Source organism: uncultured Tenacibaculum sp. (assembly GCF_947499065.1).
Classification (GTDB): Bacteria; Bacteroidota; Bacteroidia; order Flavobacteriales; family Flavobacteriaceae; genus Polaribacter.
Map to the genome: position 1 here is coordinate 57672 of NZ_CANMMT010000002.1, position 57671 is coordinate 115342.

General features: G+C 29.8%; 58 protein-coding genes (2 of these 58 cut by a window edge). 26 read left to right on the forward strand and 32 right to left on the reverse strand.

Annotated features, from left to right (window positions below; all coding sequences use genetic code 11):
* The 8 genes from Q0958_RS04395 to Q0958_RS04430 form a co-directional block, all read left to right on the forward strand.
* On the forward strand, positions 1 to 576 hold the 3' portion of the coding sequence (locus tag Q0958_RS04395) for a YihY/virulence factor BrkB family protein (protein ID WP_299120154.1). It extends 354 nt beyond the left edge of the window; only the last 576 of its 930 coding nucleotides appear in the window; its start codon lies off the left edge, out of view; its stop codon occupies positions 574 to 576.
* A gap of 92 nt (positions 577 to 668) precedes the next feature.
* Positions 669 to 2087, forward strand: coding sequence for a histidine--tRNA ligase (hisS, locus tag Q0958_RS04400; protein WP_299120157.1), 1419 nt, complete (start codon positions 669 to 671; stop codon positions 2085 to 2087).
* A gap of 46 nt (positions 2088 to 2133) precedes the next feature.
* A complete protein-coding gene (folE, locus tag Q0958_RS04405) occupies positions 2134 to 2826 on the forward strand; it encodes a GTP cyclohydrolase I FolE (protein ID WP_150899102.1) in 693 nt (230 codons plus the stop codon).
* A gap of 301 nt (positions 2827 to 3127) precedes the next feature.
* Positions 3128 to 5977 carry a TonB-dependent receptor gene (locus tag Q0958_RS04410; protein WP_299120161.1) on the forward strand — a complete coding sequence of 950 codons (2850 nt, stop codon included), beginning with the start codon at positions 3128 to 3130 and terminating at the stop codon, positions 5975 to 5977.
* A 79-nt stretch (positions 5978 to 6056) separates the two neighbouring features.
* The gene (locus Q0958_RS04415) at positions 6057 to 7325 is read left to right on the forward strand and encodes a DUF5690 family protein (RefSeq protein ID WP_299120166.1); all 1269 of its coding nucleotides are present in this window, start codon (positions 6057 to 6059) and stop codon (positions 7323 to 7325) included.
* Entirely contained in the window at positions 7309 to 8475 is a 1167-nt protein-coding gene (locus tag Q0958_RS04420) for a TIGR03364 family FAD-dependent oxidoreductase (RefSeq protein ID WP_299120169.1), read from the forward strand. The genes Q0958_RS04415 and Q0958_RS04420 overlap by 17 nt, the downstream gene beginning before the upstream one ends.
* Positions 8465 to 9142: a phosphonatase-like hydrolase gene (locus Q0958_RS04425; RefSeq protein ID WP_299120172.1), complete on the forward strand. Its 678-nt coding sequence runs from the start codon at positions 8465 to 8467 to the stop codon at positions 9140 to 9142. The genes Q0958_RS04420 and Q0958_RS04425 overlap by 11 nt, the downstream gene beginning before the upstream one ends.
* 151 nt (positions 9143 to 9293) lie before the next feature.
* On the forward strand, positions 9294 to 11111 hold the full coding sequence (locus Q0958_RS04430; RefSeq protein ID WP_299120175.1) for an alkaline phosphatase family protein: 1818 nt from the start codon (positions 9294 to 9296) through the stop codon (positions 11109 to 11111).
* Positions 11112 to 11152: 41 nt separating this feature from the next.
* Here Q0958_RS04430 and Q0958_RS04435 read toward each other — a convergent pair whose 3' ends face one another.
* On the reverse strand, positions 11153 to 11728 hold the full coding sequence (locus Q0958_RS04435) for an XRE family transcriptional regulator (protein WP_299120178.1): 576 nt from the start codon (positions 11726 to 11728) through the stop codon (positions 11153 to 11155).
* A 235-nt stretch (positions 11729 to 11963) separates the two neighbouring features.
* Here Q0958_RS04435 and Q0958_RS04440 point away from each other — a divergent pair, with 235 nt between their 5' ends.
* Both Q0958_RS04440 and Q0958_RS04445 read left to right on the forward strand, forming a co-directional pair.
* Positions 11964 to 12155, forward strand: a complete 192-nt coding sequence (locus Q0958_RS04440) for a cold-shock protein (protein ID WP_150899095.1) — start codon at positions 11964 to 11966, stop codon at positions 12153 to 12155.
* An 87-nt stretch (positions 12156 to 12242) separates the two neighbouring features.
* Positions 12243 to 12443 (forward strand): YwbE family protein, encoded by a 201-nt coding sequence (locus tag Q0958_RS04445; RefSeq protein WP_299120181.1) that lies wholly within the window; start codon positions 12243 to 12245, stop codon positions 12441 to 12443.
* 7 nt (positions 12444 to 12450) lie between these two features.
* Here the strand turns inward: Q0958_RS04445 and Q0958_RS04450 are convergent, their stop codons facing one another.
* From Q0958_RS04450 to mtaB, 5 genes are all read right to left on the reverse strand, one after another.
* Positions 12451 to 12666, reverse strand: coding sequence for a hypothetical protein (locus Q0958_RS04450; protein ID WP_150899093.1), 216 nt, complete (start codon positions 12664 to 12666; stop codon positions 12451 to 12453).
* Positions 12666 to 13568, reverse strand: a complete 903-nt coding sequence (locus Q0958_RS04455) for a lytic transglycosylase domain-containing protein (protein ID WP_299120186.1) — start codon at positions 13566 to 13568, stop codon at positions 12666 to 12668. The genes Q0958_RS04450 and Q0958_RS04455 overlap by 1 nt, the downstream gene beginning before the upstream one ends.
* A gap of 33 nt (positions 13569 to 13601) precedes the next feature.
* Entirely contained in the window at positions 13602 to 14267 is a 666-nt protein-coding gene (locus Q0958_RS04460) for an alpha/beta hydrolase (protein WP_299120189.1), read from the reverse strand.
* A complete protein-coding gene (locus tag Q0958_RS04465; RefSeq protein ID WP_299120192.1) occupies positions 14267 to 15004 on the reverse strand; it encodes a DUF6438 domain-containing protein in 738 nt (245 codons plus the stop codon). The genes Q0958_RS04460 and Q0958_RS04465 overlap by 1 nt, the downstream gene beginning before the upstream one ends.
* A gap of 354 nt (positions 15005 to 15358) precedes the next feature.
* A complete protein-coding gene (gene mtaB / locus Q0958_RS04470; protein ID WP_150899089.1) occupies positions 15359 to 16693 on the reverse strand; it encodes a tRNA (N(6)-L-threonylcarbamoyladenosine(37)-C(2))-methylthiotransferase MtaB in 1335 nt (444 codons plus the stop codon).
* Positions 16694 to 16822: 129 nt separating this feature from the next.
* Between mtaB and Q0958_RS04475 the strand changes: the two genes are divergently transcribed.
* The 4 genes from Q0958_RS04475 to Q0958_RS04490 are packed head-to-tail and all read left to right on the forward strand — an operon-like array spanning position 16823 to position 19751.
* Positions 16823 to 17323, forward strand: coding sequence for a GNAT family N-acetyltransferase (locus tag Q0958_RS04475; RefSeq protein WP_299120199.1), 501 nt, complete (start codon positions 16823 to 16825; stop codon positions 17321 to 17323).
* The gene (locus Q0958_RS04480; RefSeq protein WP_299120202.1) at positions 17320 to 17643 is read left to right on the forward strand and encodes an antibiotic biosynthesis monooxygenase; all 324 of its coding nucleotides are present in this window, start codon (positions 17320 to 17322) and stop codon (positions 17641 to 17643) included. The genes Q0958_RS04475 and Q0958_RS04480 overlap by 4 nt, the downstream gene beginning before the upstream one ends.
* 46 nt (positions 17644 to 17689) lie before the next feature.
* Complete coding sequence (locus tag Q0958_RS04485) at positions 17690 to 18160, forward strand: DUF4442 domain-containing protein (protein ID WP_299120205.1); 471 nt, start codon at positions 17690 to 17692, stop codon at positions 18158 to 18160.
* Entirely contained in the window at positions 18123 to 19751 is a 1629-nt protein-coding gene (locus Q0958_RS04490; protein ID WP_299121744.1) for an ABC transporter substrate-binding protein, read from the forward strand. Before Q0958_RS04485 ends, Q0958_RS04490 begins: the two co-directional genes overlap by 38 nt.
* Positions 19752 to 19753: 2 nt before the next feature.
* Here the strand turns inward: Q0958_RS04490 and Q0958_RS04495 are convergent, their stop codons facing one another.
* From Q0958_RS04495 to Q0958_RS04535, 9 genes are all read right to left on the reverse strand, one after another.
* Entirely contained in the window at positions 19754 to 20722 is a 969-nt protein-coding gene (locus Q0958_RS04495; protein WP_299120209.1) for an MBL fold metallo-hydrolase, read from the reverse strand.
* Positions 20723 to 20741: 19 nt separating this feature from the next.
* On the reverse strand, positions 20742 to 21881 hold the full coding sequence (locus tag Q0958_RS04500; protein WP_299120212.1) for a geranylgeranyl reductase family protein: 1140 nt from the start codon (positions 21879 to 21881) through the stop codon (positions 20742 to 20744).
* Positions 21882 to 21944: 63 nt separating this feature from the next.
* Complete coding sequence (locus Q0958_RS04505; RefSeq protein ID WP_299120214.1) at positions 21945 to 22958, reverse strand: endonuclease/exonuclease/phosphatase family protein; 1014 nt, start codon at positions 22956 to 22958, stop codon at positions 21945 to 21947.
* A complete protein-coding gene (locus Q0958_RS04510) occupies positions 22959 to 23825 on the reverse strand; it encodes a rhomboid family intramembrane serine protease (RefSeq protein WP_299120216.1) in 867 nt (288 codons plus the stop codon).
* Between the two features lie 44 nt (positions 23826 to 23869).
* Complete coding sequence (locus Q0958_RS04515) at positions 23870 to 24595, reverse strand: rhomboid family intramembrane serine protease (RefSeq protein WP_299120218.1); 726 nt, start codon at positions 24593 to 24595, stop codon at positions 23870 to 23872.
* 6 nt (positions 24596 to 24601) lie between these two features.
* Entirely contained in the window at positions 24602 to 26470 is a 1869-nt protein-coding gene (mutL, locus tag Q0958_RS04520; protein WP_299120220.1) for a DNA mismatch repair endonuclease MutL, read from the reverse strand.
* On the reverse strand, positions 26470 to 26754 hold the full coding sequence (locus Q0958_RS04525) for a riboflavin synthase subunit beta (RefSeq protein ID WP_299120222.1): 285 nt from the start codon (positions 26752 to 26754) through the stop codon (positions 26470 to 26472). Before Q0958_RS04525 ends, mutL begins: the two co-directional genes overlap by 1 nt.
* Positions 26755 to 26932: 178 nt before the next feature.
* The gene (ribH, locus tag Q0958_RS04530; RefSeq protein ID WP_299120225.1) at positions 26933 to 27439 is read right to left on the reverse strand and encodes a 6,7-dimethyl-8-ribityllumazine synthase; all 507 of its coding nucleotides are present in this window, start codon (positions 27437 to 27439) and stop codon (positions 26933 to 26935) included.
* Positions 27439 to 28224, reverse strand: a complete 786-nt coding sequence (locus Q0958_RS04535; RefSeq protein ID WP_299120228.1) for a tetratricopeptide repeat protein — start codon at positions 28222 to 28224, stop codon at positions 27439 to 27441. Before Q0958_RS04535 ends, ribH begins: the two co-directional genes overlap by 1 nt.
* 116 nt (positions 28225 to 28340) lie before the next feature.
* Here Q0958_RS04535 and Q0958_RS04540 point away from each other — a divergent pair, with 116 nt between their 5' ends.
* Both Q0958_RS04540 and Q0958_RS04545 read left to right on the forward strand, forming a co-directional pair.
* Positions 28341 to 29420, forward strand: coding sequence for a DNA replication/repair protein RecF (locus Q0958_RS04540; protein WP_235273932.1), 1080 nt, complete (start codon positions 28341 to 28343; stop codon positions 29418 to 29420).
* A gap of 68 nt (positions 29421 to 29488) precedes the next feature.
* Positions 29489 to 29785, forward strand: a complete 297-nt coding sequence (locus Q0958_RS04545; protein ID WP_150899075.1) for a DUF721 domain-containing protein — start codon at positions 29489 to 29491, stop codon at positions 29783 to 29785.
* A 113-nt stretch (positions 29786 to 29898) separates the two neighbouring features.
* Here Q0958_RS04545 and Q0958_RS04550 read toward each other — a convergent pair whose 3' ends face one another.
* Positions 29899 to 30318, reverse strand: coding sequence for a nucleoside-diphosphate kinase (locus Q0958_RS04550; RefSeq protein WP_086030695.1), 420 nt, complete (start codon positions 30316 to 30318; stop codon positions 29899 to 29901).
* A gap of 108 nt (positions 30319 to 30426) precedes the next feature.
* Between Q0958_RS04550 and Q0958_RS04555 the strand changes: the two genes are divergently transcribed.
* The 5 genes from Q0958_RS04555 to Q0958_RS04575 all read left to right on the forward strand — a co-directional run bounded on the left by Q0958_RS04555 (position 30427) and on the right by Q0958_RS04575 (position 34423).
* On the forward strand, positions 30427 to 31455 hold the full coding sequence (locus Q0958_RS04555; protein ID WP_299120246.1) for a bifunctional oligoribonuclease/PAP phosphatase NrnA: 1029 nt from the start codon (positions 30427 to 30429) through the stop codon (positions 31453 to 31455).
* Positions 31445 to 31978, forward strand: coding sequence for a gliding motility-associated peptidyl-prolyl isomerase GldI (gldI, locus tag Q0958_RS04560; RefSeq protein WP_299120249.1), 534 nt, complete (start codon positions 31445 to 31447; stop codon positions 31976 to 31978). Before Q0958_RS04555 ends, gldI begins: the two co-directional genes overlap by 11 nt.
* Positions 31979 to 31981: 3 nt before the next feature.
* A complete protein-coding gene (locus Q0958_RS04565; RefSeq protein ID WP_299120251.1) occupies positions 31982 to 32722 on the forward strand; it encodes an FKBP-type peptidyl-prolyl cis-trans isomerase in 741 nt (246 codons plus the stop codon).
* A gap of 91 nt (positions 32723 to 32813) precedes the next feature.
* Positions 32814 to 33860 (forward strand): peptidylprolyl isomerase, encoded by a 1047-nt coding sequence (locus tag Q0958_RS04570; RefSeq protein WP_299120253.1) that lies wholly within the window; start codon positions 32814 to 32816, stop codon positions 33858 to 33860.
* Between the two features lie 2 nt (positions 33861 to 33862).
* A complete protein-coding gene (locus Q0958_RS04575) occupies positions 33863 to 34423 on the forward strand; it encodes a phosphatase PAP2 family protein (protein WP_299120256.1) in 561 nt (186 codons plus the stop codon).
* On the opposite strand, the gene Q0958_RS04580 is transcribed toward Q0958_RS04575, so the two are convergent.
* From Q0958_RS04580 to Q0958_RS04615, 8 genes are all read right to left on the reverse strand, one after another.
* On the reverse strand, positions 34420 to 36420 hold the full coding sequence (locus Q0958_RS04580) for an LTA synthase family protein (RefSeq protein WP_299120259.1): 2001 nt from the start codon (positions 36418 to 36420) through the stop codon (positions 34420 to 34422). The genes Q0958_RS04575 and Q0958_RS04580 overlap by 4 nt on opposite strands.
* Before the next feature lie 320 nt (positions 36421 to 36740).
* Positions 36741 to 37670, reverse strand: a complete 930-nt coding sequence (locus tag Q0958_RS04585; RefSeq protein ID WP_299120261.1) for an SDR family NAD(P)-dependent oxidoreductase — start codon at positions 37668 to 37670, stop codon at positions 36741 to 36743.
* On the reverse strand, positions 37670 to 38260 hold the full coding sequence (locus tag Q0958_RS04590; protein WP_299120263.1) for an SRPBCC family protein: 591 nt from the start codon (positions 38258 to 38260) through the stop codon (positions 37670 to 37672). The genes Q0958_RS04585 and Q0958_RS04590 overlap by 1 nt, the downstream gene beginning before the upstream one ends.
* Before the next feature lie 11 nt (positions 38261 to 38271).
* Positions 38272 to 38667, reverse strand: coding sequence for a DUF4345 domain-containing protein (locus Q0958_RS04595; RefSeq protein WP_299120266.1), 396 nt, complete (start codon positions 38665 to 38667; stop codon positions 38272 to 38274).
* Between the two features lie 84 nt (positions 38668 to 38751).
* Positions 38752 to 39588, reverse strand: a complete 837-nt coding sequence (locus Q0958_RS04600; protein ID WP_299120268.1) for a helix-turn-helix domain-containing protein — start codon at positions 39586 to 39588, stop codon at positions 38752 to 38754.
* Positions 39589 to 39660: 72 nt separating this feature from the next.
* The gene (locus tag Q0958_RS04605; RefSeq protein ID WP_299120270.1) at positions 39661 to 40215 is read right to left on the reverse strand and encodes a nucleotidyltransferase family protein; all 555 of its coding nucleotides are present in this window, start codon (positions 40213 to 40215) and stop codon (positions 39661 to 39663) included.
* 95 nt (positions 40216 to 40310) lie between these two features.
* Entirely contained in the window at positions 40311 to 42221 is a 1911-nt protein-coding gene (gene htpG / locus Q0958_RS04610; RefSeq protein ID WP_299120272.1) for a molecular chaperone HtpG, read from the reverse strand.
* Positions 42222 to 42361: 140 nt separating this feature from the next.
* Positions 42362 to 43753: a Gfo/Idh/MocA family oxidoreductase gene (locus tag Q0958_RS04615; RefSeq protein ID WP_299120275.1), complete on the reverse strand. Its 1392-nt coding sequence runs from the start codon at positions 43751 to 43753 to the stop codon at positions 42362 to 42364.
* Positions 43754 to 43849: 96 nt separating this feature from the next.
* On the opposite strand from Q0958_RS04615, the gene Q0958_RS04620 reads away from it, so the two are divergent.
* Positions 43850 to 44860, forward strand: coding sequence for a beta-ketoacyl-ACP synthase III (locus Q0958_RS04620; protein ID WP_299120277.1), 1011 nt, complete (start codon positions 43850 to 43852; stop codon positions 44858 to 44860).
* A gap of 60 nt (positions 44861 to 44920) precedes the next feature.
* Here Q0958_RS04620 and Q0958_RS04625 read toward each other — a convergent pair whose 3' ends face one another.
* Together Q0958_RS04625 and Q0958_RS04630 are read right to left on the reverse strand one after the other, a co-directional pair.
* Positions 44921 to 47305 carry an outer membrane beta-barrel family protein gene (locus Q0958_RS04625; protein ID WP_299120280.1) on the reverse strand — a complete coding sequence of 795 codons (2385 nt, stop codon included), beginning with the start codon at positions 47303 to 47305 and terminating at the stop codon, positions 44921 to 44923.
* 93 nt (positions 47306 to 47398) lie between these two features.
* Positions 47399 to 49846, reverse strand: a complete 2448-nt coding sequence (locus tag Q0958_RS04630; RefSeq protein WP_299120283.1) for an outer membrane beta-barrel family protein — start codon at positions 49844 to 49846, stop codon at positions 47399 to 47401.
* 95 nt (positions 49847 to 49941) lie between these two features.
* Between Q0958_RS04630 and Q0958_RS04635 the strand changes: the two genes are divergently transcribed.
* The gene (locus Q0958_RS04635) at positions 49942 to 50304 is read left to right on the forward strand and encodes a CoA-binding protein (protein ID WP_299120285.1); all 363 of its coding nucleotides are present in this window, start codon (positions 49942 to 49944) and stop codon (positions 50302 to 50304) included.
* Here Q0958_RS04635 and Q0958_RS04640 read toward each other — a convergent pair.
* From Q0958_RS04640 to pyrR, 5 genes are read right to left on the reverse strand one after another with little or no spacing between them, the layout of a single operon-like run.
* The gene (locus Q0958_RS04640) at positions 50301 to 51242 is read right to left on the reverse strand and encodes a ribonuclease Z (protein WP_299120287.1); all 942 of its coding nucleotides are present in this window, start codon (positions 51240 to 51242) and stop codon (positions 50301 to 50303) included. The genes Q0958_RS04635 and Q0958_RS04640 overlap by 4 nt on opposite strands.
* The gene (locus Q0958_RS04645) at positions 51243 to 51563 is read right to left on the reverse strand and encodes a T9SS type A sorting domain-containing protein (RefSeq protein WP_150899056.1); all 321 of its coding nucleotides are present in this window, start codon (positions 51561 to 51563) and stop codon (positions 51243 to 51245) included. It lies immediately after the preceding gene.
* 31 nt (positions 51564 to 51594) lie between these two features.
* On the reverse strand, positions 51595 to 51927 hold the full coding sequence (locus tag Q0958_RS04650; protein ID WP_299120291.1) for a hypothetical protein: 333 nt from the start codon (positions 51925 to 51927) through the stop codon (positions 51595 to 51597).
* 2 nt (positions 51928 to 51929) lie between these two features.
* Entirely contained in the window at positions 51930 to 52862 is a 933-nt protein-coding gene (locus Q0958_RS04655; RefSeq protein ID WP_272148804.1) for an aspartate carbamoyltransferase catalytic subunit, read from the reverse strand.
* Positions 52863 to 52886: 24 nt separating this feature from the next.
* Positions 52887 to 53441 (reverse strand): bifunctional pyr operon transcriptional regulator/uracil phosphoribosyltransferase PyrR, encoded by a 555-nt coding sequence (pyrR, locus tag Q0958_RS04660; RefSeq protein ID WP_150899053.1) that lies wholly within the window; start codon positions 53439 to 53441, stop codon positions 52887 to 52889.
* A gap of 147 nt (positions 53442 to 53588) precedes the next feature.
* Here pyrR and Q0958_RS04665 point away from each other — a divergent pair, with 147 nt between their 5' ends.
* Positions 53589 to 55250: a SulP family inorganic anion transporter gene (locus Q0958_RS04665; RefSeq protein WP_299120302.1), complete on the forward strand. Its 1662-nt coding sequence runs from the start codon at positions 53589 to 53591 to the stop codon at positions 55248 to 55250.
* Between the two features lie 36 nt (positions 55251 to 55286).
* Here the strand turns inward: Q0958_RS04665 and Q0958_RS04670 are convergent, their stop codons facing one another.
* Positions 55287 to 56228: a hydrogen peroxide-inducible genes activator gene (locus Q0958_RS04670; protein ID WP_150899051.1), complete on the reverse strand. Its 942-nt coding sequence runs from the start codon at positions 56226 to 56228 to the stop codon at positions 55287 to 55289.
* A gap of 110 nt (positions 56229 to 56338) precedes the next feature.
* Between Q0958_RS04670 and Q0958_RS04675 the strand changes: the two genes are divergently transcribed.
* Together Q0958_RS04675 and Q0958_RS04680 are read left to right on the forward strand one after the other, a co-directional pair.
* On the forward strand, positions 56339 to 56809 hold the full coding sequence (locus Q0958_RS04675; RefSeq protein ID WP_299120304.1) for a Dps family protein: 471 nt from the start codon (positions 56339 to 56341) through the stop codon (positions 56807 to 56809).
* Between the two features lie 131 nt (positions 56810 to 56940).
* Positions 56941 to 57671: the start of a serine hydrolase gene (locus Q0958_RS04680; protein ID WP_299120307.1), read on the forward strand. Its footprint extends 916 nt past the window's final position; only the first 731 of its 1647 coding nucleotides appear in the window; its start codon is at positions 56941 to 56943; its stop codon lies beyond the right edge, outside the window.

A 57671-nucleotide genomic window follows, 5' to 3' on the forward strand; every position in this document is an offset into this window, starting at 1 on the left:
GGGTTATTATCTTTTGGTTTTTTAGCTTCTATTTTTCTAATGACAAATGGTGTAAATGCCATTTTTGGAGGTTTTGAATATTCGTATCATGTTAAAGAAATGAGAAGTGTATTTAGAGCATATTTCATTTCATTAGGAGTTTCATTATTAATGTCACTTTTCTTAATTGTAACTGTAGTCTTAATTATTTTTTATCAACTGGCATTAGCAAGAATAGACCAAGCAGGTTGGTTAAATACAACAGATTTGAACTTATTTTACTGGGGACGTGGGTTACTATTCTTATTAATGATTTTTACCATTGTATCCTTATTATTTAGATTTGGTACCAAACAAGGAAAGGAAGTGAAATTCTTTTCACCAGGAGCAATATTAACTACTATATTATCATTATTCACATTCTACTTATTTGGAATATATGTAGTAAAATTTGCAACATATAACAAATTATATGGATCGATAGGAACATTATTGGTCTTAATGTTGTTTGTTTGGTTAAATGCTATTATACTACTTTTGGGTTTTGAATTGAACGCTTCTATTTATCGATTAAAACGAAGAAATAAAACTTCATAATTATCCTATAAATTCAGATATTTGCGCTTGCAGAAGAACAAGGTAGTTTTTCTGTTAACAAGTAATATCTAAATTTAGAATTCATAATTCATATGAAACCAAGTATACCAAAAGGAACAAGAGATTTTTCATCAAGTGAAGTAGCCAAAAGAAATTATATTTTTAATATAATAAGACATTCGTTTGAAAACTTCGGATTTCAACCAATTGAAACTCCAAGTTTTGAAAAATCATCAACTTTAATGGGAAAATATGGAGAAGAAGGAGATCGATTAATTTTTAAGATTTTAAATTCAGGAAATTTTCTTTTTGAAAAAAATACAATAGAATTACCTGATTCTTATGAAAAGATAAAGCATAATTCTTTAGATGATCTTGAAACTTCTGAAAAAATAGAGTTAAATAAGTTTACTAACAGAATTTCAACAAAAGCACTTCGTTACGATTTAACTGTGCCATTTGCACGTTATGTAGTACAACACCAAAACGATATTACATTTCCGTTTAAACGCTATCAAATACAACCAGTTTGGAGAGCAGATCGTCCACAAAAAGGCCGTTTTAGAGAGTTTTATCAATGTGATGCCGATGTAGTTGGAAGTAAATCGTTAGTACAAGAAGTAGAATTTGTCCAATTATACGATACTGTTTTTAGTAAGTTAGGGTTGTTAGGAACGACTATCAAAATTAATAATAGAAAAATATTATCAGGTATTGCAGAGGTAATTGGAGCATCTGATAAATTAATAGATTTTACAGTAGCTTTAGATAAGTTAGATAAAATAGGAAAAGAAGGAGTTGTTAAAGAAATGCTTGAAAAAGGAATTTCTGAAGCAGCTATTGAAAAAGTAGATCCATTATTTAATTTTTCGGGAACTAATCAAGATAAGTTAGCATCATTAGAAGAGATGTTAAAAGACTCTGAAGAAGGAATTCAAGGAGTAAATGACTTACGTACTGTAGTAAATATGATTGAAGAGTTAGGGTTAACATCAGCTACTTTGGAGTTGGATGTAACACTAGCACGTGGATTGAATTATTATACAGGAGCTATTTATGAAGTAGCAGCACCAAAAGGTGTCAAAATGGGATCTATCGGTGGTGGAGGTCGTTATGACGACTTGACAGGAATTTTTGGACTAAAAGATGTAAGTGGAGTTGGAATTTCTTTTGGGTTAGATCGTATCTACCTGGTTATGGAAGAACTGAATTTATTTGAGGCAGTAGAATTACCTAAGCCAAAAGTATTATTCATAAATTTTGATGAAAGTCAGAGTTTATCTAAGATTAAAGCGATTAAAGAATTAAGAAATAACAACATAAAATCTGAATTATATCCAGATGTAGCTGGAAGTATTAAACAACAAAAGAAACAATGGAAGTATGCTACGAATAGAGAAATTGATTTTGTAGTAACAGATATAGAAAACGGTACACTTGTTGTTAAAAATATGAAGGCAGGAGAACAATTTAATTGTACTGTCAACGAATTGATTAACAAACTACAGTAAATTAACAACATTATATTGTAAATTTGCGCCTTAATAACAGAAAGAAATGTTTGAAGTGAATAACAACAAAATGAATGACGAAAGAATAGATGAGATTGGGGAGAACCACGTAGGTACCTCAGCTCAAACTCCATTAAGAGCAGATGCTTTTGATATTTCGGATAAAGAAAAAATAGAAAAAATACAGGAAAGTGTTAAAGATATTCTAGAAACTTTAGGAATGGATTTAACAGATGATAGTATGCAAGGAACTCCTAAAAGAGTAGCTAAAGCTTTTGTTAATGAATTATTCATGGGATTAAACCCAAAGAACAAACCTGCTGCATCTACTTTTGATAATACCTATAAGTACGGTGAAATGTTAGTAGAAAAAAATATCATTGTATATTCTACTTGTGAGCACCACTTATTACCAATTATAGGAAGAGCACATGTGGCTTATATTTCAAAAGGAAAAGTTATTGGTTTATCTAAAATGAACCGTATTGTTGAGTATTATGCTAAACGTCCACAAGTACAAGAGCGTTTAACAATGCAAGTAGTACAGGCAATGCAAGAAGCTTTAGGAACAGATGATGTTGCTTGTGTTATTGATGCAAAACATTTATGTGTAAATTCTAGAGGAATTAAAGATATAGAAAGTAGTACAGTAACAGCTGAGTTTGGTGGAGCGTTTAAAAACAAAGAAACTAAACGTGAGTTCTTAGACTATATAAAATTAAATACTGACTTCCAATAGTAAAAAAGTCTTTACAAATATTTAAAAAACTCTCAACTTTTAAAGTTGAGAGTTTTTTGTTTTAGTATAGTTTGATAATAGCTTAATATAAAAGGAAAGTAGGCATAATAAAATCCTTTAAACCTCATTTATAAATTAACAGCTATTTACAATAAATTAAAGTTTACTTTCTTCACTTAACAATTCTATTACGCTAAAATAGCTTTCTCTAAAAGTTTTCTTAATATTAAAAAGTTTACAAATAGTAAAATTATATAGTGATTTGTAGTGATTAAATTTAACTATTGTAAAACTAAACGAAATGAATTATTTAAAACTTTTATTAAGTACAATACTTGTTCTTTTTATAAGTACTGCTGTTTTAGCACAAAAATCTACCATTACTGGGGTAGTTAGCGATGGAAGTTATCCACTTCCAGGAGCTAGTGTTGTAGTTGTAGGAACTACAAAAGGGGTAAATACAGATATTGATGGAAACTTTGTCTTGAGTAAAGTCGGTATTGGAGAAATCGAATTAGAAATATCATATATAGGTTTTCAAGCAAAAAAAGTAAAAGTATCCTTAGAGGAAGGAGCTCAAAAAAATATAGGAGTTGTAACATTAATTTCTTCTTCACAAGAATTAGATGAAGTAATTATTAGCGGTGGTACACGAAGAAATAGCGAAGCTAAAGCATTAAGTATTCAAAAGAAATCGATGAGTATTATGAATGTTATTGCAGCTGATGGTATAGGTAAATTACCAGATCGTAATGCTGCAGAAACTGTTCAACGTATTCAAGGATTATCTATAGAAAGAGACCAAGGAGAAGGGCGTTTTGTATCGGTAAGAGGATTGCCACCATTTTGGACATCTACCACTATTAACGGAAATAGAATTCCAACTGCTGAAGAAGAAACTACTTCAAGAGCTACAGCATTCGATTTTTTTCCTTCAGAATTAATATCGTATGTACAAGCTGCAAAAGCATTTACTCCCGATATGGAAGCTGATGGAATTGGAGGAGGAGTAAATTTTATAACGCAAACAGCTCCTACGAAACAAATTTTAAGTATAAACATTGGAGGAGGTTATAACGATAAATCAGGTAAGCCAATTTATAACGCGTCGTTAACTTATGGTAATAAAAGTAAGGATGGAAAGTTTGGTTTTATTATCAATGGATCCTATTGGAATAGAAACTGGGGAACAGATAATTTTGAAGCTCGTAGAAAAGGAGATGAAGGAGTGTTTAGAATGGAGTTAAGAGATTATAATGGTGTAAGAATAACAACAGGTTTAAATGGAGCTATGGAGTATAATTTTACACCAGATTATAAAATGTACTTCAGAGGAGTTTATGGTACGTTATCAGATACAGAAACACATTACAAACACAGAGTTCGTTTTGATAAATTCGATTCAGGTACCAATACAGCTAGAGTAGAATTACAAAATATTTATAACGAACTTATTACAGAAATGTTTGGTGGAGAGCTTGGAGGAAAGCATTCATTAATAAACGGTAAGCTTGATTGGAGTATTGCTTCTTATTCAAATGAATTTAGATATGGAAACATTCCTACAGCAAAAGATAAAAGTTATTATGTAGTTAAGTTTAAACAAGATGGTATTGGTATAAAACCAACATACTTAGATAATAGACCAACAGCCAATGGAGGAGCAGGAGATGATAGAGCATATTGGAAAGCAGATGGAGGTTTGTTAGACTATAATGATACAGACGCCTTATTTGGTTTCTTTAGTGACCCAAATTTTAAAATGGATGCAACACAAATGTCTTTTTCTGATTTAGAGTTATATAAAATTTCAATTAAAGAGCGAGATAATATAGTAGCTGCATTAAATTATGAACATACTATAAACGATAATTTTAAAATTAAAGTAGGAACAAAGTTTAGAGATAAAGATCGTAGAGCAACATTTGAAGATTTGTATTATGGATGGTCAGGAACAGGAGCTACACCAGTTTTATCAGATTATTCACAGTATTTAATGAATCAACCAGGGAAGGGAGATTTCTTAAAAGAAATGGGGTCTAATATTCAATCAACATTTAGTCCAGTACTATCTCAAGCTGGAATGAAAAACTTTTGGATAACAAATCAAGCTAATTTATCAGTTTTACCAGGAGATTCATCAGCCTTACAATTTAATAGCGGTTTAGGTAGAAACTTTAATGTAGATGAAACTCATTTATCATTCTATGGTATGGGAACTTTAAAAGCATCTGAACAATGGACTATTTTAGGAGGTTTAAGAGCTACAAAAACAGAAACAAAAGTAGATGGGTATGTTGTTGAAAACAATGTTTTAACCAAAGCTATGAATACGAAAAGTTATTGGGCAGTATTACCAATGTTACACATTAAATATTCTCCAAAAAAGGATATGAATATTCGTTTTGCAGCTACAAGAAGTTTTTCAAGGCCAAATTTTGGAGACATTTCACCATCTGGAACTTTTATTTCTTTCGATAACGAATTTAAAGGAGGGAATCCAAACTTAAATCCAACATTTTCATGGAATTTCGATTTGTTAGGAGAGTATTATTTTAAAAATGTAGGAGTAATCAATGCAGGTTTTTTCTATAAATCAATAACAGATCCAGTATTTAATGATACTTATCAAGGAACTTATAATGGACAAGCTGGAGTGGAATTTAGTACACCAACAAACGGTGCTGATGCTTGGATTGCTGGTATGGAATTAGGAATAAATAAGCGTTTTGATTTCTTACCAGGTTTCTTAAAATACTTTGGAACACAAGTAAATGTAACATTTATGGATTCCGAAATGACAAAGCCAAGTGGTAGAAAAGTATCTACTCCATACCAAGCAGGAACTTTATTTAATGCTCAATTGTTCTTTGAAAAAGGAGGTTTTAATACAAGGTTAGCATTCAATCATAAAGGAAGCTATGCTATTGGGTTTGGAGAAAGAGACATAGATGATGTATACTATGGAACTTACAATACTTTAGATTTTTCTGCATCGTATCAAATAGGGAAAAATTGGACTATATATACTGATGTAAATAACATTTTAAACAATCCTCTAATTTATCACTATGGGAAAACAGAGGATCGTCCTAAACAAGTAGAATACTATGGTATTAAAGGAAACATTGGTGTGAAGTTTAGTCTATAAGCTATGAGTAAAGATTTGAATTAAATGCAAAAACAAAGCTCTCAAATACTTGAGAGCTTGTTCTGTAAAATAAAAAAATATGCGTTTACGATTTTTATTACAAGCCTCCATAGCCGCATTCGGAACTTATTTCTGTATGTATGCATTTAGGAAACCATTTACGGTAGCAACATTTGCTAACGAATCATTCATAGGAATAGATTTTAAAATATTACTCATAATAGCTCAAGTAATAGGGTATACACTATCTAAGTTTATAGGAATTAGAATAATAGCTGAGATGAAAAGCTCAAAAAGAATGATGTTTTTAATAGGCTTTATTCTTTTTGCTGAATTAGCTCTTTTAGGTTTTGCTACAGTTCCTGCTCCTTATAATATAGTATGTTTATTTTTTAATGGACTTCCTTTAGGAATGATTTGGGGAATAGTATTTTCCTATTTAGAAGGAAGAAAAGCTACAGAGTTATTGGGAGTTATTTTATCATCAAGTTTTATCGTGTCTTCAGGCGCTGTAAAATCGGTAGGTAAAATAGTTTTAGATACATTTCACTTTAATGAATATTGGATGCCTTTTATAACAGGAGGATTTTTTATTATTCCACTAATCTTTTTTGCTTGGTTATTAGAAAGACTACCAGAACCAACAAAAGAAGATAAATTGCTTAGAACAGTAAGAAAACCATTAGATAAAACTGAAAGAAAGAGGTTGTTTAGAAAGTTTGTAATTCCATTAACTCTTATAGTTTTCTTCTTTATGCTATTGACATCTATTAGAGATTTTAGAGACAATTTTGCAAGAGAAATTTGGGATGCATTAGGGTATGAAGACGCATCAATTTATAGTATATCAGAAATACCAATAGCAATAACAGTACTAATAGTTTTAGGTTTTATAGGGAGCATAACTAAAAACTTTAAAGCTTTTATGTATTATCATTATGTATTGATAATTGGCTGTACTTCAATTATCATTTCGACTTTATTATTTCAGCAGTCATTAATTTCTCCCTTAGTATGGATGACGGTTTCAGGATTAGGTTTGTATAGTTGCTATGTACCATTCAATGGAATTTTCTTTGATAGAATGATAGCAACTTTTAAAATTAAAGGAAACGTAGGTTTTTTAATATACATAGCAGATGCATTCGGTTATTTGGGTAGTATACTCATTTTACTATATAAAAACTTTGGAAAAGGCGATATTTCTTGGCTAAGCTTTTTCATAACAGCTTTATACTTTTTAGCATTTATAGGGCTAATAATAACTACTTATTGTTTTCAATTTTTTAGAAGAAAATATAAAAAACCAATACAAATACAAGAATTAATTTATGAACAACAAATATGATTTAATTGTAGTGGGAGGTGGAGTTTTAGGAACTTTCCACGCATATCATGCAGCAAAAAAAGGACTATCGGTAATAATTTTAGAAAAAGATGCAAAACCGAATGGAGCTACAGTACGCAATTTTGGGCAAGTAGTTCCTTCAGGGATGAATCAGAAATGGCAAAACTTTGGAAGAGAAAGTTTAGCTATTTATAAAGAAATTCAAAAAGAATTTGATATTACTATTAGGCAAAATGGAACGGTATATCTAGCATCAAATGAAGAAGAGGTTCAGTTGATAGAAGAACTTCATGAAATTAATAAGCAAAATAATTATACATCTGAACTATTTACAAAACAGCAATGTTTAAATAAGTATGACGGTTTGCGAAGTGATTATTGTAAAGCAGGTTTATTTTTTCCTCAAGAAGTAACGGTAGAGCCAAGAACAATGATTTTACAATTACATTCTTTTTTAAGAGAACAAGGTATTCAAGTTTGTTATAATACCACAGTAATAAATACAGAAGAAATAAATGGAGAAGTACAAGTAACATCTTCAAATGGAGAAGAGTTTAAAGCATTGAAAGTTTTGATATGCAACGGATCAGATTTTAAAACCTTATATCCTTCAATTTATAATGAAAGTGATTTAGTTGTTTCTAAATTACAAATGATGCAAACAAAACCACAAGGTAATTATAGGTTAAATGGATCTATTTTAACAGGTTTAACCATTAGACGTTATGAAGCTTTTGAAGAATGTTCATCATGGAATTTAATCAAATCGAAAGAAAATCCAAATAGTTTTGAAAAGAAATATGGAGTGCACATATTATTTAAGCAAGCTACAGACGGATCTATAATATTAGGTGATTCACATGAATATGCAGATGCAAAGAATATTGACAGTTTAGGTTTCGATTTAAAAGAAGAAATTGACAGTTTTATGTTACAAGAAGCAAAGAAAATTATAGAGCTACCAAACTATGAAATCCAGCATCGTTGGGCAGGATTTTATAGTCAATGTAAAACCAAAGACATTTTTGAACACACTATAGGAGATAATATACATATAGTAACAGGTATAGGAGGGAAAGGAATGACGGGTAGCGCTGGATTTTCAAAAGAAAAAATTAATAAGGTATTTAATTTAGTATATGATAAATAAAGAGATACAAATGGTTGTTTTTGATATGGCAGGAACAACAGTAGATGAACAAAATGTAGTTTATAAAACGTTGCATAAAGCGTTAAATGAACATGGAGTTGATGTAGATTTAGCTACAGTTTTAAAACTAGGAGCTGGTAAGGAAAAGCATCAGGCAATAAAAGATGTATTGAACTATAGTAAACCAAATCAATTAATAGAATCAGAAACCATTTTTGAAGATTTCAAAGTCTTATTAAATAAAGCTTATAAAGATTTAGAAGTAAAACCAATAAAAGGGGTACAAAGAGTTTTATTAAATCTTAGAGAAGAAGGTATAAAAGTAGTTTTAAATACAGGGTATAATAGAGAAGTAGCTACTTTATTATTGGAAAAATTACAATGGGATGAAAAGATACATTACGATGCACTTATAACAGCAAGCGATGTAGTAAAAGGACGTCCTCATCCTGATATGATTTTTAAAGCAATGGAGTTGTTTAATATAACAGATGCTTCTACAGTTTTAAAGGCAGGTGACTCTGCTATAGATATAGCAGAAGGAAAAAATGCAGGCTGTGGAATAACAATAGGTGTATTGTCTGGAGCACAAACTCAAGAACAACTAGAAGAAGAAAAACCAACCTATATTTTAAATTCGTTAACAGCTATTAATGAAGTTTTTTGATAGTTTAAATAATTGTAAAACATTTGTTTATGAAAATTAAAGTTAATGTTAGCTAGATTATTATAAGATTAATATTCATAAAGTAGGGTCTTGAAAGTTTACTAATAGTATATATTTAAATAACAAATTAACTAATAGTAAACTTTTTTTTATGAAAACAAATTATTTTTTAAAGCTTTTGGCTTTAACTTTTACACTAACAATTACAAGTTGTCAGGAAAACGGATTGGAAGAGATAACTTCTAAACAAAAAAAATCAAGTAAAAATGTTGGATCAAAATCATCGCTAAAAAAGAAGGTTTTGGTTGTAGGTTTTGATGGTATCCAGTTTGAGAAAATTTCAGAAACATCAACACCAAATTTAGATAAGCTAAATATTGTGAAAGCTTATGCTGGTGGAATTGATAATACAGCATCAGAGCAAAAAACAAGTAGTGGACCAGGTTGGACTACTATTTTAACAGGAGTTTGGGTAAACAAACATGGTGTAGCTGATAATAGTACATCAAACAAATCTAAAGTAAAGAGTGTTTTTGAGTTAATTAAAAACTCTAAACAAAATTTAAAAACAGCAAGTGTAGTTACTTGGGCTCCAATTCATGACTTTTTTAGAGATAAATTAAATTTTATCGATTATCATTCTAAGAGCGGAGGAGATGAAAACAGTGTAACAGGAGCTATTCATGCAATTAAAAATGAAGAATCAGATTTCGTTTTTGTTCATTTAGATGATGTAGATGGAGTAGGACATTCATTGGGGTTTGGTACTTCATATAACAAAGCAATAACGAAAGCAGATGAGCAATTTGGAAGAATTGTAGCTGAAATTGAAAAAAGAACTGATGAAGATTGGTTAATTATGGTGGTTACCGATCATGGTAGAGGAAGTGGTGGATATAACCATGGAGGACAAACTACTCAAGAGAAAACTATATTTGTGGGAATGAATAAAGTGGGAAATGAAGAGTTTACTTCTTCAGTACCTACAATTCCAAATAAAGACTATCAAGGAATTTATGGTTATGTAGCTCAAACAGCTATAGTACCATCGGTATTAACCCATTTAGGTATTTCAATTCAAAAAGAATGGCAACTAAATAGTACTTCATTAATTGGTAATGTTGGAGTTAGAAAAGTTATGATGCATAACTTAAACACAATTTATTGGAGTTCTAATTCATCAGGTAATGTTGAAATTTATAAGAATAATTCTTTCTTAAGTTCTGTTTCAGCGTCACAAGGTTTGTATTCAGATATTAGTTCTGATGGAAGTGTTAATTATACATTAATGTTAAACGGACAAAGTGGTTCAGTAGCTTTAAATAATTCAAAAATTATAGCGGGGTTAGATTGGAATGATATGATAAATAACAGAGCTTATTTTTTTAGAAGTGATAATAAGTATGTGCGTTACAATAAAACATTGGATAAATCAGATAGTGGATATCCAAAGGAAACAAATAATAGTTCATGGCCAGGACTTGGAGCGTATAAAGAAGCAATTAGCGCAGCTTTTAAATGGCATAATAATAAAGGGTACTTTTTTTTGAATGACGGTAGATATATACGTTACGATATGAATTCAGATTCGGTAGACTCAGGGTATCCAACTACAATTACAAATGGAAATTGGCCAGGTCTAGACTCATATAAAAATAAAATAATAGCAGCACTAAATTGGAATAATAGTAAGGCATACTTCTTTTTAAATGATGGAACCTATATTAGATATAGTATTAGTAATGATGAGGTTGATTCTGGATATCCAAAGCCAATAAATAATAGTACATGGCCAGGATTAGGAGATTATAAGACTAAAATTACTGCAGCTGTAGATTGGAACTCGACATTTTGTTATTTCTTTTTAGATAATAATACGTATATAAAGTATAGCAAAATAACAGATAGTGCAGTTTCAGGATATCCAAAGCCTGTAAATAACAGTACATGGCCAGGGTTAAACAATTAAGAATAAAATTTTAAAATAGGTAGAATTCGAATGAGTTCTGCCTATTTATTTTCAGAATAAAAGTATAAAACCAGCATGGTACAATCTTTATCAGATTTGTTGATAGGTACATGAGGATTTCTTCCATCAAAATATAGAGAGTCTCCTTCGGAAACTAATACTTCTTCATTATTTATTAAATAGGTACATTTACCACTAATAATAAATTTAAATTCCCAAGCATCAGTAACGACCTTTTCTCTTTTAGAATTTGGTTTGATGTTTAAAATAACAGCTTCAAAACCTATAGCAGATAAACTTTTACTAAATAAATGATGATAGGTAAAACCTTCTGCCTCTACTTCTTTTTCAATAAGTTGTTGTTGGTCTTTTGAAATGTGAATGTAGTTGGCAGTTTGAGAATTTTCAATCCCTCTAAAAAAAGTACTAGCATCAATTTTTAAAGCACTAATTAATTCTAACAAAACAGGTAAAGAAGGAATAGTTCTTCCATTTTCTATTCTTGAAATCAAACCATTAGAAACACCTGCGTTTGAAGCTACATCACTAATGGTTAATTTTTGTTCTTTTCTGATGGTTTTGATACGTTTACCAATACCTATTAAAAAATTATTCATAGAGTAATTTTGAAAATTAAATGTAAATAAAAACTACGAATATTTAGAGGACTTATCTTAAAAAGTAAAAATACTGTTTTAAGTAAATGAAACTCAAAATCTTTTCAAGAAAGTTATGTGAATAAAATAATTATAATAAAATCAATAATTTACGCTTTAATAAAAAAAATGGCACTACCTTTGCAGTACAATAAACGTTGTTAGCACTTAAGCAAGCAACACATAATTTTTTATAATGAATAAAGGTACTGTAAAATTTTTCAACGAATCAAAAGGATTTGGATTTATCGTTGAAGAAGGAACAAACAAAGAACATTTTGTACACGTTTCTGGATTAATTGATGAAATCCGTGAAAACGACGAAGTAGAATTCGAGTTACAAGAAGGAAGAAAAGGATTAAACGCTGTTAACGTAAGAGTATTATAATATATAGATTACCAGAGTAAACTTTTTAATGAGAAAAGCCTATCATAGTTGATAGGCTTTCTTATTTTTATATTTTAATTGTATCAAATGAAAGACGGAAGAAATAGAAAAGACATAAAGATTGGGTTAGAAGTTGAGGTTGTTCAAAAAAATCATCAAAGAACTGGAGAGTTAACTGCAGGAATTGTAGGGAAGATATTAACGAAATCGTCAAATCATGCCCATGGAATTAAAGTGCAATTAGAATCAGGAATTGTAGGTAGAGTTAAAAATATAATCGATAATTAAAACTAAACTATTCTTCTTCGTTAATCTGTTTTAATTTTTTTACACCATCAATTAAAAACCATCCGGCAAATAATATTCTAATAAGTACAAAAATATACTTGTTTTCGGTTTTAAAATTTAAAATAACTCGGTAGCTTTCTAAATCTTGAGAAAACCTAGAAAAAGTGTTAACAAGAATAAAAATACCGATAGCTATATATATAATAGGTAATATTTTTTTCATTATTTAATAGGGATTTTAAGAGTGTATTCTTTACGACTTTTATTATTAAGTTTTGTTTCTCTTAACCATGGATTTACCAACTTTAAATCTTTATAAGTCACACCACAAGTCTTAGCAAAACTCGCAATATTTGTTATAGCAGTATCTACTTTAATTTCATAAGTGTCAGGGAAGGTATAAAGGTCTTCTTTGTCAAATACAAAACCATATTTTTTAGGATTCGACATCACTTCTTTTAAAGCTAAAATTCTAAAAACATATCTACCAGTTTCGGTATTTAAAAGTAAGTCGTAATAATCGCTTACTTGTTGTTGCTTCATACGTTGCGATATTCTCCCATTTCCAGCATTGTAAGCTGCTGCTGCAAGTGTCCAAGAACCTAATTTTTTCTTAGCCTTTTTTAAATATTCGGCAGCAACTCTTGTCGATTTTTCTAAGTTATAACGCTCATCAACATTTCTATTAACTTCCAATCCATATTCACGTCCAGTTGCTGGCATAAAATGCCAATATCCAGCAGCTCCTTTAGAAGAAGGAATGTTAATTAAAGCACTTTCTGCAACACATAAATATTTAAAATCGTCAGGTAAACCATATTCTTTAAGCAAGGGTTCTATAATAGGAAAAAACTTGTTAGCTCTTTTTATTAATAATAATCCGTTTGATTGCCAGTAAGTATTAACAAGTAACTCGCGATCCATTCGCTCTTTAATATCAGCTCTTTCTAAGGGAACACGTTCTCCAGCCAATTCCATGTATTTTGGAACTTTAACAGCTCTAATTTCATAGCTTTCCGCTACATTTTTAACTTCTGGTTCATTAGATTGACTAATGATATTCGTAAATAACACTCCTACAAAAACGACTGTAGTGAGTGATAAGAATCGTATTGATTTATTCATCCTCTTTATTTTTTTGTTGAAGTTACTTTGGTATTAAGCATTCAAAAAGCATTCCTTTTCTAATATTTTAGAAATAGTTTTTGCTTTATTCAGAATCATAATATGAGTTCCATTTTCAACCTCAATATAATTTTCTATGTGTTTTACTGGAAATACTTCATCTTTATTTCCATGAATATGAATTACATTTTTTAAAGGCTCTTCTTGTTGCCAATGTAATACATTGTAAATAGCCCATTGTAAATAGTCTTTATCTCTTATTGATAAGTATAACTTATACAATTCAGCTCTTTTCTTTAAATAATCATTAAAGAAATAATGCTCATAGCTTTCAATATTCGCTATAATATTTGAAGGGAAAAGCTTATAAGCCCTTGTTAATTGAGCTATTTTTAAGCGTTTGGGTAGTTCTTTGTTGGTTTTTATGCTAGATATAAGAATAACTTTTTTACAGTTAATGAGCTTACTCATTTCTTGTACCATAACACCTCCAAAAGATACTCCTACTAATATAGGGTTTTTATGTTGAATATTAGCACACATTCTTTGTGCATATTCTTCAATAGTTTCATTTAGCGATTTTGGTAATATCCAACTTAAATAATGAAGCTCAAAATGTTCGTCTGATAAAGAAAGATACTCAAATATTTTAATGTTTGCGGCTAAACCGGGAACAAAATACACATGAGTTTTTGCCATTAGTTAAAGAATTTTTTATCTAGTAAAATACCTTCAATGTATTCGTGTACGTTAATTAATGCATCTGGAATATCATTCCACAAACGAATTTTTATTTGTTTTCCTTTATAGGTAATAAAAGTACTAGGTAAATCGGTAATACGCTCATTGTCGTATACGTCTTTAAAGCTATCAAAATCTCCCTCGTTTAGCATTTTAGTAAGTTTATTAAACTGCTCATTCGAAAGTTTAAATTCATGTTTTCCTTTTTCATTAACATATTGAATACCGTTGTAAGTTACATTACCATTTTTGTCAATAGATAGTTCATAAACAGGGCAATCGCCAAAACAAGGAGTTTTTCTCATAGATAATAATCTATTTTCATACTCTTCTTTAATATTGTTTAGGCTAACTGTTTTATTTTTTTCAACAGACTTGAAAGAACCAGATTCTTCTAAACGTTGTATCCAAAAGTCAACTTTATCTTTAGGAACAGTAATTAAAGCAATTTTTAAATCCTTTTGATCAAAAATTAAATTGTTCCAAGTAAGTCCGCTATTGTTTACCAATGCTTTCGCATCCTTAACTTTTTGAGGGTCTTTTAGAACAAGAATTAACTCATTATTAATAATTTCAGGCTTTTTAACTTCTTCTTTTACAACGTTTTCTTTTTCTTCTACGTTACTTTTGTTATCCTTTTTTGGAGTGTTACAAGCTAATGCAAAAACTAAAAAAGATAATAGCAGGTATCTCATAATTTTATTTAAAATCAATTAATATCATTTATAGCTTAAAATTAAACTATTTTTTATCATTAAAAATAAATAAATCAAACTTTTTATCAATTAGCCATACGGGAAGCCATATGAATAAAAGGATACAGTTTATAAGAGTCATTGGAATAGGAGTTCTACGTCGAATAAATACGTCGCATAAAAAGTCTAAGAAATTAGAGTATGATTCGATACCGAAAAAATGTTTAACACTTTTAGGTTTTATACTTCTAATAATATCAATTCTATTTTTATAGAAAGTAATAATAAAGAAAAGTATTCCTAAGGAAAAAAAGCATTTAAAGAGAAAAGCCCAATTATCTAAACTCATTAAGTTTAATTAAGAACACTGTTTTCTACAAAATCGAAACGGACAATACCATCTTCATCAATTTTTGTTAGAGTAACTGTATGTAAAGTATTCACTAACTCAGGGTTCCAAGGAGTTTTTACTTTTACGTAGTTTTCAGTAAAACCATGGATGTATCCTTCTTTATTTTCGCTCTCAAATAATACCGTTAACGTATTTCCAATTTGAGTTTCATAAAAAGCTCTACGTTTTTTTACAGATAAACCACGTAGCATTTTACTGCGTTTTGCACGAACATTTTTAGGAACAACTCCATCCATTTCAACAGCTTCTGTATTAGGCCTTTCAGAATATGTGAAAACGTGTAAATAAGAAATGTCCATTTCGCTTAAATAGTTGTATGTTTCTAAAAATAATTCATCAGTTTCACCTGGGAAACCAACAATTACATCAACACCAATACAAGCATTTGGCATTACTTCTTTTATTTTTGTAACCCTGTCAGTATATACTTTACGTAAGTACCTACGCTTCATTCTCTTTAACAAAGTATCGCTACCAGATTGTAAAGGAATATGGAAATGAGGAACAAAAGTATCTGAGTTTGCAACAAAATCTATTGTTTCATCTTTTAATAGATTTGGTTCAATAGATGAAATACGTAAACGATGAATTCCTTCAACAGTATCTAAAGCTTTAACTAATTCTAAAAAGGTGTGTTCGTGTCTTTTATTACCAAATTCACCTTTACCATAATCACCAATATTAACACCAGTTAAAACAATTTCTTTAATGCCTTTTTCAGAAATTTCTTTGGCGTTTTTCATTACGTTTTCTAAAGTATCAGAACGAGAAATACCTCTAGCCAAAGGAATAGTACAATAGGTACATTTATAATCGCATCCATCTTGCACTTTTAGGAAAGCACGAGTACGATCGCCAATAGAATAGGCACCAACATAAGAATCAGCTTCTTCAATTTCACAAGAATGAACTTCACCAATATCGTTTTTGGTTAAGTCATTTATATAACTAGTAACATTAAACTTTTCAGTAGCACCTAATACTAAATCAACACCATCAACAGCAGCTAATTCTTCAGGTTTCAATTGTGCATAACATCCAACACCAATAACAAAAGCATTGTCGTTTTTCTTTAAGGCAGATTTTACAATACTTTTAAAACGTTTGTCGGCATTATCGGTTACCGAACAAGTATTAATTACATACACATCTGCTTTTTCTTCAAATTCAACACGTTCAAAACCTTCATTTACAAAGTTTCTAGCAATGGTAGAAGTCTCCGAAAAATTTAATTTACAACCTAAAGTGTAAAAAGCTACTCTTTTATCTGCATTCATTCTTTTCTCAATCCTTAATAAAAAATAAAAACCTTGTATAAGTCTTTAATTTTTTAGAAGTTCGTATAGTTTATGTTACTAAAACTGTATGTGTTCAGTTTTACAATTTGCAAAAATACGATATTATTCATGATTTTTGAAACCGAAAGATTAGTCATTAGAAAATTAGAATTATCTGATTTAGAAGGCTTTTTTAAATTAGAAAGTAATCCGTTAGTATTACAATATGCTACAGGGGAGGTCAAAACGCTTTCTGAATGCGAAATTGAACTTAAAGACTTGATAAAGAAGTATGATGAAGAAGGAAATGATTTTTGGATTTACACTATTGAACGAAGATCAGACAAAGAGTTTATAGGAACAGTTGCATTGGTAAAAGATGAAGAAGGAAATGATGAAATAGGATACCGATTTATACAAGAATATTGGGGGAATGGTTATGCTACAGAGATTTGTGAATCTTTAATTAACTATTGCAAATCAGTAGGAATGAAAAAACTGATAGGTTGTGTGGTAGACGAAAATATTGCTTCAGCTAAAATTTTAAAACGATTTAATTTTAAAGAAGTAGAGAAATTTGTTAGTGATGATATTGGTTTACCTGAAACAAAATATGAATTGATATTATGATAGAAGACTTGTTAACTCCACCTTATTATGCTGTGATTTTTACAACAATTCTAACAAATAATTTAGAAGGTTATAGTGAGATGGCTGAAAGAATGGAGGTTCTTGCAAAACAACAAGAAGGTTATTTAGGAATTGAGTCGGCTAGAGCAGATATAGGTATAACGGTTTCTTATTGGAAAAGCTTGGAAGCTATTACAGCGTGGAAAAACAATATTGAACATACAGAAGCTAGAGAAATAGGAAGAGAAAAATGGTATAAAAAATATCAATTACGAATATGTAAAGTAGAACGAGAATATGGATTTGAAAATAAGGATTAATTAGATGTACGCAGCAATATCAAAAATTTTAAAAAAGTTTTTTAAGATGAGTACCATATTCAAATATGGATTTAATATTTCTCCTATGTATCGTAGGTCAACAGGGAAAGTGTTAAGTGTATCAGATGATTTATTAAGTGTACAAGTAAAAATACCTATAAGTTATAAAAACAGAAATTATGTAGGTTCTATTTTTGGAGGAAGTTTGTTTTCAGCCACAGATCCAGTATTCATGGTACAATTGATTAATATTCTAGAAGATTCGTATGTGGTTTGGGATAAAAAAGCAGAAATAAAATTTAAGCGACCAGCCAAAGAAAATTCGTATGTAGATTTTACTTTTACTGAAGAAGAAATAGCTGAGATAAAAGAAAGAGTAAAAGAAGAAAAAGAAATAGATTTAATAAAAGAAATTAAAATAACTAATAAAGATGCTTCAACGGTTTATGCAGAAGTGTCTAAAACTATATACATTGCCGATAAAGACTATTATAAAAACAAAAGAAAGAAAAAATAACTTTCTTGTTTTAGGATTCTTTTTACTAGCTTTTTACGCTTGTTCAAAAAAAGAAAGTAAGTTTAGCGATCAACAAGTTTTTCGTTATAACGAACATTCCAATATTACATCATTAGATCCAGCTTTTGCAAAAGATCAACGAAATATTTGGGCGGTCAATCAATTGTATAATGGACTGGTTGAATTGGATGATAGTTTACATGTAAAACCAGCAATTGCTAAGAGTTGGACAATTTCTGAAGATGGGAAAAACTACGAGTTCACCTTAAGAGATAATGTATATTTTCATAAGCATCAACTATTTGGTGAGGATTCAACGAGAACAGTAAAAGCAAAAGATTTTGAATATTCATTTAATAGACTATTAGATAAAAATGTAGTTTCTCCAGGAGGTTGGGTATTGCAAAATGTTGATAGTTTTCAAGCAAAAAACGATTCTGTTTTTACCATAAATTTAAAACAACCATTTCCACCATTTTTAGGTCTATTAGCAATGAAATACTGTTCGGTAGTGCCAAAAGAAGCTGTTGAGTATTTTGGAAATAGGTTTAGAGCCAATCCAATAGGAACTGGACCATTTCAATTTAAATTATGGGTGGAAAATACCAAGTTGGTATTACGAAAAAATCCGTTGTATTTTGAAAAAGACACACAAGGAAAGCAATTACCGTATTTAGAAGCTGTAGCTGTTACTTTTTTACCAGATAAGCAGAGTGAATTTTTGCAGTTTATTCAAGGGAATATCGATTTTATGAAGAGTTTAGATGCTTCATATAAAGATGATATTTTAAACACAGATGGAACCTTGAAAGAGAAATATGCCGATAAAATAATCATGCAAACGGGTTCTTACTTAAATACAGAATATTTAGGAATTTATTTAAATGGAGAAAAAAGTTTGCCAACTCAGTCTAAATTAATAAGACAAGCTATTAATTATGGGTTTGATAGAGAAAAAATGATTACCTATTTGAGAAATGGTATAGGAACTCCTGCTACAAGTGGATTTATACCTAAGGGGTTGCCATCGTTTAATAATCAAGAAGGATATTCATACCAACCACAAAAAGCAAAGGAATTGGTAGAAGAGTATAAAGCAATAAGGGGAAATAATAATCCACAAATTACCATAACAACCAATAGTAATTATTTAGATTTATGTGAGTTTATCCAAAGAGAATTGCAAAAAATAGGTTTAGATACCAAGGTTGATGTAATTCCACCTTCAACATTGCGTCAAGGAAAGGCGAGTGGTAAGTTGCCAATTTTTAGAGCAAGTTGGATAGCAGATTATCCAGATGCGGAGAATTATGTTTCGTTGTTTTATAGTAAAAATTTTACTCCAAACGGACCAAATTATACGCATTTTAAAAACGAGAAATTTGATGAGTTGTATGAACAGTCTATTCAAGAGGTAAATATTGATAAACGCTATCAATTATATCAAAAAATGGATAGTATTATTATAAAAGAAGCTCCAATTGTACCTTTATATTATGACGAAGTGATTCGTTTTTCACAGAAAAATGTAAAAGGATTGGGGATTAATCCAATAGATTTATTGAACTTAAAAAAGGTAAGTAAGCAATAGGTTTAAAGTTCAAAAGTATCGTAAATTTCACCAATTTTAAAACCTTTACTTTTTACTAGTTTAGCTTCTTTACTGTTAGGGTTTATGACTGGGTTTGTGTGATTAAAATGAATAAAAATAACCTTGTTTTTTTCAGTTTCATCTAAGTCTTTGAATTTATCAAGACTTTCAATGATAAAAGGGTGAGGAATTTGAGTAATATCTCTGTTGTTAATTTCTTTTCCACTATAAAATGTAGCATCTAAAAAGGCATAATCTACCTTTTTAATTTCCTCAATAATATCTTTTTCCCATTTATTCCACTTATCAATGTCTGGAATAAATAAAGCAGTTTTGTTAGGACCACTTATTTTATAACCAACGGTTTCGGAATATTCATCTCTGTGAGGTACTAAAAAAGGAGTAACTTTTAGTTCTTTAGAAAGATGAATTGTTTTATTGTCTTCCATTCCCTTTAGAAGAATATTTTTTCTAGTAACCAATTGACTCCATGGGCCATTATTGGTAAGGTATTCTTTCATACGAGGCATTGTATATACAGGAATATTATTAGTATTTGCTGCCTCTTTACCAAGAAACATAAGTCCTGCGTAATGACCAATATGAGCATGTGTTAAAAATATAGCATCCACAAATTCTTTTTCTTCTCCTGTTTTATAATAAGAAAGTGTTTTTATCTGTCTACCTATATCTGGAGTGGCTTCAAATAAGTATGTTTTATTACTAACTTTATCTATAAGACCTAATGAGATTACTTGCCTATCATTATCAGGGGTATTAAAAAGGCTTTTGCAACAATTTTTGTTACATCCTATTTGCGGAGATCCAGCATCTTGAATTGTTCCAAGAATAACAATAGAGCTGTTTTTAATATTAGTTTTTTTATTTTTAATATTTACTCTAGTAGATGCATTGTCTTTTTGTGCACATGAAATTAAAATAAGTAAAAATAATAGGCGGTAAATTTTCATTGTAGAAGTATTAAAGATTTTAAAAAACTAAACTTTTAATTTTCTTTTTAATACTTGCTTTTACATCTTTAGGATAGCTTCTATCTCCATGAAAAACATCAGCCATAGCTTCACTAAAATATTGTCCGTATTTAGATAATAATAAGTTTCGAATTGTTTTTTGCTCATAAAACCATTTAGCAAGCCATAAACCAGTTTTAATTTCTGGTAATAATGTATTCTCTAATTTCTCTTCATATAGCTTACCAGCTAATTCAAAATTTTTATTACTTTCACTAATGGCCTCCGCAGCTAACTTACCACTGTATATAGCATTTGAAATACCTTCGGCAGTAATTGGATCAGCAAAACCAGCAGCATCACCTATTAAGAATACATTGTTTTTTACAAAACCATCGGTACGAGGAGCTACAGGTATTTGAAAACCATGCTGAGATTCACTAACGATGTTATTAATTCCTAAAGTTTGTAAATATTCTTTGTAAAACTTTTTTAAATTAATTTTAGTTCTTCTAGCAGAAGCTACACCTAAGGATAAATGATTCTTCTTTGGAAAACTCCAAGCATATCCAAAGGGAATGGCATCAATATCAAAACGAACTTCTTTCGATAAACGTTCAAAATCTTCTTCCGAAACTTCTACTTCATATTCTAAAGCAGGAATTAATTTACGTGTATCTTCTTTCCATCCGGCTAACTTAGCTGTTGGGCTTAAAGCACCATCGGCTGCAATTACAAAATTTGCTGTTAAATTTCCTTGAGAAGTCTCAAGAGTAATCACATTGTTATCAAAAGACAAGCCTTTTAATTTGTGATTTTCTAATAAAGTAGCACCAAATTCTTTTGCTTTTTTAGTAATTAAATTATCAAAAGAATCGCGCATTATCATTGAAATAGTTGGCTTTTCTCTATGAGTTTTAAAATGAAGTTTTTTTCCTAAATAAACATCAACTGTATGAAACTCTTTTTCTACTACTTCAGTAATGTCAAAAGGTAAATCTTTTCTACCTCTATATACAAAACCACCTCCACAAGTTTTATAGCGAGGTAAAGTCTCTTTTTCAATAATAACTGTTGAAATGCCTTGTTTGGCTAAATGAAATGCTGTTGAAGCTCCAGACGGACCGCTACCAATTACTGCAACATCGTAATGATTCATAGAATTTATATTTGTTTATGGTATTGGTAAAAATACAGTTTTTATTAAACAAAACAATATAAATTACCAGTGCAAACGCGTCATAATAGGGTAGTGGTCAGATAGTTTTATATCGCTATAAGTTTTATATTGATTTATAGTTGCCGCTTTATCTGTAAAAATAAAATCGATACGCATAGGGTATATGTATCGAAAAGATTTTCCGAGACCAATTCCAGAAGCGATAAAAGCATCTTTTTTGTTTTTTGAGAGTTTATTGTAAACCCAGGAATAAGCAGTATTATTAAAGTCACCACAAACAATTTTTTTCCCTTTCCAAGAATATTCGTGTTGTAAAATAAGCTCTGTTTGATCTACTTGTTTTTCAAAACCATTGGCTAAACGCTTAAATAAACGCTCTGAGTTTTTCTCGCCAAAATTTTCTTTTTTAGGGTTTATTTTTAGCGATTCTAAGTGTACATTATAAATACGTATGGTGTCTTTTTTCTTAACTACATCAATAAAAATAGTATTATTGGCACTATTTTTAAAGTTTAAAGAACCAGAGTTTACAATAGGGTATTTAGAATAAATAGCTAACCCAAACTGATTCGTTCTAGATTTTGTTTTAATGTATTTATATGGAAGTTTAATATCTAGTAATTCAGATTGATAAAACTCCTGCATTGCTATTACATCAGGGCTCTCATTATTTATAAATTCGTAAATCTGTTGTTCGGTAGTAATATCATCCTCGTGTTTGTAATGATTAAACAGACGTACATTGTAACTCATTACTTTTAAATCATTATTTAAGATGATTTCTTTATTAGAAAACTTAATTAATGGAGGAGAGGCAAACCATCCTATTAGCAGTATTAATAAGGATAATAAAGCATTTTTATGAAGTTTAAGAAGCCAGTATACAAAAAAGAAAAGATTTAGTATAACTAATAAAGGAACAAATAAACTAAACACTGCAACAGCAGGGATAGCTTTAGGCGATATAAAAGGAAGAGCATACGAGAATAACAAAACAGCCGCTAATACTGAATTGATAAAAAATAAGAGCTTATTTAAAATAGAATATTTCTTCATTTATTTCTTTCCTTGTTTAAATAAAAATTCTTTTTCTTCTTTTGTTAACGTATCATAACCAGATTTACTTATTTTATCAAGGATAGTATCTATCTCACGTTGATTATTTGTTTTGTTGCTTGAAAATCTAGAAGTAGAAGTTTTCTTGCCAGATTTATAAACTGTTTTTAAAGGTCTCTCTTTCTTCTTGAAAATGCTTCTAAAAGATTTAAAAATATCTAACTCTTTATTACTAGCGCTACTTACATATAAAAAACCAAAAATAGCACCACCAATATGGGCTAAGTGGCCACCAGCATTTCCTGCAGGAATCTGAATAATATCAATGGCAACCCAAATAAAAGCTAATATCCATAGTTTGACAAAACCAATTAAAGGGAACTTTATTTCATAATTAGGCATGTATGTTGCAATTCCTATAAAAATAGCAGAAATACCTGCTGAAGCACCTAATAATACACTATTGTTTGCTACACTTTGAAGTCCAGGAAAAAAATTGTAACTACTAATGAAAACAATACCTCCGAAAACTGTACCTAAAAAGTAAAAATTAAGTAATTGTTTAGAAGTGAAATATTGTTTGAATAAGTTTCCTATAAAAAATAAGGCTATTAAGTTTAAAAGAATATGAAGAAATCTTGTATGTAAAAAACCATAAGTAACAATAGTCCAAGGTTTTGATAAAAACTCATCAAAATTTGCAGGTAAAGCAAACCATTCTATAAAGAAATTACTATTAGACTTAAATAAAAAACCAAAGGTATTACTTATAAAAACTAGTAAAAATACAGCTAGATTTACATAAATAAGTTGTTCAACTATACCAGCATTTTTAAATCGATATTTTAGGTTGTCTAATATGTTCATTGCTTATATACTCTTTTTCTTAATTGAAATTCAATATACTAAATTTAACGAATTTTAAATTGATTTTTTTTCCAATACCAAGCAATTAAAAAACCAATGATAGCACCTCCTACATGCGCAAAATGAGCAACATTTCCTATAGAGTATTTTGTAACTCCAAAGAATAAATCACCTAAAATCATTACTGGAATAAAGTACTTAGCAGCTATAGGAATAGGTAAAAATATAAGTGCTAATTTAGCATTAGGAAAAGCTAAGCCAAAAGCAACTAAAACACCGTAAACAGCTCCAGAAGCACCAACAGCAGGTGTATGGTATAGACTATAAAACTCACTCATAGTTTTATTAGAAAGTGTTATTAAAGTGTCGTTATATCTACCATCTGCTAAAATGCTTTGTATTTCAGAAGGAGAAATACCCATAGAAATCAATTGTTCATATATTCCATTAAATTGATAATAGTTAGCTATGGTATATATAATTCCTGCTCCGATACCAGCAGAGAAATAGAAAAATAAAAACTTATTTCTACCCCACATTTGTTCTAAAGGAGTACCAAAAGCCCATAAACCATACATGTTAAATAATAAATGCATTGGACTACCATGCATAAACATATGAGTTACGTATTGCCAAATACCAAAATGCTCATTTTTAGGATAATGTAGTGCAAGTATGTTTGTTAAATCTAGGTTTAACAATTGTGGAGCAAAATACATAATCACGTTTATGATTATTAAATGTTTTATTGCTTCTGTTAATCTTCCCATAGTTTATTATTTATTAAAAATGGTGTCAATTTCGTTTAAAGTCAATGTCTTAAATGTAGGCTTACCTAAAGGAGAGGTATTAGGTTCTTTACATGAAAACAAATCGTTTACTAAATTTTCTTGTTCTTTAACTGATAAAATGGTTCCTGTTTTAATAGCCAATGATTTTGCAAAAGATTTAGCCATAACGTCAAAATGACTAAAACTAGTATCTGGAACTTCTAATTTTATATCATCCAATAATTGTTCTAAAATTAAGGTAATCTGACTTTCTGTTATAGAAGTTGGTATTCCCGCAATAACTACGCTATCTTTTGTAAATTCATCAAACATAAAACCAGCACTTTCTAAATCTGATTTTATAGACTGTAGCATTTCAATATCCGATGTAGAAAAAGAAATACTTACAGGGAATAATAATTGCTGACTACTTGCTTCTTTTACCGTAATGTTTTCTAAGAACTCTTCATATAAAACACGTTGGTGTGCTAAAGATTGATTGATTAAAACTACTCCCGATTTAATAGAACTCAACAAATATTTTCTTTGAATTTGAAAAGTTTTTCCAGTTTCAGTTTCTTGTTGTGTTTCAAAAAGTTGTTCTTGACTTGCAGAAGTTATTGGTGTTGTATCTGTATATAAAGCTTCCCAGCTACCAGTGTCTTTTTTGAAGTTAGATTGATAACTCATAGAACCACTTCCATTAGAAGAGTTGCTAGAAACACTTGGAGTAGGAGTAGATTGATAACTTGTTTCTGTTTTAAACGGATTAAAAGTTGGGTCTACTGTAATTGGTGGTATAGATGCAGGAGAAGTACTTTTTTTACTATAATCATATGGAGTGTCTAAAGTAGCATCTCTGTCAAAATCCAATACAGGGCTCACATTATATTGTCCTAAACTATGTTTAACTGTAGCTCGTAAAATTGCATATAAAGCTTTTTCGTTGTCAAACTTAATTTCTGTTTTTGTTGGATGAATATTAATATCAATACTGTTAGAAGGTACTTCTAAATATAAGAAATATGAAGGATGTGATCCGTGTTCTAGTAAACCTTCAAAAGCGTTTACTACAGCGTGATTTAAATAAGAACTTTTAATAAAACGATTGTTTACAAAAAAGAATTGTTCACCTCTTTTTTTCTTTGCAAATTCAGGTTTAGCAACAAAACCTCTAATGGTAATAATGTCAGTTTGCTCAGAAATAGGAACTAACTTTTCATTCATTTTATTTCCAAAAATAGCTACAATTCTCTTACGTAAGTTGCTCTTTTTTAAATGATATATTTCATTGTTGTTATGATGCAATAAAAATGAAATATCAGGATGTGCTAAGGCTACCCTTTGAAATTCATCAACGATATGACGAGTTTCAATAGCATCAGATTTTAAAAAGTTTCTACGTGCTGGAATATTGTAAAATAAATTTTTAACAGCTAAACTCGTTCCTTTTGAAGTAGAAACAGCATCTTGAGAAGTTATTTTACTTCCCTCAATTTTTATTTGTGTTCCTAATTCTTCATCTTCTTGTTTGGTTTTTAACTCTACATGAGCAATGGCAGCAATAGAAGCTAATGCCTCACCACGAAACCCTTTTGTATTTAAATTAAATAAATCTTGTGCATCTTTAATTTTAGAAGTAGCATGACGTTCAAAGCTTAAACGAGCATCAGTAGCGCTCATACCTTTTCCATTGTCAATAACTTGAATTAAAGTTTTTCCAGCATCTTTTAATAATAATTTAATAGAAGTTGCACCAGCATCGATAGAGTTTTCTATCAATTCTTTTACTACAGAAGCTGGGCGTTGTACTACTTCACCTGCAGCAATTTGATTTGCAACATGATCGGGAAGTAATTGAATAATATCTGACATTAGTTGTTTTTTGATAAAAAGATTGAAAGATCAAAATCGATGATAAATAAAAATATCAATACTAAAATAATGATAATGATTACTATTGTTTTGTTAAAACCTCCATATTCAGAGCTCTTAAATTCTTCTAAAGCCTGATTGAATTTCTTTTTTAAGCCTTTTTTCTTACCAACGGTAGAGCGAAATTCATCAAATTTATGTTTTACTTCATATGGATTTCCATCGCCTTTATAATAGCGAGGCTTGTATTCGAATTTTTTATTTTCTTTTTTAATAAATCCCATAAATAATGCTTCTTTAGAATATCTAGTGTAGCAAAAACCACACCAAATTAAGACGAAAATCAAAGTTACTGAATTAAAGAGAGGTGGTCAAAATTTATAGATAAATTAAAGTTAAAAAGAGCCAATACTTTTACTGTATTGGCTCTTTTTTGTATTGTAAGTTTTAAAAGAAAGTGTTTTAAAAACCTAAAGTATTTTGTTTTCTATCTAAGTTTTTAATAGCTGCCATTTTAACAGCTGCTACAGCACATTCAATACCTTTGTTTCCTAGTTTTCCTCCAGAACGGTCTATAGATTGTTGCTTAGTATTGTCTGTTAAAACACAGAAAATTACAGGAACATCATATTTAATGTTTAAATCTACAATTCCTTGCGTAACACCATCACAAACAAAATCGAAATGTTTAGTTTCTCCTTGAATCACATTTCCAATAGCAATAATAGCATCGACTTTTTGAGTTTCAATCATTTTTTTACATCCGTAAACTAATTCGAAACTACCTGGTACATCCCAAGAAACAATATTTTCTTTGTCAGCTCCACAGTCTATTAAAGTTTCTATTGCACCTTTGTGCATGTTTCCTGTTATTTCAGGATTCCATTCTGAAACAACAATCCCAAATCGAAAAGATTTCGCATTTGGGATTGAAGCTTTATCGTAATAAGATAAATTTGTTGTTGCCATTATTGAGCGTATTTTGCGCTATTAATATATTTTTCAATATCTCTACCTTGGTCAGAGTTAGCGTATTTTTCTTTAATGGTTGTATATAATTTTTCAGCTTTACTATACTCTTTTAATTCCATTGCAATTTGTGCTGCTTTAAATAAGAATAAAGGAGATGTAAATTGGTTGTCTTTTTTATTAGCTGCTTTTTCGTAGTATTCTAAAGCATCTTTAGGTTGGTTAATATCTGCAAAAGCATCACCAATAGCTCCTAAAGCAGTTGGTCCTAATAATTCGTCATCAGAACTAAAGTCACTTAAATACTCAATTGCTTTATCATATTTCTTCATTTTTAAATAAGAAATACCTGCATAGTAATTTGCTAAGTTTCCAGCTTTAGTACCGCTATACATAGAAGCAATATCAGTAAATCCGTATTTACCATCAACTCCTCCAACTAAAGATAAGTTGTATAAAGAATCAGCTTTAATACCAGCTGAAGTGCTTGCTTTTTCAAATAAAGCTCTTGGATAAGCTAAGTTATTAGAAGCATCTCTTTCAGTAGGTTCAGCTATAAATTTATTATAACCTAAATAAATTAAGATTAAAGCTGCAACAGTTACCAATCCGTAAAATAATGGTTTGCTATTTTTTTCAATCCATTGTTCTGATTTGTTCGCAGTTTCGTCTAAAGTGTTAAATACTTCTGCTGTAGTACTTTGCGATTCATCAAAATTTTCTTCTACTTCTTGTACAACCTTTTCTTTCTTAGGTTTATAACCTCTTTTCTTGTATGTAGCCATAATTGCTTAAAAATTAGTGGCGACAAAAATAGTTTTTTTAATTGAATTTTAAAAGCCGATTTTTCGTAAAATTTTCAATAATTTGCGCTTTCTTTTCCGATAATAACAATCATTACATGTATTTGCAAAAAATATCTTTAGTAAATTTTAAGAATATTGAAACTCAAACTTTTGATTTTCAAAAGAAAATAAATTGTTTTGTAGGTAATAATGGTATTGGAAAAACCAATGTTTTAGATGCAATTTACTATCTCTCATTTGCAAAAAGCTACTTCAATTCTATCGCTGGCCAGAATATTAGACATGGTCAAGACTTTTTTATGATTGAAGGAGATTATATGCTGAATGATAGAAATGAAAAAATTATTTGCTCTTTAAAAAGAGGGCAAAAAAAAGTATTAAAACGTAACGGAAAAGCATACGATAAGTTTTCTGAACATATTGGTCAATTACCTTTGGTTATTATTTCTCCGGCTGATAGAGATTTAATTGTTGAAGGTAGTGATACACGTAGAAAATTTATAGATGGGGTAATTTCTCAGCAAGACAAAAAATATTTACAAACTTTAATTTCGTATAACAAAACTATAAGTCAGCGAAATGCTTTACTAAAGTATTTTGCAGCAAATAGAACTTTCGATGCTTTAAATTTAAAGGTATATGATGAGCAATTAGTTGAGTATGGTAGCGTTATATATTCTAAGAGAAAAGCTTTTTTAGAAGAATTTGTTCCTATTTTTAATGAAAAACATAAAGTTATTTCTGGAGCTAAAGAAGAAGTGAATTTACGTTACAAAAGCCAGTTGCATGATGTAAGTTTGTCTGATTTGCTTGTTCAGAGTTTAGAGAAAGATAGAATGTTACAGTATACTTCAACGGGAATTCATAAAGACGATTTAAATTTTGAGATAGGAGATCATCCAATTAAAAAATTTGGTTCTCAAGGACAGCAGAAATCATATTTAATAGCGTTAAAATTAGCACAATTTGAATTTATCAAAAAGCAGTCTAATGTTACACCAATTTTATTATTAGATGATATTTTCGATAAGTTAGATGAAAATAGGGTAGCGCATATTGTAGGATTGGTAAATAATGATGAATTTGGACAAATATTTATTACCGATACGCATTTTGAACGTACAGAAAATGTAATTAAACAAAGTAATCAAGAATATCAGATTTTTAAATTATAATAAGAAAGTTAAGCAAATAACTTTTATATTAATATTTAATCTAAAATACAAAATAACAGAAGGGTAAAATGACAAAGAGAGAGAGCGATAGCTTTTCAATAAAAGATTTATTAGGTACTTACATTAAAGATAGCAAGTTGAACAAAGGATTTCAAAAAATTCATATTGAAGAAGCTTGGGAAAAATTAATGGGAGCTGGTGTTGCTTCTTATACAACTGAAGTTAAATTGCAAAATGGAACCTTGGTTGTTTGTTTATCATCTTCTGTATTGCGAGAAGAGTTAAGTTACGGAAAGGAGAAAATTGTACGTATGATTAATGAAGAAATGGGAGAAGACTTAGTAAAGAAATTAATGTTGGTTTAATAAGAAAGTAGCTTTTTATTTTCGATAATGTAGATATTATAACTAAAGTATTATAAATAAAAAACTCGTTACAGTTACGTAACGAGTTTTTTAATATATCTAAAAGAAGTTTCTTAGAACATTTCTCTACCAGAAAAATGGAAAGCACCTTCTATAGCTGCATTTTCATCAGAATCAGAACCGTGTACTGCATTCTCTCCAATAGAAGTAGCAAACATTTTACGGATAGTTCCTTCAGCTGCTTCAGCAGGGTTAGTAGCTCCAATTAAAGTTCTGAAGTCTTCAACTGCGTTATCTTTTTCTAAGATAGCAGAAATGATTGGACCACGAGTCATGAACTCAACTAATTCACCAAAGAATGGACGCTCGCTGTGAATAGCATAAAAAGTTTCAGCATCACGCTTAGTCATTTGAGTTTTCTTCATTGCTACGATTCTAAAACCTGCAGCGTTAATTTTTTCTAAAATTGCACCAGTATGTCCGTTTTCAACAGCATCTGGTTTAATCATTGTAAAAGTTCTATTTGTTGCCATTATTATAAGTTTCTATAAATAAAGTAAATAAAATTTGTAAGTGCGAGCTTCGCACAAATCGCCGCGAAATTACATAAATTTTTTAATTTAATTGTATCTTCGCCACTTATGATTTTAAAACACTTTAAAGAACTACAGGAATTTTTATCAGAACCTAAAAATATTGTAATTATAGGTCACAGAAATCCAGATGGAGATGCCGTTGGATCTACTTTAGGATTGAAACATTATTTTGATAAAAAAGGACATACCACTCAAGTATTAATGCCAAATGAGTATCCAGATTTTTTACACTGGATTCCTGGTTCGGAAACAGTAAAACGTTTTGATCGTCAAAATACTCAAAGTGTAAAAGCTCTAGGGAAATCTGAAATCATATTTTTATTAGATTTTAATGCATTGCATAGAGTGGGTGATGATATGAAGAATACTTTAGAGAAGTATGAAAATAATTTTGCATTAATAGATCATCATCAACAACCAGATGATTTTGAATATATGTATTCAGACACAACAATGTCTTCAACTTGTCAAATGGTCTACAATTTTATTGAGATGATGGGAGATGTTGATATGATTGATAAGAATATTGCAACTTGTTTGTATACTGGAATAATGACAGATACTGGTTCTTTCAGATTTAGATCGACTACTAGCACTACACATCGTATTATTGCCGATTTGATTGATAAAGGAGCAGAAAACGATAAAATTCATAGTAATGTTCATGATGCAAATTCTTACAATAGGTTATTATTGTTAGGTCAGGCATTGAGCAATATGAAAGTATTACCAGAATACAAAACAGCTTATATAACTTTATCAGAAGAAGAAAAAAAGCGTTTTAGTTATGAAAAAGGTGATACAGAAGGAGTTGTAAATTATGCTTTATCTTTGAAGGGAATTGTGTTTGCAGCAATTTTTATTGAAGATAAAGAACAAGGAATAATTAAAATGTCACTTCGAAGCAAAGGTAAATTCTCTGTAAATCAATTTGCTAGAAATTACTTTAATGGAGGAGGACATGATAATGCAGCAGGAGGTAAAAGTTTAGAATCTATGGAAAGTACTATTTCTAAGTTTACAGCGTTGTTACCTAAATATAAAAATGAATTAGAGATGTCTTATGAAATTTAAAGCTATTTTTTTTCTTTTAGTAATTGTAGTTATGGTTTCTTGTAAACAAACAGAAGCAAGAAGACCAAAAAAACAAAGGACAGAAAATTTTTATAAAGAAGTTCTAGAAAAGAATAAAAAGTTAAATGCTTTAGAAAAAAAATATCTAGAAAACTGGATTTCAAAAGATACTATTACAAAATATGAAACCTCACCTTTAGGTTTTTGGTATACTTATAAGAATAAAGATTCAGTTAATTCTGTTACACCAGTTTTAGAAGATTTAGTTCTTATATCCTATGATGTTACCGATTTAAACGGTAATACGATATATGAAAAGCAAGAAAAAAGTTATAAAGTAGATAAAGAAGATTTTATTCCAGCATTACAAGAAGGAATAAAGTTGATGAAGAAAGGAGAAACTATTACATTTGTGATTCCATCTTATAGTGCTTTTGGAGTTACAGGTGATGGAAATAAGATTGCGGTGAATCAGCCAATCATAAGCACAGTAACGTTAATCGAAATAAAATCAAATAAATAAAAAATGAAATTAACCAAAATTTTAGCAGCTACAGTTATAGGTTTATCAATTGTATCTTGTAATAATACTAATAATAGTAACGGTCAATTTAAGTCAAGTACTTCATTAGATTCAGAATTAGATTCAGTAAGTTATGCTATAGGGTTAGATATGGCTAACAAAATTAAATCTAATATTAAAGAGATTAATCAAGATTTATTTATGCAAGGGTATAAAAATGGTATGGATTCTACTAACTTGTTATTAGAAACCAAAGACATTAATCTTGTTTTAAGAACATTTTTTCAGAAAAAACAATTAGAAAAAATGAAAAAACAGCAAGAAGAACAGGCTAAGAAAGCTGAAAAAGAGTTTGGTGAGTACAAAAAAGAAGGAGAAAAATTCATTGCTGAAAATAAAACAAAAGAAGGTGTAAAAACTACTGAAAGTGGTTTACAATATATTGTTTTAAAAGAAGGGAAAGGAGAGGCACCAAAAGCAACTTCACGAGTAAAGGTACATTACCATGGTACTTTAGCAGATGGAACTGTATTTGATAGTTCTGTAGATAGAGGTCAGCCAAGTGAATTTGGAGTTGGTCAAGTTATAAAAGGTTGGACTGAAGGTTTACAATTAATGAAACCAGGAGCTAAGTATAAATTCTTTATTCCTCAAGAATTAGCTTATGGAGCACAACAAAGAGGTGCTAAAATTAAGCCTTTTTCTCCATTAGTTTTTGAAGTAGAATTACTTGAAGTTAAGTAATCATAAAAATATAAATAAATGAAAATCAATTAGGTTAGTATTTAATGCTAACCTAATTGATTGTTTATAAGAGAAACTTAAAATATAATAAATGAAGTTATTTAAAATTTTAATAGGAGCTGCTTTGTTATTTTCAGCTTGTAAATCAGTTAAATATCCCGATTTAGAAAACGGACTTTACGCAGATATTCAAACCAACCGTGGTGATATTTTAATAAAACTACATGACAAGGAGGTTCCTATGACTGTTGCAAACTTTGTCTCGTTGGCCGAAGGAAGTAATCCTAAAATGACAGATTCTTTAAAAGGAAAACCATATTACGATGGAACAAGATTTCATAGAGTAATTAAAGATTTTATGATTCAAGGAGGTGATATTACAGGAACTGGATCGGGTAATGCTGGATATAAGTTTGAAGATGAATTCCCTTTAGATGAAGAAGCTAAACTAATATATAAACACGACGGCCCTGGGGTATTGTCTATGGCTAATTCTGGACCAGCATCTAATTCAAGTCAGTTTTTTATTACACATAAAGAAACACCTTGGTTAAATGGAAAGCATACGGTGTTTGGTATTGTTAAAATAGGTCAAAACATCGTAGATACGATTAAACAAGATGATTATATTAATAAAGTAGAAATCATTAGAGTAGGGAAAGAAGCAAAGAAATTTGATGCTCCTGTTGTTTTCGAAAGAGAAATAGCAAATATTAATCTTAGAAAGGAAGAAAGAAAAAAGGCTTTAGAAGAAAAGAAAAGAAAATTTTTAGAAGAAAAGGGATTTTTTAAATCGAAAACAACCGATTCAGGACTAAAGGTTTTAGAATTACAAAAAGGTAATGGAAAGAAGGTTAATCCAGCAATACCAACAACAGTACATTATACATTGTATTTACAGAATGGAAAAAAAATAGATTCTAGTTTAGATAAAGGAACTCCATTTACTTTTACGATTGATGATCCAAACTTACCATTAATTGCAGGATGGAAAGAAGGAGTAAAAGGAATGAAAGAAGGAGATAAGAAAAGGCTCTTTATACCATATTATCTAGGTTATGGAGAGAGAAGTTTAGGACCAATTCCTTCAAAGTCTGATTTAATTTTTGAAATAGAAGTATTAAAAGTAGGTAAATAGTTTTGTTAGATAGTATTATTCAAAAAGATAAAGAGCTTTTAATTTTTTTAAATAGCTTAGGAAGTGAACAATGGGATGGATTTTGGTTGTTTATAACTAATCAATTCTCATGGATTCCTTTGTTTATTCTTATACTTGTTTTAGTGTTTAAATATTTGGGAGTAAAGAAAGGGTTATTTACCGTTGTTTTTATAGCGCTATTGGTTACTTTTTCTGATCAATTTACTAATTTAATTAGAGGTGTTTTTGAAAGGTTAAGACCTAATAACGATCCTGAGATTAAAGATGTATTGAGAACGTTAATAAGCCCTCAGAGTTATAGTTTTACTTCTGGTCATGCTACAACATCGACTGTAGTTACTGTTTTTATTATTATGTTGTTAAAGGAATATACAGGTTACATTAAGTATTTGGTTCTTTTTCCTTTAATTTTTGCTTATAGTAGGCTATACTTAGGAGTACATTTTCCAACAGATATACTATGTGGATTTATAAATGGTACAATAATAGGTTTCTTATCATACCATTTATATCAATATTTAAATAGAAAAATATTTAATTAATCTTTTTTGTTATTGTAGTACAAGTACTTTGTACTATGGTAAACCGCATTTGTTAAACTATCCATTTTTTGATATAAATTTGGATAGTTTTTTTTGATATCTACTTTAGTATTACTCTTATCATTCATATTGTATAAATGATTGTAATCGCTCAAAACAGCTTTAGAATACAGGAGAGAGTCTTTTAGAACAGTTACAGCTGGCTCTCCTTTAATTTTTTGATATAAAAAGGCAAAATTAGCATTGCTATTTTTATTTAAAGCATCACTACCTAGTGTATAGTTCGTATAATCAATATTAGCTAAACCAGCAGCAGTAGGTAATAGGTCTATTAAATTAGTGTATTTCTTAATTGTAGTAGGTTTAATATATTTTGGCGCATGTATAAAAAATGGCACATTATGTAAGTTTAATTGATAGTCGTATAAATCTTTAAATTCATTAACATAACTCATAGAAGTATTGTGATCACCAAAAAACATAAAAATAGTATTGTCATAATATCCAGATTCTTTAGCACGTTTTAAAAATCTATCTACATTAAAGTCTAAATAGCGTAATGCGTTTAGACGTTTAATACCATCAAAACCAGCTTTTTTAAGTAAAGAAGGAGTTATTTCATTTTCTTTTAAAGGTTTGTAGCTTTCTTGTTTATCTGGAACTGTAAAAGGCATATGGTTTGTAGCTGTCTGTATATAAGCTATAAATGGCTTATTTTCTTGATGTAACTCTCTAAGTTCAATATCTGATTCTTTAAAAAGTTCATAATCATCAATTCCCCAAACATCAGCTCTTTTTTCTGTTCTAAAACTACCTTCTTCAAAAATTTTTAAACCGTTTATATTTGATTGGAAAACTCCTCTAATGTTTGCCCAGTTAGCACTCCCACCTAAGAAATATAGTTTTTCGTAGCCTTTAAATTGATCAAAAATGATTCGCTGATTAATAATTCTTGGATTTCTTGAAGCTGTTCTAATTCCATCTATGTCAGGTAAACCAGTAATACTAGCAAATACACTCGCAGCTGTTCCAGATTTATGAACATAAAAGTTAGAAAAACTAACACTTTTGTTTATTAAACTATCTATTTTAGGAGTTGTATTTATTGGGTTTCCATAATAGCTCATTGGAACAACTCCTAGAGATTCTAACATAACAATTACTACATTAGGTTTACCTATAATTGTATCTTTTTTAGAGTTTACTCTTTTAAAAGACAATTCTTTTTTAGGTAAGTTTAATTCTTTAGCGATTGATGGATAGTACTTTTTTGCTTTTTCAATATCAAATCCTTCATTTCTAAACTTAAAGCTATCAAAAAAATATAAAACTGGATTTAACGAAAATTGGTTTACAGCGGTATTTTTTGAAAAGAAAGCTTGACTCCAACGTAGTGGGTAATGCGTAAAACTATTATAAATTCCAAAGGCAAATAATAATAAAGGGACAATAATAAAAAAAGCTTTTTTCTTTTTAGAACTAACCTCATTGTTAGTTTTAAATGTATTGTATATCCATTTAGAGAATTTGTAAAGTATGTAGGTAAGTATAATAAAAGCAAATAATCCTTTAAATACAGGATAGCTCTCAAAAAGAACTTGTGTAGATATTTTTAAATTACTTAAAAATCGTAATGAAGCAGCATCTAAACGAATGTTTAAATAATCGTAATAACCAAAATCAAATAAGTGAAATAAAGTGATAATTAAGTAGGTCGCTACTATATAAATTGTGCTAAAAACTTTGTAAAATCGATGTTTGAAAAAACGATAATTTACAATGAAAAGTAAGATTGCTAAAGGTAGAAAACTGATTGAAGCTAATTTAATATCAAATCGTAACCCTAATGAAAATGCTTTATATATTTCTGAAGAATCAGCTTTACTTAAATCTGTAAAAAAATAAAAAAAGATTACTCTGAAAGCAAAGATGTATAAAAGTAAAAAAAAAGTATTTGTGAAAAGGAACTTAATGTAATTCGGAATTCTTTTTAGCATTCTTATATTAATTTATAAATGACAAAGATATTTAATTTTAAAAGCACTTATCATAGTTATTTTATAATAAATACTTTATGGTCAAAAAAAAAGAACTCTTAAAATCAGAATTCTTTTTGCTTTAATAACAGGTCCCAAAAATCCTATTATTAATTTTTACTCTATTATATAAATACTTAACAAATGTATTGTAGATATATTGTTCTTAGCGTTAAAGAAAGTATAAAGTTTTTGGCGATTGTTCAGTTGTCTATAACAAAGAAAAGATAACTCTTTTGTGAGCTATCTTTTTGAATTGATAAGAGATAAATATTAGTTATTTAATTGACAAAGCTATGAATTGCTTTATAGGCATTGTTTTGATAGGTTATGTTTGTTAAATCTGGGAAAATGTCACTTTGATCTACTACCGAACCAGTAAGAACATTTTCTTTGCTTGCATAAAAAACACCATTTTTTAAATTTTCATTATTGATACCGTCAACAAATCGTTTAGCACCTTTTTCTAAACTATGAGATAAGCCTAGTAGTGGCATAAAAATAGGCATCCCAACATACTTAAATAAAATACGTTTAACAAAAGGAAGATCGTTCATTCCATCAGTTCCTCTAGTACCTCCTGGACTCATGCTAATAAATTTAATTTCTGGGTATTTCCTTGCCATTGCCGACATCCACAAAGTCCCTCCATACTTTATCACTCCATATACTTGCATAGGGTCAAAGTTGTTTCCAAAGTAAGAACCGTCAAAAACTTTAATAAATTCATCTATAGATGAAGTTGTTAAGTTAGGGCGCTTCATTCCAGTTTGTTTAATACCTCTTGCTGCTTCCGAGCTAGCATATAAGGCAACATTGTTTAGTTTGTTTTCTTTTAGTAATTCATCTAATAAAACAACATGTCCTAAAAGATTACTAGCAGTAATAGTAGTAACTCCTTCTTTGGTAAGTTTTTCTGGAGTTTTTCCTCCAATACCACCAGCATTCATAATTAGTGCATCTATAGGTTCGTTTAATTGAGAAACGGCCTTTTTAACTGAATCTGGGCTTGATACATCCATTATTAAAATTTCAAAAATGAATCTTCCTGTTACTTTTTCTAAAGATATTTTTGCAGCTTCTGCTTTTGCTTTGTTTCTACAAGCTAAGTATATTTTTTCTGTATCTTTTATTAGTGCTAGTTGTCTTGCTGTATCTTTACCAATACCAGTATTGGCACCAGTAATCATTATAATTTTATTTGTTTTCATTATTCGGTATATTTTTTCTTAATTCTTTTAAAGTTTTCTTTGTTTACATTCTCGCCAGTAAGAACATGATGTTCTACAGCTAATAAATAATCTGCGATATCTCGTTTAAATTTTCCTTTAGCAAACCATCCTAGAAAAGCGGGTTTGGTTCTTATAACCATCGTCATTTTTAATATAGATGAGCTGTCTGTAACAGGTGTTACTTTGTAAATTCCGTAGCTATATTCGTTGTTTAAAGGAATTCCTCCTGTTTGTGATATTAGTACTTTGAAAGTGTAATTTTTAGCGTCAAAACTTATTTGTTTTTCTTCTAAGAATTTTGTCCCAGCTTCATTAAAATTACATCTTCTCGAAGCATTTTCTCCACCAGTAATATGACCTTGGTTATAGTTAGAGCTTACTATTTTGGGGTGAGAGTTGGCTATAGCTCCAAAGTCTTCTCCCACAACTTTCCATACTCTTTCTGCTGAGGCATTTATGTTTCTTTCTACAGAAAAAGAGATCGTTTTTTTGTCAGTTTTTTGAGCAAATACACTTTGACCAGTTATCATTACTAGTACTAGTGATAATGTTTTAAATATTGTTTTCATAAGGTTAATGTTTAATATTTTTCTCTATAAATGTTGAAAAGAATTAGACCAATAATTCCCAAAACGAATTCTAAACCAGTGGCTTTAACTAATCCATCAACAGGGAAACCATCTATAAGAATACTAATAGCTCTTCCAATTCCAAGAGAAAGAAATAATGTAAATGATATAAGGGTAGAGGTGAAGGTTAATTTTCTAATAAATACACCTAGAATAGTTATTAAGGCAACTGCAAGAATTAATGCACTGGATGCTCTAACGTCATTTATTATACTTGTACTTTGAGAGATATCTATCCCTGCACTTGCTTTCATAGCCACAGGAGCAAAAAGAGTAGCTCCTCCTATAAAAGTTAATAATAATCCAGAGATGATTAAAAATAGTTTTAATACTTTCGAATTTTCCATGATATTGTTCTTTTTGTTGTTTAGAACAAAGGTCATGTAAAGGGAGAGTTTTGTTATCTCGTTTTAGTTCAAAGACATCTCATTTTAGTCCAATCGATATTCTGAGGGAGATTTACCATAAATATTGGTAAAATTTCTATTAAAAGTAGCTAAAGAATCGAAGCCAACATCATAAGCAATATCTGAAATACGGTCATTTTTTGCTTTTAATAAAGTAGCTGCTTTTTCAATTTTCTTCTTAGCTATATATTTTTTAGGGCTATCATTAAATACCGCTTTAAACTTTCTTTTAAAAGAAGAGGTACTTAAATGACAAAGTGCAGCTAATTCATCTAAGGATAGATTAGCATACAAATTATGATGTATAGTAGATTTAAAACTTACTTCATTAGGTTTGAATAAAGCTGCTAAAAAATCTAAATGAGAAGGGGCTTCTTGAGATTTAGATATCAATAAAATAAATTCTTTAAGCTTAGTTTTTATAATACTTTCATCAGCCAATTCAGGATTATCTAATAAAATATTAATACTCTCTTTGTAGTTTTCTAGTAAACGATCTACTTGAATTTGTTTTACGTTAAAATCAACAGTATAATTCGAGTTTGAGATGTCGAATTCAAAAAGGTCTTTGACAAGAGATGGGTAAAGGAAAATACCGATAGACTCAATACCTTCATCACAATTATGAGGTTCTTTACTTGGTTCAAAGAAATAATTTAAGCATTTAGCCAACATTGAAGTTTTTTTATTCAATGTTAAATAATCTTCAGAAGACCTTACATTAACTTCCCCTTTGTTTACAAACATAAAACAAGCTTCATCTTCCATATATTCTTTTAAAGTTCTATTAAAAGAGGGCATGGATAGTTTTATAAATACAACTCTGTCTTTGTAAGTAATAATCTGTTCTTTAAATTCCATTTATAGTAGGAGGATAGTTAATTTTCTTTAAAAGAATTTGCTCAATGCTAAATTAATAAATAGAAAATAAAATTAGCTTTTGTGTATAAAATTAATGGATAGTTTTGGCCATTGCTTACTCCATTCTTTTTTTTGAATCCTATCATTATAAATCATAAGATTAAATTTTGGAGTTGGAGTAACTATAAGGCTAAAAACATCTTCTAAGCCATGAGGTGCTATGTATTCAATTTTGTTTTTTTGAGTTATCCTTATAGCTATTGAAGTAGCAGTTTCTGGCCAAAATGAAATAGCTTCTTCACAATTCGTATATGAAGTGTGATTATTTCTAATATGCATTCTTGACTGATTTTTTACAGACCAGTTTAATTCGGGGTCTATCATTTTTAATTGATTTTCAATTAATAAATCACACTCTTTAGAAGAATTGATTTTATCAAAATGTATAACATCAATATCGTTCAATTTTGTTCGTTGATAACCGTGTTTTTTATCCCAAATTTTATTTCTGACAAATCCAGCACCAATCCAACAGTCGTTTAATTTTAAGTCTCTAACAGTTTTTAAAATAGAAATCATCCATGCATCATTTTCTATAATTTGAATTAACTCGTTTTCTAATTCCATTTTAAATATTTGTAGAGGTTGATAAAAAAAGCCTCTTTTGATATGAAACAAAAGAGGCTTTAAATTTATAATTTTAACCTAAAAAGGTATTTATATTATTTAATTAACTCGTAGCTGCGTTTAATAAAGTTTGTTAATTCTTCACCGTGTAACAAGTTTTGAGATAATTTAGCTAAATCAAATGCTTGAGTAGTTAGACGCTTTTGGTCTTCTTCGCTAGCGTTTAAGATATCAGAAATTAATGGGTGATTTGTGTTTACAATTAAATTGTACATTTCTGGTAAATTACCCATTCCCATCATTCCTCCACCTCCAGAAGCTTGCATCTCTTTCATACGACGCATAAATTCTGGTACTGTAATTAAGAATGGAGAACTAGAAGAATCCATTGATTCTAACTGAACTGTATAACTTGAATTGTTTACAGCTCCTTCGATAACTGGCTTTAATTTCTCTTTTTCTTCATCAGAAAGTTTAGAAATAACTGTGTCATCTTTTTTGATTAAGTTATCAATGTGATCAGCATCTACACGAGTAAATTGAACTTTTGTATCACCAGAAGTTTCTAATTTTTGCATTAAATGCGATACGATAGGAGAATCTAATAATAAAACTTCATATCCTTTTGCTTTTGCATCTTGAATATAAGAGTGCTGAGCATCTTTATTAGCTGCATATAAAATTACATGGTTTCCATCTTTATCAGTTTGAGCATCTTTTGTTTTTTCGATTAACTCATCAAAAGTGAAAAATGTATCATCTACAGTTGGGTATAAGGCGAACTTTTTAGCTTTATCGAAGAATTTCTCTTCAGATAACATTCCGTATTCGATAATCACTTTAATGTCGTTCCATTTTTTCTCAAAATCCTCACGGTCTTTTTTGAATAATGAACTTAATTTATCAGCCACCTTTTTAGTAATGTAACCAGAGATTTTCTTAACAGCTCCATCAGCTTGTAAATAAGAACGAGATACGTTTAATGGAATGTCTGGAGAATCGATAACTCCTTTTAACATTTGTAAGAAATCTGGTACAATTCCTTCTACGTTATCTGTTACAAAAACTTGGTTTTGATATAATTGAATTTTATCCTTTTGCATATCTAAGTTTTGAGATAACTTAGGGAAGAATAAAATTCCAGTTAAATTAAATGGATAATCTACGTTTAAGTGAATGTGGAATAAAGACTCCTCGAATTGCATTGGATACAATTCTCTGTAGAAATTAGTATAATCTTCAGCTTCTAAATCAGCAGGCTTTTTAGTCCAAGCTGGATTTGTATTGTTGATAATGTTATCAACTTCAATTTGTTTATGTGGCTCAGTAGTTTCTTTACCTTCCGCATCAGTTGTAGTTTGAGGCGTAAAATCTGGATCGTTAACTTTCTTTGTTCCAAATTTAATTGGCACTTGGTTAAAACGGTTGTACTTGTTTAATAAACCTGAGATTTTACTTTCTTCTAGAAATTCAGTAGAATCGTCAGCAATGTGTAAGATAATTTCTGTACCTCTATCTGCTTTGTTGTGCTCAACTAAAGTAAACTCAGGAGAACCATCACAAGTCCAGTGAGCAGCTGGTTCATCTTTAAAAGATTTTGTAATTAATTCAACTTTATCAGCTACCATAAAAGCTGAGTAAAAACCTAAACCAAAGTGACCAATTACACCAGTTTCGTTTTTATCGTCTTTATATTTATCTAAGAACTCTTCAGCTCCTGAAAATGCAATTTGATTAATATATTTTTCAACCTCATCAGCTGTCATACCTAAACCTTGATCTTTAATAGTTAAAGTTTTGGCATCTTTATCAATACTGATTTCAATTTTAGCATTACCTAATTCAGTCTTAGCCTCACCAATTGAAATAAGGTGTTTTAACTTTGTTGTTGCGTCAGTTCCGTTAGAAATTAACTCACGTAAGAAGATTTCGTGATCAGAATACAAGAATTTTTTAATCAGTGGAAATATATTTTCTACCGATACATTAATGTTTCCTTTGCTCATAATTATATATTTTGTTTGATATTATTTTCTGATAATTGATTAGTCAAAAAAAATACCAAAACTGTTCTTGTGACAAGATGACATAAAAAACGCCAACTTAAAATGTTGGCGTTTTTTAAATTTATATAATTTCTAGTTTTTTAAATGTTTCGTAACATTTCAGTTGTGTTTTTATTTTTCCATGTTCCACCTGTAAAATCTGGTACTTTAACAGATGAGCTATTTTGTGCGACAGATAATTCAGATAGGGGAGTTATAGAACTCCATAAAACACTATCATATACGTTGATGTCTAAAGGTAATCCTTTGTTTAAACATTTAATTAGGCGATAAATCATTACAAAATCCATTCCTCCATGTCCTACAGAGTTATCAGAAATTTGAGTTTTTAGTTTATCCCATAAAGGATGATTGTATTTTTCTCGATACTCATTGTATTTCTCTTTATCAAGCCATTTATGTCCCCACCATGCCAATTCATCTTCATTAATATAAAGTTTAGAAGGATAGCCTTCGTGTACAGCTTTTGTTCCTACAACTGTATTTAGTCTGTCATAAGGTCTACCAGAATGTACATCAAACTGTAGCATGATACTTTTACCTAACTTGGTTTTTATCATGGTAGTATTCATATCTCCACACTTAACGTTTGAAAATTTATTGATTCCAGCACGTTTTGCAGCATCGCTTAAACTTTTTTCTCGAGAACTCATAGATACTACATGATCATAAGTATCTCCGCGCCCAATATCCATATATTGACTTATAGGGCCTAAACCATGAGTGGTATAAAAATTACCATCTTTATTTAAATGATGTTTAATTCTCCATTGATTCTCATAATATTTTTCATCGAGTAGGTGTTTACGTAAATCATGTATATAAGCTCCTTCAGCATGTGTTAAATCGCCAAAAACTCCTTGATTAATCATATTTAAAACCCAAAGTTCTTCTCCATTAAAACAGCAGTTTTCCATCATCATACAATGTTTCTGGGTACGTTCTGTGGTTTCAATTATTTTCCAACAATCTTCAAGAGTATAAGCTATAGGAACTTCACAAGCAACATGTTTGCCTTTTTCCATTCCATAAATAGCCATAGGAGTATGTAATTCCCACGGAGTAGCAATGATTAATAAATCAATATCATCTCTGTCTACTAATTTTTTCCACTCATTAGGATTTCCATAATAAGCTTGTGCAGTTTTACTATGTGTTTTTTGTAAATGTTCGTTTAGTTTATCGGTTTTTTCTTTTCGTAAGTCTGAAACAGCTACAATTTCTGCATCATTATTTTTTATCAACCAATCAAACATTTGTATTAAAACCTGCCCTCGATTTCCGCAGCCTATAATTCCAACTTTAACCTTATCTATTTTGGGAGCTGTTAAGCCAAAAGCTGTTCCTTTTGCTTTTGAATTGGATAATGAGATTGTTTTTTCTTCAATTTCGTTTTTACAAGAAATAGCTGATGATAGGCCTAAAAATACAGCAGCTTTGGTTGAAAGGGACAAAAAGTCTTTTCTATTCACAATGAGTTGATTAGTGTTAGTTGTAAAAATATCAATAAATTGCTACTTTTACAAGCTGTAAATTTGCTAACAATTTAAAAAATCAACATAAAAATTATGTATAGTTCAAAAATAACGGGGTTAGGGTATTATGTTCCAGAGAATGTAGTTACTAATGAAGATTTAAAACAATGGATGGATACTAGTGACGAGTGGATTCAGGAAAGAACTGGTATTAAAGAACGTCGTTGGATTGACCCAAAAACATCTGATGATTCTACTTCTGTTATGGGAGCTAAGGCTGCTAAGATTGCCATAGAAAGAGCTGGATTGACAAAAGATGATATCGACTTTATCATTTTTGCTACTTTAAGTCCTGAATTATATTTTCCAGGAGGTGGAGTACAAATACAAGACTTACTTGATATGCCTACAATTGGAGCATTAGATGTACGTAATCAATGTTCTGGTTTTATATACTCTTTATCTGTTGCAGATCAGTTTATTAAAACTGGTATGTATAAAAATATATTAGTTATTGGTTCTGAAAACCATTCTGGTGGTTTAGAGCGTTCTACACGTGGTAGAGGAGTAACGGTGATTTTTGGTGATGGAGCTGGAGCTGCTGTTCTTTCTCGTAGTGAAGAAGAAGGAAAAGGAATTTTATCTTCTCATTTACATTCTGAAGGAAAGCATGCGAAAGAATTGGTGTTAGAAGGACCTTCTACTGGACGTTGGGTACCAGAAATTTTAGAGAAAAATGATCCAGATGATGTTTCTTATTATCCATATATGAATGGTCAGTTTGTATTTAAGCATGCTGTAGTTCGTTTTTCTGAAGCAATTGTTGAAGGTTTACAAGCAAATGGATTGCAAAAAGAAGACATTGATATGTTAATTCCTCACCAAGCTAATTTACGTATAGCGCAGTTTATTCAAAAGAAGTTCCAGCTTTCTGATGATAAGGTGTATAATAATATCATGAAATATGGTAACACTACAGCTGCTTCTGTTATTATTGCTTTAACTGAAGCTTGGGAAAAAGGTAAAATAAAAGATAATGATTTAGTAGTATTAGCTGCCTTTGGTAGTGGATTTACTTGGGGATCTGTTGTGATTCGTTGGTAGTTAGCTAATTAAATTTAAAAATAAAAAAACCGAAGTTTCAAACTTCGGTTTTTTGTTTTGTTAAAACATACCTCCTTGAGATTCGTTATCATCTCTATATTTTCTACCTTTTCTTTTGTTTTTACTACTTCCAAAGTTGTATGAAAAGCCTAGATATATTGAATCGTATTCTAAAATATATTTTCCTTTTTGATTGAATGGATTATTAGTAGTGTAATCAAAATTAACGTTATTGAAAATATCTGTACCTCTAAGACTAATTTTTCCTTTTCCATCAAATACTTTTAATCGAGCACCAATATTTATCATTGTATATGGTTGAACAGTATATTGAATATTTTCACTTTTACCTCTATAAATTGTAGAAAACTGAAAACTTAGTTTTTTAGAAGCTTTAAAAGAGTTGCTAATTCTAGCTTTTGTTATTGTATTTTTGATTGTTTCAAATTGATTATTTAATATACCTTGAGAATCTTGAATATAGGTTTCAAAAGAAGGTCTTAAAGTCCACCATTTTATAGGTTTGAAACTACCTGAAAGTTCTACTCCATAGCTGTCAGCAAAATCATAATTGGTAAAAGAAGAAATTGATTTGTCAGGATTTAGAGCATCTCTTTCAAGAATTCTTCCAATTTTATCATTTGTTCTTCTATAGAAAGAACCCAAAGAAATATATCCTTTGGTAATTGTTTTAGTATAGTTTAATTCTATGGAATTAGTAAATTGAGGAGTTAGATTTCTATTTCCCCTAGCAATAGTTAAAGGAGAAGCCCATTCTTGAATAGGAGTTACTTGATATGCCGAAGGGCGATCAACTCTTCTGCTATAGGCTAGCTGTATATTATCTTTTTCGCTAAGAGAATAGTTTATCGAAGCTGAAGGATAAATATTGAAGAGATTATCTTTTAAATTCGTATTTCCTTGGTTAGTATTGAAAAATGAAGCGTCTAAATTAAATTGCTCAACTCTAATACCGATTTGAAATGTAATTTTTTCATATTCTTTATTAAAATTGAAGTACCCAGAATAAATTGAACGATCATAATCTAAAGAGGTGTTTCCAATAGGTTGTAATATAGGAGTACTAGTTGTTTGTACTTCTTGATCGGTTATTATTTTGTTATAAAAATTTTGCTTTCTATATTCCAAACCAAATTCGATTTTACCAGATTCAATAGGCATAGTATAATCGATGTTGAACAACCAAAGTTTTCTAGTATCTACTATATCGTTGGTGTAATTGTTTTCTTTAGAACTACTGTCAATCGATTCGGAATTGATTGAGTTTTCTGGGTTGTTTGTACTAGAATAATTAAACTCTAATTCTAAATTTTGCCCTTTTTTATCAAAATTATATACGTAATCAATATTATATGTTTCGTCTTTTTGTTTGTATTTTGAAAAACGTTGATTGTTAAATTGTATATTAGAATTTTGAGTTACGAGTGTATTTGTAGCTAAACTGTTATTATCAAAATTTTGGTCAGTGTAAAGAGATAGTATGCTTTTGGAGTTTAAATTTATATCTACACCAAATTTAAAAAAATGACTGCTAGAGTTGTTTAAAAAGTCAATACCTTGTAACAAATCTTTATCTGTTCTTTGTAGGTTGTTGAATGTTTCATAATCTCCCCAACTAGCACTATAATTTGTGTAAAAATTAGTTATACCTGTTTTATAATTTGTAGTTAAAGCAATATCTGTTCTTGTATTTTTACTATGTGTAAGACCTGAAGAAATATTCCCATTAAAGCCAATTTTAGTATTCTTTTTAAGAATTATATTAATAATACCACTCATTCCTTCAGGATTGTATTTAGAAGAGGGATTGGTTATTATTTCAATGCTTTTTACTGAACTGGAAGGAAGTTGTTTTAAAAGTTGTTCGGTATTAATGTTTGAAGGTTTTCCGTTTATTAAAACACTAACATTTTCATTACCTCTAAGACTCACTGTACCAGAAAGATGATCTATGTCAACAGAAGGGATATTCTCTAACATTTCCAAAGAGCTAGCTCCTGTAGCTATTAGGTCGTTATTTACATTGATTATTTTTCTATCGATTTTTTGGACTACTGTAGAAGATTCTGCTTGTATTTCAACTTCATTTAGTTGGTTGTTGTTTTCTTGTAAATATATAGCACCTATATTGTATTTTATATCCTTCTCGGTTAAATCAATACTTTTAACTAAGGTTTTGTATCCTATAAACTGAAAACTTAAAAATAGTTTGGTTTTTGGAAGTTTAGATAAAGTAAAATATCCTTTATCATTAGTTATGGAACCTGTAATTATAGTACCATTTTCAGATTTACAAGTGATAGTTGCATAAGGTATACTAACCTTGTTTTTGGAATTTATAACTTTACCAGTAATTTCTTGTTTTTGCGCATAATTACTAATTGCTATGACAGCAAAAAGTATCGTTAATAACAATTTTTTCATATTCGGGGAACTAATTTTATTAGAAAGCTAAATATATAAAAAAACCAAGGTAATATAATATTACCTTGGTTTTTTTATACAGTAGTTAGTTGCTTAGAAGAAACCTCCGCCTCCTTGCTTTTCATTACTGTCTCTTCTTCTGCGTTGTTTTGCTTTATTTTTTCCACCTCCAAATCGGTAGTTGAAACCTAAGAAAGTAGTTCTACTTTCCCATTTAAAACGTCCGTTTTGTGTAAATGGATTGTCTGAGTTGAATTGAAATCTCATAGTATTGAAGATATCATTTACTCTAAAGCTAATATTTCCTTTTCCTTTAAATACACTATAATTAGCTCCTATGTTAACCATTTTCATTGGGTCAACATTCCATTGAATATCTTTAACTCTACCTCTATACATTGCAAATAACTGTAATCTAAGTTTTTTACTAACAGTAAAGCTGTTGCTAATACGAGCATTGAATACTTCATTTTTAACTTCTATTCTATTAGCAGTTGGATTCGTTAAATTAGTTGTCCCAAATTGCTTTTGAGAGTAGAAATCCATACTTGCATTGGCACGCCACCATTTTGCAATTCTATAGTTTGCAGAAAGCTCTAATCCGTATGCATCTGTATCATCAAAGTTTCTAAAAGTTAATAACTGAGCTTTTGGGTTTACATTATCAGCATCTAGAGTTGTAACTCTATTAATAACATCAGTAATGTTTCTATAGAAACTACCTAAAGTAATTGACCCTCCTTTAACTTTTCTTGTATAGTTAAACTCTACAGAGTTTGTAAACTGAGGTACTAACGTTGGTTCTCCTTTAGATGTAATAAGTGGTGTACTCCATTCTCTGATAGGATTCACTTGTTGAATACTTGGTCTATCAACACGCTTACTATAACTTAATTGGAATTGATTTTTCTCAGTTGGATTAAATGTAAAGAAGGCAGATGGATATACAGTGAATATTTCATCTGTAACTTTTTTAGTTGTAGGAACACCATTTTCTAATCCATTAAAATCTCCTTTAATATTGTACTGTTCTAATCTAGCTCCTAATTGCATAGTTACTTTTCCAAACTTATGACTATAATTAACGTAACCAGAATAGATATCTCTATCATATGTGAACGATGAGTTTCCTAAGTCAACAAAACTAATGGGTGTAGTACTTGTATCAGCACGTTGTTGATCGGTTAAATTTACATTATCTGTTGAATTGAATCTATATTCTAAACCTAACTCTAATTTACCCTTTTTAGAAACAGGGTTGGTATAGTCAAGATTAATTAAAGTATTCTTTCGATTATTATTGATATCATTAAAGTAATTTAATGTACGATCAGTAGGGGCTAATAGATCTATATTTTTTAATAATTGAGGAGACTTATTAATTGAATATGTTGCTTCAAACTCAATGTTGTGCCCTTCTTTTTCGAAGTCTCTTTTAAAGTTTACATTATAAGTTTGATTATGGCTATCAGATACTTGTGTGTTTGGGGCGTTGTTAGTTAATGTATTGGCGTTGTTAAAAATTAAAGAACGCCCAGAAGCATTACTATCAAACCAGTTCTGAGTAGTGTAAAAAGAAAGAGTATTCTTTTCATTTAAATATACATCAGCACCAAATTTTAATAAATGAGATTCATTATCATTTACAAAAATGAAGTCTTGAAGATTTGTTTCGTTTCTAACAAACCCAAAATTATATCTCTCTCCAGTTCTAAATCCGTAGTTACCGAAGAAATTAACCTTTCCTGTTTTATAGTTCATGTTAGTACCAACATTATAACGAACATAATGCCCAGCTTCAAGTCCAGTATTAACAGAACCATTGAATCCCATGTTTGCATTTTTGTTTAATACGATATTAATAATACCACTCATTCCCTCTGGGTTGTATTTTGCTGAAGGGTTGGTAATCAATTCAACACTTTTTATCGATGTAGAAGGTATTTGCTTTAATAATTGAGCTGCAGGAATATTTGTTGGTCTTCCATCTACTAATACACGTACGTTTTCGTTACCACGTAAGCTAATGTTACCACTTTGACTATCTACACTTACAGATTGTACATTGTTTAATAATTCTGAAGCAGTAGCTCCTGCAGAAGTTAAATCTTTTCCTACATTAATTACTTTCCTATCTACTTTTTGAGTAACAGATGATGTTTCAGCTCTAACCTCAACTTCATCTAAAGTGGTAGAATCTTCTGTTAAAGGAATAGTTCCTAAGTTAATTTTTCTTCTTTTATTGTTTATAAGAATTGGTTTGCTAACAGTTTTGTATCCAATAAATTGAACTTCTACAATATTTTTACCTTCTGGAATGTTTTTTATTGAAAAAGTACCATTATCATTAGTAATTCCTCCTGTTAAAATTTTGTTGGCAGTATCTTTGATTATTATATTTACGTAAGGAAGTGGTTCTTTTGTTGTTTGGTCAACGACTTTACCAGAAACGGAACCTGGTTTTGGTAATTTACTTTTGGGCATTTGTGCAAATAAATTAACACTAAATACTGTTAAAAGTATAAGTAATATGTTTCTCATTTTGTTTGTTTTTGAATTGTTTAGATGCCTAATAGACTATTTGTCGATTACTTTTGTTACTTCCTTTAACAGAGTTTAACTTATTATTAACAACTATGGATAAAACAACTTTAATTATTGGAGCATCATTAAATCCTAACAAGTATTCTAATATTGCACTTAAAAGATTAGATGATAAAGAAATAAAAATACATGCCATTGGGGCTAGAGAAGGAAGAGTAAATGATGTCAATATTACAACAGAGAAAACATCACTTGATAATATTGATACCGTTACAATGTATTTGAATCCTAAAAGACAGGAAGAATATTACGATTATGTGTTAGGGTTAAATCCTAGAAGGGTAATATTCAACCCAGGTACAGAGAATTTTGAATTTTCAAAAATATTAAAAGAGAAAGGAATTAAATCAGAAATAGCATGTACATTGGTTTTGTTATCAACCAATCAATATTAATTTAAAACTTCTATTGGAAATGAGTTGGTAGAGTATAGTTTACCAGCTTCAGCTAATTCTACATTTTCAAAAATAGTCTGTGCTTCTGCTTTAAAGTCTTTTAGGTTTGAGTACCTACTAGAATAGTGTCCAATAATTAGTTTTCCTGCATTTGCTTGATTTGCAATGCTAGCAGCTTGTTCGGCAGTTGAGTGTTTGGTTTTATCACACAAATCTTCTCTATCTTTTAAAAAGGTAGCTTCATGGTATAGTAAATCTACATCTTTAATAATAGGTACTATATCTGGTTTGTAGGAAGTGTCACTACAAAAAGCATAACTTTTTGGTTTTGGAGGATCTATTGTCAATTCAAAATTAGGAATTATTTCTCCTGTAGATAAAACAAAATCTTTACCAGCTTTTATGTTGTGAAAATCGCAGGTTTCTATTTCATCATATTGTTGAATATTCTCAATATGTAATTTTCTAGGTTTAGGCTTTTCTTTAAATAAAAAGCCATTAGTGTATACTCTATGATCTAAAGGAATAGTATGTACACTTATTTTATCATCTTCAAAGATTAATTCACTTTCGTTTGAATCTAATTCATGAAAAACAATGTTGTATTTAGTCCAAGATTTCGAAATTTTTAATTGAAGAACAGTAATTTCCTTAATTCCTTTAGGACCATAAATATGTAAGTCTTTTTCTCTATTAAGTATTCCAAATGTAGAAATTAAACCAATTAATCCAAAAAAGTGATCTCCATGCAAATGAGAGATAAATATATGGTTGATTTTAGAAAAACCAACTTTATACTTTCTCATTTGTCTTTGAGTACCTTCTCCACAATCGATTAAAAAATGACGGTTATTTATTTCTAAGTACTGAGATGTAGGGTGTGCATTAACTCTTGGGGTAGCAGAGTGGCATCCTAAAATAGTTAAATGCAAACTCATTTATTTTATAACAAAACGTTTTGAAATAATATTCTTATTGCTTTGTATAGCATATATATACATACCTGACTTTAAATCATTGCGATAAAAAGGGTAAGAGTTACGTCCTTTAGAAATATTTAATTCTTTTCTATATACAGTTTTACCTAATACGTTTCTAACGGTGAAAATAACGGTCTGGTCACTTTTAGCATTAAATGAAATAGTGGTATTATTGGTAAAAGGGTTAGGAGAAGCAACTAACTTGTCTACTTGTTTCTCTTGAGAGAAACTAGATAAGGTTACTAAGAATAAAAATAATAAAAGTATTTTTTTTACCATACGTTATTCGATTTTAAGGGATTAATATAGGTTAAAAACCTAAATCACGCTGAATATTTTCCATTTCAATAATATCTTCTGCCTCAACTAATGTAGGGGCTATGTTTAACGATTCAGGAAATTCATCAATATTCACATCTTTTAATACAATTACAAAAGATGTGCCATTTGTTTGATGCACTTGAGCGTATTTCAAAAATAATAAAATATTTTCTTTGGAAACGTTATTTTTTTCTGAAATTTTTACAATAAGGTGTTTTTCCTTAAAGTTAAAGTGCTCTTTTTCAAAATTTAATAAGAAATCATCGAAAGAAGTATCATCAAAATGAACTAACGCATATTCTTTTTTATCTTCAATTTTCATTATTATCTTTTTATTTGTTGTGCTAACAAATATATAACAGCCATACGAGTAGCAACCCCATTTTCTACCTGATTTAAAATAATAGATTGGTCACTATCGGCAACATCACTTGTTAATTCAACCCCTCTATTTATAGGTCCTGGGTGCATTATAACAATTTTCTTACCAAGGTTGTCTAGTATTTGTTTATTAATACCAAATAACTGTGTGTATTCTCTAGTAGAAGGGAAATATTTAATATCCATTCGTTCGTGTTGTACACGTAGTACATTGGCAACATCACACCATTCTAAAGCTTTTTTCAAGTTTGTTTCAACCTCAACACCTAAACTAGTAATATATCTAGGTATTAATGTTGTTGGACCACAAACTTTTACTTTAGCTCCTTGCAATTGTAAAGCAAAAATATTTGACAAAGCTACACGAGAATGTAAAACATCACCAACAATAACAATTTTCTTACCTTTTAGGTTACTGTTTAAAGCTTCACGCATAGAAAAACTATCTAATAAAGCTTGTGTTGGGTGTTCATGTGTACCATCACCAGCATTAATAATTTTTGCATCTACATGTTTTGATAAGAAAATACCAGCACCTACATTGGCATGACGCATAACAACAATATCAACTTTCATTGAAAGGATATTGTTAACGGTATCAATTAAGGTTTCTCCTTTTTTTACAGAAGACTGCCCAGCAGAAAAATTAATAACATCTGCCGATAAACGTTTTTCAGCTAATTCAAATGATAATTTAGTACGAGTACTATTTTCAAAAAATAAGTTAGCAATGGTAATATCTCGTAAAGAAGGAACTTTCTTTATAGGGCGGTTAATAACTTCTTTAAAATGAGAAGCAGTTTCAAAAATAAGCTCTAAATCGGTTTTGTTAAGGTATTTTATACCTAGTAAATGTTCAACGCTTAACTGCTTCATTTTAGTTTGTTTTTATAATCATAACTAATCAAGCTTTGATGGCTTGGGTTCAAGGTAAATAGTATCTTCTTTATGAGTTTCTTCCCAGTTAACAACAACTTTTTCTTCATTTATAGCGTCAACTTGTCTTCCTCTATAATTAGGTTGAATAGGGAGGTGACGGCTAAAACGGCGATCAATTAACACTAGTAACTCAATGTTTTCAGGTCTTCCGTATGACTGAATTGCTGTTAAAGCACTTCGTACACTTCTACCTGAATATAAAACATCGTCAATAATAACAACTTTTTTGCCTTCAATTAAAAAGTCAATTTGAGTTGCTGTAGCTTCTAAAGGTTCATCTCTTCTACGAAAATCGTCTCGATAAAAAGTAATGTCTAATAAACCTAATTGAAGATTTTGTATTCCATAATCATCTGTTAACAATTTAGCTAATCGTTTTGCTAAAAAAGTTCCTCTAGGTTGAAGTCCTATTAGCACGGTATTAGAGAAGTCGTTATGGTTTTCGATTAACTGACAAGCTAATCGATGCAGAATGATTTGAATTTCTTTTGATGTAAGTAGTGTTTTTCTGCTCATTTGTTGCTATCAAATTGGTTTGATAGTTCAACGTTCAAAAATAAAGCAAAAAAAAACGTCCACAAAATTAAAGTTAATGAAACATAAAACTATATGAATAAAATTATCTTTACATTTGCCAACTTTTAGAATATACCTGTTGATATTATGATGAAATACATTAAAAATAAGAAGATTAACATTAAAGATGACACTTTAGCGGGGATTACGGTTTCGTTAGCTATGATACCTGAAGTAGTAGCTTTTGCCTTTGTTGCTCAAATAGATCCTTTAGTAGCACTTTCAGGAGCGTTTATTATTGGTTTAATTACTGCAATTTTTGGAGGTAGACCTGGATTAATATCAGGAGCAGCTGGAGCAGTGGCAGTTATTTTTGTGCATATGATTGCTGAAGGGCACAAAAAAGGGATGCTTTTTGATACTCCGATAGATAATATGGGGTATTACTATTTATTAGGAGCTGTTATTTTAATGGGACTAATACAAGTTGGAGCAGGAGTTTTAAAATTAGGACGCTTTGTACGTTTAATACCACATTCAGTAATGATGGGGTTTGTAAACGGTTTAGCTATTGTGATTTTTATTGCTCAGGTAAAAATGTTTTCTCATAAAGAACTAAATATTTCACCAGAAGGAGTAAAGGAATATAAAAACATATTTATGCAAGGTACAGAGTTATTTACCATGATTGGATTGGTATTATTAACAATGGCAATTATTTGGGGACTTCCAAAAATTACAAAGAAAGTGCCTGCGGCTTTAACTGCAATTATTATAACTACTGCAATTGTTGTTATTTCTGGAATGGATGTAAGTACAGTTGGTTCTTACATTAGAGAAGGTGGAGGAGACGGATTATCTGGAAAATTTCCTACACCAAATTTAGAACTATGGCAAAACTTACCATTTAATTTAGATACTTTATTATTTATTCTTCCATATGCTTTTTTAGCAGCATCAGTAGGTTTAATCGAGTCATTAATGACAATGAATTTAGTTGATGAGTTAACAGATTCTAGAGGAAACGGAAATAAAGAATGTGTTGCCCAAGGAGCTGGAAATATTGTAAGTGGATTGTTTGGTGGAACAGGTGGTTGTGGTATGATTGGACAAACAGTAATTAATATCAATGCTGGTGGTAGAGGAAGATTATCTGGAGTGATGATGGCATTAACTTTACTTACATTTATTTTATTTGCTGATAAGTATATAGAACAAGTACCTATTGCTGCTTTAGTAGGAGTAATGTTTATGATGGTAATTGAAACATTTGCATGGTCTAGTTTTAGAATTATGAATAAGATTCCAAAATCGGATGCTTTTGTTTTAATAATTGTATCTGCGGTTACTGTAATTTTCGATTTAGCTATCGCTGTATTTGTTGGAGTAATTGTTAGTGCATTAGTATTCTCATGGGAAAATGCAAAGAAAATTAGAGCAAGAAAACGTATGAAAGATGATGGTACTAAAGTTTATGAAATTTGGGGACCTTTATTTTTTGGTAGTATTACAGCTTTCAATGAAAAGTTTGATATAAAAAATGATCCAGATAGAGTTGAGATTGACTTTGTTGAATCTAGAGTTTCTGATCATTCTGCTATTGAAGCTATTTTCGCCTTAGTTGAAAAATATCAAGCAGCAGGAAAGAAAGTTGTTTTAAAACACTTAAGTGAAGACTGTAAAGTATTATTATACAAAGCAAGTCCAATTTTCTCAGATGTGATAGAGGAAGCTATTGATGATCCTCGTTATCATTTGGCGGCAAATCCTGAAGATTTTCCAAAACCATTATCAGAGTATAAATTTTAAATAAAAAATCCCGCTACATGCGGGATTTTTTATTTATTATCCTTTATTTAAAGGACTAATTATTTCTACATCGCTAAAAGCTATAGCGCCTCTTACAACGCTATCAATGGTACTTTTTAAAGCTTCTATTAACTGCATTTTTAATTGAGATTTATGATAAATTAAACTAACCTCTCTAGCTGGAGGTGGAGTTTCAAATTCTCTAAGGTGTTCTTTGTCTTTTTCGTTTAAATCCAAAGTATTTAAATAAGGTAATAAAGTCATACCTAATCCATCTTTAGATAATTTAATTAAAGTATCAAAGCTTCCGCTTTCTAGTTGGAAATGATTTTTAGAATTTCTTTTGTCAGTTCTACATAGATTTATAACACTGTCTTTAAAGCAATGTCCGTCTTCTAATAATAAGATATCATCAACCTCTAAGTCGTTAACTTCAATTTTCTTTTTTTCAAATAAACGATGTTCGTGTGGTATTAAACCTACAAAAGGTTCGTAATATAAAACACGTTCTTTAATAGCTTCGTTTTCTAATGGAGTTGCAGCTAAAGCAGCATCAATATGACCATCCATTAACTTTCTAACAATTTCCTCGGTAGTTAATTCTTCTATGATTAATTGAACTTTAGGATAGTTTCTACTAAATGTTTTTAAAAACATAGGTAACAGAGTAGGCATTATAGTAGGAATTATTCCAAGTTTGAATTCTCCTCCAACATAACCTTTTTGTTGGTGTACAATGTCTAGAATACGATTACTTTCATCGACAATAACTTTTGCTTGTTCTACTATTTTTTTACCAACTTCAGTTAACTCGATAGGTTTTTTAGAACGGTTAAATATTTTAGCATCTAATTCTTCTTCCAATTTTTGTATTTGCATACTTAATGTTGGTTGAGTAACGAAACAATGCTCGGCAGCAATTGTAAAGTTTTTATACTCAGCAACAGATAAGGTATATTTTAGTTGTGTTATAGTCATGTATAAAAATTTTCGATAAAGATATTAAAACTATCAATAGAATTTATAGTTTTTTAAATAAAAGTTGGCCTAATTTTGACATAGAAAAATTAGAAAAACAAAGATAAAAAATGAATACAACAGTTATAGGTTTAGATAAAAATAAAACAGAGGAATTAGTTAAAGAATTAAATAGTTTGTTAGCAAACTTTCAGGTGTATTATCAAAATGTAAGGGGTTTACACTGGAATATTAAAGGAAAAAACTTTTTTGAATTACATGTAAAGTTTGAAGAGTTTTATACAGATGCTCAAGAGAAAGTAGATTTAATAGCTGAAAGAATATTAACATTACAAGGAACACCTTTACATACTTTTAGTGATTATACAGAATTGTCAAAAGTAAAAGTTGGTAAGAATATATCTAACGATGTAGAAGCGGTTACTTTAGTGGTAGATTCATTATCGGAATTATTAAAAATAGAAAGAACTATATTAGAATTATCTGATGAAGCTGATGATGAAGGAACAAATTCTATGATGAGTGATTTTATATCAGAGCAAGAAAAAACTTTATGGATGATGAATGCTTGGTTAGGATAAAACAAGAAAAACGTAACAAAAACAAACAACAAGAAAAGCAACATATTTATGTTGCTTTTTTCTTTTTAAGAAAGAAATGTAACTTTCTTTTTTAGATATCGTCTAATCTTTATAAATCAAATAACAAAACTATGAGAAACATAATTAAACACGGAATTATAGCTCTTTGCTTTATGCTTACAAGCATAATAACAGCTCAAAACTTAGAGCAAAAAATAGATGATATTTTAAAGAAAGAGTTTAAAAGCAACGAAACAGGAGTTACAGCTCTTGTAGCCAAAGATGGTAAGGTTATTTATAGAAAAGCATTTGGAAAAGCTAATTTAGAATTAGATGTAGATATGATTCCAGAAAATGTTTTTGAAATTGGATCTATAACTAAACAATTTACTTCGGTTGCTATTTTAATGTTATTAGAAGAAGGTAAGCTTAGCTTAGAAGACGATATAACTAAATTTATTCCAGATTACCCAACTCATGGGAAAAAGATAACAATTCATCATTTATTAACGCATACTTCAGGTATTAAGAGTTATACTTCAATGAAAGAATTTGGAAAAGTAGCTACACTTCATAAAACACCTCTAGAATTTATAGATTTCTTCAAAAATGAACCAATGAATTTTGAACCAGGAGAAAAATATAAGTACAATAACTCAGGTTACTTTCTTTTAGGATATATTATAGAAAAAGCTAGTGGAATGACTTATCAGAAGTTCATAAAAGAAAGAATTTTTGATAAGCTGGATATGAATTCATCATATTATGGAAGTCAAACAGAGTTGATTAAAAATAGAGCGTATGGGTATAATCGAAGAGGTGATGTGTTTTCTAATGCACAATATATAAGCTTAACTTTACC

Excerpts from the sequence above, each read along its gene's own strand:
- hisS (WP_299120157.1), top strand. The coding sequence starts at position 669 with ATGAAACCAAGTATACCAAAAGGAACAAGAGATTTTTCATCAAGTGAA.
- folE (WP_150899102.1), top strand. The coding sequence starts at position 2,134 with ATGTTTGAAGTGAATAACAACAAAATGAATGACGAAAGAATAGATGAG.
- Q0958_RS04410 (WP_299120161.1), top strand. The coding sequence starts at position 3,128 with ATGAATTATTTAAAACTTTTATTAAGTACAATACTTGTTCTTTTTATA.
- Q0958_RS04415 (WP_299120166.1), top strand. The coding sequence starts at position 6,057 with ATGCGTTTACGATTTTTATTACAAGCCTCCATAGCCGCATTCGGAACT.
- Q0958_RS04420 (WP_299120169.1), top strand. The coding sequence starts at position 7,309 with ATGAACAACAAATATGATTTAATTGTAGTGGGAGGTGGAGTTTTAGGA.
- Q0958_RS04425 (WP_299120172.1), top strand. The coding sequence starts at position 8,465 with ATGATAAATAAAGAGATACAAATGGTTGTTTTTGATATGGCAGGAACA.
- Q0958_RS04430 (WP_299120175.1), top strand. The coding sequence starts at position 9,294 with ATGAAAACAAATTATTTTTTAAAGCTTTTGGCTTTAACTTTTACACTA.
- Q0958_RS04435 (WP_299120178.1), bottom strand. The coding sequence starts at position 11,728 with ATGAATAATTTTTTAATAGGTATTGGTAAACGTATCAAAACCATCAGA.
- Q0958_RS04440 (WP_150899095.1), top strand. The coding sequence starts at position 11,964 with ATGAATAAAGGTACTGTAAAATTTTTCAACGAATCAAAAGGATTTGGA.
- Q0958_RS04445 (WP_299120181.1), top strand. The coding sequence starts at position 12,243 with ATGAAAGACGGAAGAAATAGAAAAGACATAAAGATTGGGTTAGAAGTT.
- Q0958_RS04450 (WP_150899093.1), bottom strand. The coding sequence starts at position 12,666 with ATGAAAAAAATATTACCTATTATATATATAGCTATCGGTATTTTTATT.
- Q0958_RS04455 (WP_299120186.1), bottom strand. The coding sequence starts at position 13,568 with ATGAATAAATCAATACGATTCTTATCACTCACTACAGTCGTTTTTGTA.
- Q0958_RS04460 (WP_299120189.1), bottom strand. The coding sequence starts at position 14,267 with ATGGCAAAAACTCATGTGTATTTTGTTCCCGGTTTAGCCGCAAACATT.
- Q0958_RS04465 (WP_299120192.1), bottom strand. The coding sequence starts at position 15,004 with ATGAGATACCTGCTATTATCTTTTTTAGTTTTTGCATTAGCTTGTAAC.
- mtaB (WP_150899089.1), bottom strand. The coding sequence starts at position 16,693 with ATGAATGCAGATAAAAGAGTAGCTTTTTACACTTTAGGTTGTAAATTA.
- Q0958_RS04475 (WP_299120199.1), top strand. The coding sequence starts at position 16,823 with ATGATTTTTGAAACCGAAAGATTAGTCATTAGAAAATTAGAATTATCT.
- Q0958_RS04480 (WP_299120202.1), top strand. The coding sequence starts at position 17,320 with ATGATAGAAGACTTGTTAACTCCACCTTATTATGCTGTGATTTTTACA.
- Q0958_RS04485 (WP_299120205.1), top strand. The coding sequence starts at position 17,690 with ATGAGTACCATATTCAAATATGGATTTAATATTTCTCCTATGTATCGT.
- Q0958_RS04495 (WP_299120209.1), bottom strand. The coding sequence starts at position 20,722 with ATGAAAATTTACCGCCTATTATTTTTACTTATTTTAATTTCATGTGCA.
- Q0958_RS04500 (WP_299120212.1), bottom strand. The coding sequence starts at position 21,881 with ATGAATCATTACGATGTTGCAGTAATTGGTAGCGGTCCGTCTGGAGCT.
- Q0958_RS04505 (WP_299120214.1), bottom strand. The coding sequence starts at position 22,958 with ATGAAGAAATATTCTATTTTAAATAAGCTCTTATTTTTTATCAATTCA.
- Q0958_RS04510 (WP_299120216.1), bottom strand. The coding sequence starts at position 23,825 with ATGAACATATTAGACAACCTAAAATATCGATTTAAAAATGCTGGTATA.
- Q0958_RS04515 (WP_299120218.1), bottom strand. The coding sequence starts at position 24,595 with ATGGGAAGATTAACAGAAGCAATAAAACATTTAATAATCATAAACGTG.
- mutL (WP_299120220.1), bottom strand. The coding sequence starts at position 26,470 with ATGTCAGATATTATTCAATTACTTCCCGATCATGTTGCAAATCAAATT.
- Q0958_RS04525 (WP_299120222.1), bottom strand. The coding sequence starts at position 26,754 with ATGGGATTTATTAAAAAAGAAAATAAAAAATTCGAATACAAGCCTCGC.
- ribH (WP_299120225.1), bottom strand. The coding sequence starts at position 27,439 with ATGGCAACAACAAATTTATCTTATTACGATAAAGCTTCAATCCCAAAT.
- Q0958_RS04535 (WP_299120228.1), bottom strand. The coding sequence starts at position 28,224 with ATGGCTACATACAAGAAAAGAGGTTATAAACCTAAGAAAGAAAAGGTT.
- Q0958_RS04540 (WP_235273932.1), top strand. The coding sequence starts at position 28,341 with ATGTATTTGCAAAAAATATCTTTAGTAAATTTTAAGAATATTGAAACT.
- Q0958_RS04545 (WP_150899075.1), top strand. The coding sequence starts at position 29,489 with ATGACAAAGAGAGAGAGCGATAGCTTTTCAATAAAAGATTTATTAGGT.
- Q0958_RS04550 (WP_086030695.1), bottom strand. The coding sequence starts at position 30,318 with ATGGCAACAAATAGAACTTTTACAATGATTAAACCAGATGCTGTTGAA.
- Q0958_RS04555 (WP_299120246.1), top strand. The coding sequence starts at position 30,427 with ATGATTTTAAAACACTTTAAAGAACTACAGGAATTTTTATCAGAACCT.
- gldI (WP_299120249.1), top strand. The coding sequence starts at position 31,445 with ATGAAATTTAAAGCTATTTTTTTTCTTTTAGTAATTGTAGTTATGGTT.
- Q0958_RS04565 (WP_299120251.1), top strand. The coding sequence starts at position 31,982 with ATGAAATTAACCAAAATTTTAGCAGCTACAGTTATAGGTTTATCAATT.
- Q0958_RS04570 (WP_299120253.1), top strand. The coding sequence starts at position 32,814 with ATGAAGTTATTTAAAATTTTAATAGGAGCTGCTTTGTTATTTTCAGCT.
- Q0958_RS04580 (WP_299120259.1), bottom strand. The coding sequence starts at position 36,420 with ATGCTAAAAAGAATTCCGAATTACATTAAGTTCCTTTTCACAAATACT.
- Q0958_RS04585 (WP_299120261.1), bottom strand. The coding sequence starts at position 37,670 with ATGAAAACAAATAAAATTATAATGATTACTGGTGCCAATACTGGTATT.
- Q0958_RS04590 (WP_299120263.1), bottom strand. The coding sequence starts at position 38,260 with ATGAAAACAATATTTAAAACATTATCACTAGTACTAGTAATGATAACT.
- Q0958_RS04595 (WP_299120266.1), bottom strand. The coding sequence starts at position 38,667 with ATGGAAAATTCGAAAGTATTAAAACTATTTTTAATCATCTCTGGATTA.
- Q0958_RS04600 (WP_299120268.1), bottom strand. The coding sequence starts at position 39,588 with ATGGAATTTAAAGAACAGATTATTACTTACAAAGACAGAGTTGTATTT.
- Q0958_RS04605 (WP_299120270.1), bottom strand. The coding sequence starts at position 40,215 with ATGGAATTAGAAAACGAGTTAATTCAAATTATAGAAAATGATGCATGG.
- htpG (WP_299120272.1), bottom strand. The coding sequence starts at position 42,221 with ATGAGCAAAGGAAACATTAATGTATCGGTAGAAAATATATTTCCACTG.
- Q0958_RS04620 (WP_299120277.1), top strand. The coding sequence starts at position 43,850 with ATGTATAGTTCAAAAATAACGGGGTTAGGGTATTATGTTCCAGAGAAT.
- Q0958_RS04625 (WP_299120280.1), bottom strand. The coding sequence starts at position 47,305 with ATGAAAAAATTGTTATTAACGATACTTTTTGCTGTCATAGCAATTAGT.
- Q0958_RS04630 (WP_299120283.1), bottom strand. The coding sequence starts at position 49,846 with ATGAGAAACATATTACTTATACTTTTAACAGTATTTAGTGTTAATTTA.
- Q0958_RS04635 (WP_299120285.1), top strand. The coding sequence starts at position 49,942 with ATGGATAAAACAACTTTAATTATTGGAGCATCATTAAATCCTAACAAG.
- Q0958_RS04640 (WP_299120287.1), bottom strand. The coding sequence starts at position 51,242 with ATGAGTTTGCATTTAACTATTTTAGGATGCCACTCTGCTACCCCAAGA.
- Q0958_RS04645 (WP_150899056.1), bottom strand. The coding sequence starts at position 51,563 with ATGGTAAAAAAAATACTTTTATTATTTTTATTCTTAGTAACCTTATCT.
- Q0958_RS04650 (WP_299120291.1), bottom strand. The coding sequence starts at position 51,927 with ATGAAAATTGAAGATAAAAAAGAATATGCGTTAGTTCATTTTGATGAT.
- Q0958_RS04655 (WP_272148804.1), bottom strand. The coding sequence starts at position 52,862 with ATGAAGCAGTTAAGCGTTGAACATTTACTAGGTATAAAATACCTTAAC.
- pyrR (WP_150899053.1), bottom strand. The coding sequence starts at position 53,441 with ATGAGCAGAAAAACACTACTTACATCAAAAGAAATTCAAATCATTCTG.
- Q0958_RS04665 (WP_299120302.1), top strand. The coding sequence starts at position 53,589 with ATGATGAAATACATTAAAAATAAGAAGATTAACATTAAAGATGACACT.
- Q0958_RS04670 (WP_150899051.1), bottom strand. The coding sequence starts at position 56,228 with ATGACTATAACACAACTAAAATATACCTTATCTGTTGCTGAGTATAAA.
- Q0958_RS04675 (WP_299120304.1), top strand. The coding sequence starts at position 56,339 with ATGAATACAACAGTTATAGGTTTAGATAAAAATAAAACAGAGGAATTA.